Annotated in this window: 39 protein-coding genes and 2 pseudogenes (1 of these 41 cut by a window edge); 24 read left to right on the forward strand and 17 right to left on the reverse strand. The window is 67.9% G+C overall.

Features of this window, described 5'->3' with window-relative positions; translation table 11 throughout:
* Positions 1–1,044: the 3' portion of an APC family permease gene (locus tag PH203_RS40475; RefSeq protein ID WP_289926964.1), read on the forward strand. The gene continues 417 nt to the left of window position 1, outside the view; the window shows 1,044 of its 1,461 coding nt (coding positions 418–1,461); its start codon lies beyond the left edge, outside the window; it ends in the stop codon at positions 1,042–1,044.
* Between the two features lie 16 nt (positions 1,045–1,060).
* On the opposite strand, the gene PH203_RS40480 is transcribed toward PH203_RS40475, so the two are convergent.
* Positions 1,061–1,297 carry a hypothetical protein gene (locus tag PH203_RS40480; RefSeq protein ID WP_289926966.1) on the reverse strand — a complete coding sequence of 79 codons (237 nt, stop codon included), beginning with the start codon at positions 1,295–1,297 and terminating at the stop codon, positions 1,061–1,063.
* Positions 1,298–1,484: 187 nt separating this feature from the next.
* Here PH203_RS40480 and PH203_RS40485 point away from each other — a divergent pair, with 187 nt between their 5' ends.
* Genes PH203_RS40485 through PH203_RS40495 form a run of 3 tightly spaced genes read left to right on the forward strand, consistent with a single transcriptional unit; the run spans position 1,485 to position 4,592 of the window.
* On the forward strand, positions 1,485–2,975 hold the full coding sequence (locus tag PH203_RS40485; RefSeq protein ID WP_289926967.1) for an aldehyde dehydrogenase: 1,491 nt from the start codon (positions 1,485–1,487) through the stop codon (positions 2,973–2,975).
* Positions 2,972–3,682 carry a gamma-glutamyl-gamma-aminobutyrate hydrolase family protein gene (locus PH203_RS40490; protein WP_289926968.1) on the forward strand — a complete coding sequence of 237 codons (711 nt, stop codon included), beginning with the start codon at positions 2,972–2,974 and terminating at the stop codon, positions 3,680–3,682. Before PH203_RS40485 ends, PH203_RS40490 begins: the two co-directional genes overlap by 4 nt.
* 7 nt (positions 3,683–3,689) lie before the next feature.
* The gene (locus PH203_RS40495; protein ID WP_289926970.1) at positions 3,690–4,592 is read left to right on the forward strand and encodes a hypothetical protein; all 903 of its coding nucleotides are present in this window, start codon (positions 3,690–3,692) and stop codon (positions 4,590–4,592) included.
* A 146-nt stretch (positions 4,593–4,738) separates the two neighbouring features.
* Here PH203_RS40495 and PH203_RS40500 read toward each other — a convergent pair whose 3' ends face one another.
* Positions 4,739–5,311, reverse strand: coding sequence for a MarR family winged helix-turn-helix transcriptional regulator (locus PH203_RS40500; RefSeq protein WP_289926971.1), 573 nt, complete (start codon positions 5,309–5,311; stop codon positions 4,739–4,741).
* A 438-nt stretch (positions 5,312–5,749) separates the two neighbouring features.
* Here PH203_RS40500 and PH203_RS40505 point away from each other — a divergent pair, with 438 nt between their 5' ends.
* The 6 genes from PH203_RS40505 to PH203_RS40530 all read left to right on the forward strand — a co-directional run bounded on the left by PH203_RS40505 (position 5,750) and on the right by PH203_RS40530 (position 11,055).
* The gene (locus PH203_RS40505; protein ID WP_289926972.1) at positions 5,750–6,283 is read left to right on the forward strand and encodes a 2,4'-dihydroxyacetophenone dioxygenase family protein; all 534 of its coding nucleotides are present in this window, start codon (positions 5,750–5,752) and stop codon (positions 6,281–6,283) included.
* 31 nt (positions 6,284–6,314) lie between these two features.
* A complete protein-coding gene (locus tag PH203_RS40510; RefSeq protein ID WP_289926973.1) occupies positions 6,315–7,670 on the forward strand; it encodes an MFS transporter in 1,356 nt (451 codons plus the stop codon).
* Complete coding sequence (locus PH203_RS40515; RefSeq protein ID WP_289926975.1) at positions 7,667–8,830, forward strand: 2,3-butanediol dehydrogenase; 1,164 nt, start codon at positions 7,667–7,669, stop codon at positions 8,828–8,830. The genes PH203_RS40510 and PH203_RS40515 overlap by 4 nt, the downstream gene beginning before the upstream one ends.
* A gap of 337 nt (positions 8,831–9,167) precedes the next feature.
* On the forward strand, positions 9,168–10,100 hold the full coding sequence (locus tag PH203_RS40520) for a helix-turn-helix domain-containing protein (RefSeq protein ID WP_289926977.1): 933 nt from the start codon (positions 9,168–9,170) through the stop codon (positions 10,098–10,100).
* Between the two features lie 361 nt (positions 10,101–10,461).
* Positions 10,462–10,623, forward strand: coding sequence for a TetR family transcriptional regulator (locus PH203_RS40525; RefSeq protein ID WP_289926978.1), 162 nt, complete (start codon positions 10,462–10,464; stop codon positions 10,621–10,623).
* A 78-nt stretch (positions 10,624–10,701) separates the two neighbouring features.
* Positions 10,702–11,055 (forward strand): TetR family transcriptional regulator C-terminal domain-containing protein, encoded by a 354-nt coding sequence (locus PH203_RS40530; protein ID WP_289926980.1) that lies wholly within the window; start codon positions 10,702–10,704, stop codon positions 11,053–11,055.
* Positions 11,056–11,148: 93 nt separating this feature from the next.
* Here PH203_RS40530 and PH203_RS40535 read toward each other — a convergent pair whose 3' ends face one another.
* Positions 11,149–11,448: an aldehyde dehydrogenase family protein gene (locus tag PH203_RS40535; RefSeq protein ID WP_289927020.1), complete on the reverse strand. Its 300-nt coding sequence runs from the start codon at positions 11,446–11,448 to the stop codon at positions 11,149–11,151.
* 193 nt (positions 11,449–11,641) lie between these two features.
* Between PH203_RS40535 and PH203_RS40540 the strand changes: the two genes are divergently transcribed.
* Positions 11,642–12,388, forward strand: a complete 747-nt coding sequence (locus PH203_RS40540) for a GNAT family N-acetyltransferase (RefSeq protein WP_289926982.1) — start codon at positions 11,642–11,644, stop codon at positions 12,386–12,388.
* A 10-nt stretch (positions 12,389–12,398) separates the two neighbouring features.
* Here the strand turns inward: PH203_RS40540 and istB are convergent, their stop codons facing one another.
* From istB to PH203_RS40580, 8 genes and pseudogenes are all read right to left on the reverse strand, one after another.
* A complete protein-coding gene (gene istB / locus PH203_RS40545; protein ID WP_289926984.1) occupies positions 12,399–13,187 on the reverse strand; it encodes an IS21-like element helper ATPase IstB in 789 nt (262 codons plus the stop codon).
* The gene (gene istA / locus PH203_RS40550) at positions 13,184–14,812 is read right to left on the reverse strand and encodes an IS21 family transposase (RefSeq protein WP_289926985.1); all 1,629 of its coding nucleotides are present in this window, start codon (positions 14,810–14,812) and stop codon (positions 13,184–13,186) included. The genes istB and istA overlap by 4 nt, the downstream gene beginning before the upstream one ends.
* An 84-nt stretch (positions 14,813–14,896) precedes the next feature.
* Positions 14,897–15,823 carry an aldehyde dehydrogenase family protein gene (locus tag PH203_RS40555; RefSeq protein WP_289926988.1) on the reverse strand — a complete coding sequence of 309 codons (927 nt, stop codon included), beginning with the start codon at positions 15,821–15,823 and terminating at the stop codon, positions 14,897–14,899.
* Positions 15,784–16,200, reverse strand: coding sequence for an alpha/beta fold hydrolase (locus tag PH203_RS40560; protein WP_289926990.1), 417 nt, complete (start codon positions 16,198–16,200; stop codon positions 15,784–15,786). Before PH203_RS40560 ends, PH203_RS40555 begins: the two co-directional genes overlap by 40 nt.
* Before the next feature lie 24 nt (positions 16,201–16,224).
* A pseudogene (locus tag PH203_RS40565) lies at positions 16,225–16,440 on the reverse strand (3-oxoadipyl-CoA thiolase); the annotation flags it as partial.
* A gap of 72 nt (positions 16,441–16,512) precedes the next feature.
* The gene (gene catC, locus PH203_RS40570; protein ID WP_289926991.1) at positions 16,513–16,809 is read right to left on the reverse strand and encodes a muconolactone Delta-isomerase; all 297 of its coding nucleotides are present in this window, start codon (positions 16,807–16,809) and stop codon (positions 16,513–16,515) included.
* Positions 16,810–16,815: 6 nt separating this feature from the next.
* Positions 16,816–17,670, reverse strand: coding sequence for a catechol 1,2-dioxygenase (gene catA, locus PH203_RS40575; RefSeq protein ID WP_289926992.1), 855 nt, complete (start codon positions 17,668–17,670; stop codon positions 16,816–16,818).
* Positions 17,671–17,700: 30 nt separating this feature from the next.
* On the reverse strand, positions 17,701–18,804 hold the full coding sequence (locus PH203_RS40580) for an enolase C-terminal domain-like protein (RefSeq protein WP_289926993.1): 1,104 nt from the start codon (positions 18,802–18,804) through the stop codon (positions 17,701–17,703).
* 367 nt (positions 18,805–19,171) lie between these two features.
* Here PH203_RS40580 and PH203_RS40585 point away from each other — a divergent pair, with 367 nt between their 5' ends.
* The gene (locus tag PH203_RS40585; protein WP_289926996.1) at positions 19,172–20,248 is read left to right on the forward strand and encodes a LysR substrate-binding domain-containing protein; all 1,077 of its coding nucleotides are present in this window, start codon (positions 19,172–19,174) and stop codon (positions 20,246–20,248) included.
* A gap of 3 nt (positions 20,249–20,251) precedes the next feature.
* On the opposite strand, the gene PH203_RS40590 is transcribed toward PH203_RS40585, so the two are convergent.
* Complete coding sequence (locus tag PH203_RS40590; RefSeq protein WP_289926997.1) at positions 20,252–21,643, reverse strand: MFS transporter; 1,392 nt, start codon at positions 21,641–21,643, stop codon at positions 20,252–20,254.
* Between the two features lie 1,308 nt (positions 21,644–22,951).
* On the opposite strand from PH203_RS40590, the gene PH203_RS40595 reads away from it, so the two are divergent.
* The 4 genes from PH203_RS40595 (at position 22,952) to PH203_RS40610 (ending at position 27,488) form a co-directional block, all read left to right on the forward strand.
* Entirely contained in the window at positions 22,952–23,167 is a 216-nt protein-coding gene (locus PH203_RS40595; protein ID WP_289926999.1) for a hypothetical protein, read from the forward strand.
* A 670-nt stretch (positions 23,168–23,837) separates the two neighbouring features.
* Entirely contained in the window at positions 23,838–24,608 is a 771-nt protein-coding gene (locus tag PH203_RS40600; RefSeq protein WP_289927001.1) for a class II aldolase/adducin family protein, read from the forward strand.
* A gap of 198 nt (positions 24,609–24,806) precedes the next feature.
* Complete coding sequence (gene gntH / locus PH203_RS40605; RefSeq protein WP_289927002.1) at positions 24,807–25,892, forward strand: guanitoxin biosynthesis MBL fold metallo-hydrolase GntH; 1,086 nt, start codon at positions 24,807–24,809, stop codon at positions 25,890–25,892.
* 1,038 nt (positions 25,893–26,930) lie between these two features.
* Entirely contained in the window at positions 26,931–27,488 is a 558-nt protein-coding gene (locus tag PH203_RS40610; RefSeq protein ID WP_289927003.1) for a nuclear transport factor 2 family protein, read from the forward strand.
* 541 nt (positions 27,489–28,029) lie between these two features.
* Here PH203_RS40610 and PH203_RS40615 read toward each other — a convergent pair.
* The 5 genes from PH203_RS40615 to PH203_RS40635 all read right to left on the reverse strand — a co-directional run bounded on the left by PH203_RS40615 (position 28,030) and on the right by PH203_RS40635 (position 32,664).
* Positions 28,030–28,704: a response regulator gene (locus PH203_RS40615; RefSeq protein WP_289927005.1), complete on the reverse strand. Its 675-nt coding sequence runs from the start codon at positions 28,702–28,704 to the stop codon at positions 28,030–28,032.
* 171 nt (positions 28,705–28,875) lie between these two features.
* A complete protein-coding gene (locus tag PH203_RS40620) occupies positions 28,876–30,147 on the reverse strand; it encodes an amidase (protein WP_289927006.1) in 1,272 nt (423 codons plus the stop codon).
* Positions 30,144–30,425 (reverse strand): hypothetical protein, encoded by a 282-nt coding sequence (locus tag PH203_RS40625; protein ID WP_289927007.1) that lies wholly within the window; start codon positions 30,423–30,425, stop codon positions 30,144–30,146. The genes PH203_RS40620 and PH203_RS40625 overlap by 4 nt, the downstream gene beginning before the upstream one ends.
* A 69-nt stretch (positions 30,426–30,494) precedes the next feature.
* Positions 30,495–31,028, reverse strand: coding sequence for a flavin reductase (locus tag PH203_RS40630; RefSeq protein WP_289927008.1), 534 nt, complete (start codon positions 31,026–31,028; stop codon positions 30,495–30,497).
* Positions 31,029–31,137: 109 nt separating this feature from the next.
* Entirely contained in the window at positions 31,138–32,664 is a 1,527-nt protein-coding gene (locus tag PH203_RS40635; protein ID WP_289927009.1) for a PAS domain-containing sensor histidine kinase, read from the reverse strand.
* A gap of 245 nt (positions 32,665–32,909) precedes the next feature.
* Here PH203_RS40635 and PH203_RS40640 point away from each other — a divergent pair, with 245 nt between their 5' ends.
* The 8 genes and pseudogenes from PH203_RS40640 (at position 32,910) to PH203_RS40675 (ending at position 40,586) form a co-directional block, all read left to right on the forward strand.
* Positions 32,910–34,049 carry an acyl-CoA dehydrogenase family protein gene (locus PH203_RS40640; protein ID WP_354671302.1) on the forward strand — a complete coding sequence of 380 codons (1,140 nt, stop codon included), beginning with the start codon at positions 32,910–32,912 and terminating at the stop codon, positions 34,047–34,049.
* Positions 34,050–34,072: 23 nt separating this feature from the next.
* Positions 34,073–34,444 carry a hypothetical protein gene (locus tag PH203_RS40645; protein ID WP_289927011.1) on the forward strand — a complete coding sequence of 124 codons (372 nt, stop codon included), beginning with the start codon at positions 34,073–34,075 and terminating at the stop codon, positions 34,442–34,444.
* A gap of 66 nt (positions 34,445–34,510) precedes the next feature.
* Positions 34,511–35,797, forward strand: a complete 1,287-nt coding sequence (locus PH203_RS40650) for a Rieske 2Fe-2S domain-containing protein (protein WP_289927012.1) — start codon at positions 34,511–34,513, stop codon at positions 35,795–35,797.
* A complete protein-coding gene (locus PH203_RS40655) occupies positions 35,790–36,329 on the forward strand; it encodes an aromatic-ring-hydroxylating dioxygenase subunit beta (protein WP_289927013.1) in 540 nt (179 codons plus the stop codon). Before PH203_RS40650 ends, PH203_RS40655 begins: the two co-directional genes overlap by 8 nt.
* Entirely contained in the window at positions 36,326–37,090 is a 765-nt protein-coding gene (locus tag PH203_RS40660; protein WP_289927015.1) for an SDR family oxidoreductase, read from the forward strand. Before PH203_RS40655 ends, PH203_RS40660 begins: the two co-directional genes overlap by 4 nt.
* A 20-nt stretch (positions 37,091–37,110) precedes the next feature.
* On the forward strand, positions 37,111–38,100 hold the full coding sequence (locus PH203_RS40665; protein ID WP_289927016.1) for a PDR/VanB family oxidoreductase: 990 nt from the start codon (positions 37,111–37,113) through the stop codon (positions 38,098–38,100).
* A 435-nt stretch (positions 38,101–38,535) separates the two neighbouring features.
* Positions 38,536–39,198, forward strand: a pseudogene (locus tag PH203_RS40670) (IS481 family transposase); the annotation flags it as partial.
* A gap of 195 nt (positions 39,199–39,393) precedes the next feature.
* A protein-coding gene (locus tag PH203_RS40675; RefSeq protein WP_289927017.1) for an IS3 family transposase occupies positions 39,394–40,586 on the forward strand; the annotation gives its coding sequence in 2 pieces (ribosomal slippage) (positions 39,394–39,658 and positions 39,658–40,586; 1,194 coding nt in all).
* Positions 40,587–40,718 lie beyond the last annotated feature (132 nt).

Raw genomic sequence — 40,718 nt, forward strand, 5'->3', positions numbered from 1 at the left:
GGGGTGGACGTCCCTTGGTGGGCCTGTGCCCTGGTCACGATGCTGATCGTTCAGGTGCTGGGCGCCGCGGGCATCGAGATGGGCGCCAGGGTGCTGGCCGTCTTCGTGCTGGCGGAGTTCAGCATCCTGAGCGCCTTCGCGCTGGTCACCCTGTTCAAGGGCGGCGGTCCGGAGGGGCTCGGCCTCGCCCAGTCGTTCTCACCCGCGGAGGCTTTCCAGGGGGCCCCGGGGGTCGCGCTCATGTTCGCGGTGGCGTCGATGGTCGGCTTCGAGGCCACGGCGATCTACGGCGAGGAGGCACGCGAACCTCGCAAGACGGTCCCGCGGGCCACCTATCTGGCCGTCGCCTGCGTCGCCGGTTTCTATGCCTTCGCTTCCTGGATGCTGGTCTCCTCCCACGGCGCCTCCAAGGCGGGCGTGGCCGCGGGCGAGGCGCTGGAGAGCGGTGACTCGACGAGCTTCGTCTTCGCGCCGATCGCGGACCTGTTCGGTGCCTGGGTGAACGACGTCCTCCCGATCCTGCTGGTCACGTCCCTGTTCGCCGGCATCCTCGCCTTCCACAACTCCGCCAACCGCTACCTGTTCTCGCTCAGCCGTGAGGGGCTGCTGCCTCGCAAGCTGTCGGCGATCAACCGCCGTCACTCTCCCGGTGTGGCCGGCTGGGTCCAGACGGCTGTCGCGGTTCTGCTGGTGGTCCCCTTCGCGCTGGCGGGCCAGGATCCGGTACTGACCCTGTTCTCCTGGGGCAGCGGGGTCGCCGTCCTCGGTGTCATGCTGCTCTACTTGCTGACCTCGCTCTCCGTGGTCGCCTTCTTCCGCCGCGAACGCCTGGACACCCGGCCGTGGAACACGCTGGTCGCCCCGGCGCTGGGTGCGCTCGGTGTCGCCGGTGCGATCTGGCTGATCATCGAGAACTTCACCACGCTCATCGGAGGCGAGCAGAGCACCGCCGTCTGGCTGGGGCTCACCGTCCCGGCGGTCCTGATCCTGGGTGCCGCCGCGTCCCGGCCGAGCCGCGACAGGAGCGCGGAGGCCGGCGGCTGAGGTGTGCGTCGGCCGCTCAGCGGGGCGGGCCCGCCATCTGGTCGAGGAATCCGTCGACCGGGCGGCGGGCGTCGGCCGGGGCTCGGTCGAGTTGCCAGCCGGGGCCCGCGGGGGAGGGGTCGTCCGTACCGATCTCGAACCAGCCGGTCTCAGCGGCGCCTGAACCGAGCCCTGACGCGGTGGCCGGCGCCTGGGCTGCGAAGCGGCCGCCGAGCGCCCGGAACGCCCAGGTGGAGGCCCGGTCCTGCGGCACCGGGCGGCGGCCGGTCCAGGAGCATGTCGGCCCGGGCCCGTCGCGTGCTCGTGCCGGACGACGCGTGCGCCCGATGGCGCCCCTTGCCCAGGGGGCCGCGAACCCGCTGGATCGACTTCGTGATCCCTTGCGGTGGCTGTGCGCTCCTCCTATCGTTTGAACTCAAATAAGATGGAGGTTTCTCCTCATGCTGGATGTCACCCACGAGGAGTGGCTGCGCCGCGCCAAGTCCCTGGACCCGAACGGCGCCCACCACATCGACGGGGTGGACGAGGGCGGGGGAGGGGCAGCCTTCGCCGCTGTCTCACCCCGTGACGGCCAGGTGCTCACCCAGGTCGCCGACGGGGGCGCCGCCGAGGTGGACGCGGCCGTGGCGGCCGCCCGCCGGGCGTTCGACTCCGGCCCGTGGCCGCTGCTCGCGCCTGCCGAGCGGGGACGGGTGCTCCTGCGCATCGCTGAGCTGCTCCAGGAGCGGCGGGAGGAGATCGCGCTCACCGTCAGTCTGGAGATGGGCAAGCCCATCACCGACGCCTACCAGATCGAGCTGCGCGCGATCATCAACACCTTCCGCTGGTACGGAGAGCTCGCCGACAAGCTCACCGACGACTCCCCCCACACCGCCCCCGGCGCCCTCGCTCTCGTCACTCGCGAGCCGGCCGGGGTGGTCGGCGCGGTCGTTCCGTGGAACTTCCCCCTGACTCTGGCCGGTTGGAAGGTGGCCCCGGCGCTGGCCGCCGGCTGCACGGTCGTACTGAAGCCGTCCGAGAATTCGCCCCTGTCCGCGCTGCTGCTGGGCCGGATCGCCACCGAGGCCGGGCTGCCGCCGGGCGTGCTCAACGTCGTGAACGGCGACGGGCCCACTGCCGGACGGGCCCTCGGACTCCACCCCGACGTCGACGTCCTCGCCTTCACCGGCTCCACCGCCGTCGGCCGGCACTTCCTGCGCTACGCGGCCGACTCCAACCTCAAGCGCGTCTGGCTGGAACTGGGCGGCAAGTCGCCCAACATCGTCCTGCCCGACGCCCCCGACCTGGACCGGGCCGCCGCCACCGCGGCCTGGGGCATCTTCTTCAACCAGGGCGAGATGTGCACCGCCCCCTCACGGCTGCTCGTGCACTCCTCCATCGCCGAACGCGTCACCGAGGCCGTCGTCCGCCGGGCGCGCGAACTGCGGATCGGTGACCCCCTCGATCCGGCCACCGAGATGGGCGCCCTGGTCGGCGAGGATCACCTCGCGCGCGTCCAGGACCACATCGGCACCGGCCTCGCCGAGGGCGCCCGCCTGCTCACGGGCGGCGCCCGCACCCTCACCGACTCCGGCGGCAGCTTCCTGGAGCCGACCGTCTTCGACCACGTGGACCCCAGCATGCGGCTGGCCCGCGAGGAGATCTTCGGCCCCGTCCTGTCCGTCCTCACCTTCGACGACCTCGACGAGGCCGTGCGGCTGGCCAACGCGACCGAGTACGGACTCGCCGCCGGCCTGTGGACCTCCGACCTCTCCACCGCCCACCGGGTCTCCCGCGCGCTGAGAGCCGGCACGGTCTGGGTCAACTGCTACGAGGAGGGCGACCTGACCGTCCCCTTCGGCGGTATGAAGCAGTCCGGCAACGGCCGCGACAAGTCCGCGCATGCCCTGGAGAAGTACACCGAGCTCAAGACCACCTGGATCGAGTTGTGACCCGCCCGTTGATCGCCGTCCCCGCCCGCTTCTCCGCCACCACCTCGGCGCTCCGGTACGCCGCCGAGGTCAATGCCCGCGCCCTGGTCGAGGCGGTGTGGCGGGCCGGCGGCGAACCGGCGACCATCCACCCGGCCGACCCTGCCACCACCGACGTGGCCGCCCGGCTCGCCCGCTTCGACGGCGTCCTGCTGCCCGGCGGCGGCGACCTCGCCCCGCACCGCTACGGCGCCACCGACACCCACGACAGCGTCTACGACGTCGACGACCTCCAGGACGCCTTCGACATCGACGCCGCCCGCCGGACACTCGGCCTGGGCCTGCCCCTGCTGGCGATCTGCCGCGGCCTGCAAGTCGTCAACGTAGCCTTCGGCGGCACCCTCGAACAGGACATGGGCGGCCCCGAGTGCGAGCACCGGCACCTCGTGCACCCGGTGACCGTCCGGCGCGGCACCCTCCTGGAGCAGGCCACCGGCGCGGAGAAGACAGAGGCCTCCTGCTACCACCACCAGCGGGTCGACCGCCTCGGCGCGGGACTCACCGTCACCGCGCGCGCCGCCGACGGCACCGTGGAGGGCATCGAACTGCCCGGCACCCACGGATGGTTCACCGCCGTTCAGTGGCACCCGGAGGACACCGCCCACGAGGACCCCGCCCAGCAGGGCCTCTTCGACGCCCTCGTCCGAGCCGCCCGCGACAGACACTGACACCGCCATGGCCCTCTTCAGCCGCAGACAACAGGCACCCCGCCTCGCCCCGGAGCTCGACGACACGGCGCTCGGCCGGGCGCTCAGAGGCATCGCCTCCGCACGGGGCCCGGGACCGCAGGACCTGGCCATCGCCCAGCTGGAACAGCTGTTACGGGACACCGGGGACCACTGGGACCGCCGCTGCCACCGCGTCACCGTACTCGCCGAGGCCGTACCCGCCCTGGCCCGCGGCTGGCGGGCGCGGCACCCCCGCGACGCGGACGCGCTGCTTCTGCACGCCTGGTCCGAACTGCCCGTCGATCCGCGGGCGGCTACGGCGGCCTTCCGGCTCGCCGCCGACGCCCGCCCGGCCGACCCGGCGCCCTGGGTCGGGACGCTGGCGGCGCTGAGACTGCTGGCCCGCCCCAGCGCCGAACTCACCCCCGTGTGGCGGGAGATCCGCGCCCGCGACCCGTGGAACCGTGAGGCCCACCTGCAGGTCCTCGGCTACCTCTCGCCGGAGGAGCGAGGAAGCCAGGCGGCCCTGCGCGACTTCCTCGACGACGTCGTCGACGCCATGCCGTACGGGGTCCCCGCGGAGTGCCTGCCGCTGACCGCCGCCGTACGGCAGTACCACCGCGACCTGGACAGCGGCGGCACCCGGGCGCTCGGAGCCGGCCGCTACTGGACCCAGCCGCACGTGGCACCCCTGCTGGACCAGGCCCTGGACCACTGGCTTCGCCCCGGCCACCCGCGCCACGCCGCCAGCGTCGCCGACCTAGGGCTGCTCGCCTACGCCCTCTCGCGGGCGGCACGGACCGAGGAGGCGGCCGCGGTCTTCGCCGTGATCGGCGGACTCGTCACGCGCTGGCCGTGGGGGCACGACGGCGAGCCGGTGGAGCGGTACGCCTACTGGAGCCGCAGGTGACCGATGATTGCGGGCACATACCCTGTTTCGGACAGGGCCGGTTCAAGACGCCGACGGTTCCGGGGAGGCCCGGCACACCAGGGCGCCGACTCCGCCCGAGCCGGCGGAGGCCTTCAGGCCGGCCCTCGTCTCTGTGGACGGGCCTCTCAGTCCTTCGGTCGCCGCCCGCTGCGGCGCGGTGTCGGCTCGGCACCGTCGAGAAGGGCCAGCCGACGCTCCTCGCCGTGCTCCTCGATCTGGAGCACGACCTGCCGCAGCCCGTCCGCGAGGCTCCGGCACTCCTCGCCACCGAGCCGCGAGGTGACGAAAGCCTCCTCCTGGTTGAACTCCGGAAACAACCGCCCCATCAGCGCCTCGCCCTCTTCGGTGAGGCTGAGCAGCACCCGCCTGCCGTCGGAGGGGTGAACGGTCCGCTTGACCAGCCCTCGTCCCTCCAGAGTCCGCGAGACCCCGGTGAGGGTCCCCTTGGAGATGCCGGCCTCCTCCGCGACGTGCCGGGTCTCGGACTCGCCCCAGACCCACACCACCCAGAGCACGACGAACGCCGTCCAGGTCAGATCCGCACCGCGCAGCACGGAGTTCTCCAGGTGCTGCCGTACGGCCGAGGCAGCACGGTAGATGTTGGCGACCACCGCCATCTGCTCACGGTGGATCGGTATGGCTCCGAGTTTTGCTGCTGCCAACTTCTCTGCTTCGGCGATGGACCGATGGCTCGGCACAGTCACACTCCTTTGGTCGTTCGGAGTCAAATTGTACGAGCGGTGCCTGTGTGCGCAGGTGCCACTGCGGCACGCCGCGGTTTCCGGCATGTCCGGTGGCGACGTCCTGCTCGATGCCCCCCGAGTCGGTGCGGCAGGTGGCGATCAGGGTTGATCCTCAGCCGGTGCGAAGCCGGACAGGAGTGTGGCGATGCGTTCTTGAAGCGCGAGTTCTTCTTCGAGAGCTCGTGGACCTCGCCACCACGGGGCGGTGGCGGCGCCGATGGCGTACGGCTCGGGCCTGGGCCCTGGTACCGGCGGAACCCGTTCGTTTGCGCAGCATCCCTGAAGGGCTGCGGCATGTCCCAAACAGGCAATGCGCCTTGTCTCCCACAGGAAAGACCTGGAATCGGCTCTGGGAGTTCACTGTCGGCCACCTCGACGAAAAGGAGCCGAAACATGCCCGAGGAAGCCAGGTCGGAATTCTGGAAGGGCCTCAAGCCGATCGCCGACTCGATGAAGCCCGACGCACAGCCGGAGGTCTACCTGTCCCAGGTGGCCACCGACGACGACCGGTACTACGCACCGCTCAGCGAGACCGTGGGATCACGACCGCTGTGGATCAACGTCAAGGACAACTCCTGGGCCGACATCCTCTGCGCCAAAGAGGCCGGACTGGTCAACCGGCACTACCACCCGCACGAGGTGTTCGCGTACACGATCTCCGGTAAGTGGGGCTACCTGGAGCGCCCCTGGACCGCGCGGGCCGGTGACTTCGTCTACGAGGCCCCGGGCGAGGGCCACACGCTGGTCGCCTACGAGAGCGACGAGCCGATGAAGGCGTTCTTCATCGTCAAGGGCCCGTTGATCTGGCTGGACGAGGACGGCAACACCACCGGCTACTTCGATGTCCACGACTACATCGAGCTGTGCCGGAACCACTACGACAAGGTCGGCATCGGTGCCGACTATGTCAACTCACTCTTCCGGTGACCTCTGTCCCGCTGCTCTGAACGAGGTTCCGATGTCACGTATCCGTACCCGTGTCCGGCCCGACGTGGAAGCGCCCGCGGCCGTCGACGGCACAGCACACCGCTATGAGAACCGGCTGCTGCTGGTCCTCTTCCTGGCCTTCGGATTCGTCTTCTTCGACCGCCAGGCACTGCCTTTCCTCGCCCCGTACATCAACAAGGAAATCCACCTGTCCAACACCGAGCTGGGCACGCTGTCCGGAGTACTGGCACTCACGTGGGCGCTGTCCGGGATCGTCGCCGGCCGTCTGTCGGACAAACTCGGCAGACGCAAACCCATTCTGATCGCCGCGGTGGTCCTCTTCTCCTGCTTCTCCGCGGCGGGCGGGTTGATGACCGGCTTCCTCGGTCTGCTCGTCGCCCGGGCCCTGATGGGCGTGGCGGAAGGAGCCGTACTGCCGCTGGCCCAGTCGCTGATGGTGGAGGCGTCCCGGGAGAGCCGTCGCGGTCTGAACATGGGGCTGCTCCAGGGCTCGTCGGCGGGCCTGATGGGCGGGATCCTCGCCCCGTTGGCGGTGGTGTGGCTCGCCGAGCTCCATGGCTGGCGGACGGCTCTTCTCGTGACGATCGTGCCCGGTCTGCTCATGGCGGCTTGGATCGCGAAGTCGGTTAGGGAGGTGCCGCCCGGTGGCCGGGCCCAGGTCGCCGTCGCCGACGCCGAGGCCACCACCGAGACGACGGCCGGTCCCAAGCCGTCGGTGCGGGAGGTGCTGGGACACCGCAACATCGTCCTGTGCATGGCGGCAGCGTGCTGCTACCTCACCTGGTTCGTCGTCATCATCACCTTCACCCCTACGTACTTGCTGAACGTCAAGGACTTCTCTCCGAGCACCATGAGCGGCGTCATGACCTGCCTGGGCGTGGGGTGGGTGCTGTGGGGGTTCCTGACCCCGGCCGTTTCCGACCGCATCGGCCGCAAGCCGACCATGATCGCCTTCTCCGCGACAGCGGCCCTGTGTCCGCTTGCGATCGTCTACGTCAGCGATCCCGTGCTGCTGGGCCTGGTCATCGTGCTCACCTACACCGGGCTCGGCTGCTTCACCCTGTTCATGGCCACCATCCCCGCCGAGACGGTGCCCCGTGGCGCGCTGGCCACCGCGCTCGGGCTGGTCATGGGAGTCGGCGAGCTGGCCGGTGGCTTCCTCGCCCCGGTGATCGCCGGGCGTGCGTCGGACGTCTGGGGCCTGCAGACAGCCATGTTCATTTCCACCGGCGGCGCCGTCGTTGTCGTCCTGTTGTCCCTTGGTCTGCGGGAGACCGCGCCGCGGGTGCTGCGCCGGCGGGCCGGGCGGGCCGCGGTCGCGGCCGCGCTGGGCTCGGGCGCCGTGGTGGCGGGAGCGGCCGAATGAGGGCCGACCGGCACCGGATGAAGGCCGCCGTCTGGTACGGAGCCAGGGATGTCCGCATAGCCGAGGTGGACGTTCCCACACCCGGGCGCGGTGAGGTGCTCATCGAGGTTGCCTACTGCGGCATCTGCGGCAGCGACCTGCACGAGTACGCCGACGGGCCGCACGCCATTCCCGTCGTCGAGCCGCATCCGGCCTCCGGCGCCACAGCTCCGCTCATCCTTGGTCACGAGTTCTGCGGGACGGTGGCGGCCCTCGGTCCGTCGGTGGTCGGCCTGACCATCGGTGACCGAGTCGCGGTCGAGCCGAACTACCGATGCGGGACGTGCCCACGGTGCCGGGCAGGTGAGTACAACATCTGCCGGCATTTCGGGTTCGCGGGGTTGATGGGGCACGGGGGTATGGCCGAGTACGCCGCCATTCCCGCCTATATGGCGCACCGCCTCCCCGAGGCCGTGTCGCTGGAGCAGGCCGCGCTCTTCGAACCGGCCTCGGTGGCTCTACACGCCCTACGGCGCGCCGGAACCACACCGGAGACCGTGACGGTGGTCGGCCTGGGCCCGGTCGGCCTGCTCACCGTTCGGCTCGCCGCGGAACGAAAGGTGCGGCGCATCGTCGCCGTCGACGTTTCCCCCGATCGCCTGCATCGCGCGGCCCGGCTCGGCGCCACCGACCTGGTCGACGCGGGCCTGGAAGAGGGCGCCGGGGCGCGGATCCGTGAGCTGACCGGCGGTGAGGGCGTCGATGTCGCGTTTGAGGCGGTCGGATCCGAGAGCGCCCTGCGCACCTGCCTGGCGGCGACCCGGCGCGGCGGCCGGGTGGTCCTCGTCGGTTTGGCCCGTGAGGTGTCCCTGGACGCCTTCGCCCTGGTCAACAACGAGCAGTCGATCGTCGCCAGCGTCGGCTACCGCGACACCTATCCGGAACTGATCCGGCTCGTCGCGGAGCGAGGGCTGGACTTGACACCGGTCGTCACCTCGACCATCGCCCTCGACGCCCTGATCCCTCACGGCTTCGACGCGCTGCTGGGCGGCCCGGGGGATCAGGTCAAGATTTTGGTCGACCCGGCCGCACATCGTGACCGCTTCGACCACCTCGCCCCCTACGCGGCGTCAGCCGGGATGGCGAAGCACGCGTCCTCAGGGCGCGGGAGGGGGTGCTGAGGCCACTCACCGCGATCACGCAGGCGGATGGCGGCCGGCGCGCACACGACTGACGGATCCGCCTGGACGCGTCGGCGTGAGGCTTGGTCGCCATCCCTCCCGCTCCTGGCCTGCTTGCTTGCTCTCAACACGACCGGTGACGCGGCAGCCCACTGCGGGTACCCTTCGCCGAAGGACAGCACCAGGCACCTCCGACGGCCCCTCACGTCAGAGCACGACGTCCAGCTCAGTGGCAGCACCGATTTCCTGCCGTCACGGACAGAGTGGTCCCGCACTACAGCCATCACGGACACGGGCTGGAAAGGAGATTCAGGTGAACCTGCCTCTTGTCTCCCGCGTGTCTACGCAATCGGTCGATCCGGCGGACCGCATCGACTTCTGGGAGGAACACAACCGACAGGCTCTGGTGGGCCTGACCTGCTCGTCGTACTCGCAAGAGGGCTTGGTGGCCACGGAGACGAACGTGGAACTCGGCGATCTGCGTCTGGCCGAGATCGCCGGCAATGAGCACGTCATCGAACGGACTCCACGGACTTGTCGGGCTCTGCCGAAGGACTCGGTGTTTGTCACGCTGCTCACCGCGGGTTGTGGGGTGTTCTTCCACGAGGGCGGCTGTGTCACCTTGCAGACGGGCGACCTGATCCTTTACGACACGCGCCGCCCCTATCTGTTCGGGTTCCCCTCACCCATGCGGCAGTTGCTGGTGGACATCCCCCGTGAGGTGTTCGCCGCGCAGTGTGCCCCCGCCGAGGTGCCCGCACCGATACTGCTCGGCAAGGGGTCGGCCGCCGAAGGTGCCCAGGCATCCGCACTGGAGGCGGTACTGGCCGACTGGGTCACAGGGCAGGGCGGCGAGGACTCGGCCAGTGCCCAGGCCGCCGTGCTGGACCTCGTCCGTACGCTGGCCGCACCGAGGCTGGGTATTTCCGCTCCGCCCGCCATGCTCTCCCAACTGACCGTGGCCAAGGACTACATAGCCCGGCACCTCACCGACCCCGGGCTGAGCGCGGGGCGGGTCGCGGAGGCGATCGGAGTGTCCGCGCGGCACCTCAGCCGTATCTTCCAGCCGACCGGGGTGAGCCCCTCCAGGTACATTCTCGAACAGCGGCTAGGCGAAGCCCGGCAGGTGCTCACCGATCCCGGCTCCCGCCATCTGACAATTGCCGAAGTCGCCCACACTTGGGGCTTCGCCAGCCAGGCCCATTTCACGCGGGTCTTCCGGAGCCGTTTCGGCCACACTCCCGGAGAGACGCGCCCGCACCTAAGCTGAACCGGTGGCTGTGGGACGGCGTGCGTGCACGCCGTCTGCAACTGTTACACCGTCGACCCGCTCCGTGAACGCGCTCGTCATCTCCGCCAGCGCGTCGTCACCGTACGGGAGTCAGGCATGAACCTCAGCTGGGTCAGAACGAGGTCCCCCTGGTTGGACCGGGACGAACTCGTCCGGCACCGAAGCTGACAGCGCCCTGCGGCGCCAACCAGGAGTGCGTCGCGACTGTGGCGACCGGCTGACGGCCGATGGGCCGCCTGTCGCGGCCGTCCAATGTTGGTCGTCTGTCCAAGACGCTGCGCTACAGTACGGATGAATACGTGTCTCGATCTCACAGGGGAAAGCGGACTGCATGCCTCGCATGGCGGCGAAGGACCGACGGGAAGAGCTGATCGCAGCGGCGTTCCGAGTTATGGTCCGCGATGGAGTGACGAGAGCGACAACGCGCGCAATCGTCACTGAAGCGGAGATGCCGTTGGGTGTTTTCCATTACTGCTTCAGTTCTCGGGAAGAGCTCCTCTAGGAGGTCCTCACCCGCTTTGCCGCCAGGAGCGCCGAAGCGGCACGGAATGCCCTCCAGGAGGGCGGCGGCGACCTCGGTGTGAGGATTTCCAAGAGTCTTGGCGCTTTCTGGGACGGTGTCGAACTCAGCCCAGGAGAGCACCAGGTCACCTATGAGCTCACGCATTACGCCTTGCGGCAGGCCGGCTTCGAGGAGCTGGCTCGCCGGCAGTACCAGAGTTACCTGGAAGTCCATCAGGCACTCCTCATGGAGACAGCCGAGGCCGAGGGGATCCGTTGGACTGTTCCTGTTCCGGTCCTCGCCCGCTATCTCAACGCGGTATTGGACGGCCTCATCCTCTGCTGGCTGGCCGACCGCAACAGCGAGGACAGCCGCGGGGTGCTGCGGCTGACCGGTGAGCATCTCGTGACTCTCGCCGAGAAGAAAAAATAGCTGCGTGCCTGGCGGTCTCGGAGGCGGCACATTGCGGTGCGCGTTGCCGCCTCGGTCCGGCTCCCTCGGGTTTCGATGGCCGGACGATACGCGCTACTTGTCGCGATGACGTCGGCGGGTGCTGTACATGAGGTCCACCAGGCGCAGGATGAGGCGGTAGGCCGAGGGATCGTACGGGATCATGTGCGGATCCCGGCGCAGCGGGAACCTGTTGGTGCTGACGGCCTGGAGCTTGGTGTACTTGCGGAGGCCTTCGGCGCCGTGACGGACGCCGAGGCCAGAGTTCTTCCAGCCGCCCATGGGTAGGCCGAGGGCCATGTAATTGGTCTGTGCATCGTTGATGGTGACGCAGCCGGCCTCGAGTTGCTCCGCCAGCCGGCGAGCGCGTCTGATTGGCCCTGACGTTGTTCAGCGGCCCCGGCATGTTGGCTTCGAGCGGCCCCAGTTGGTGGGGATTTCGCGGCTTGCGGACGTCCTGAAGTGGCCCCGGGGATTGGCTTGCGTTGGGACCACCTGAGGCGTCTTCTCACTGGGCGGCCAGCGGATTCCCTCGGCGTTTGTGATCTCGGGGTGGCAGGATCGACTGATGGCTGTTGATCCGTTGCTGAAGCAGGCTCAGGGCGTGTGGGAGACGTTGGCTGCTGTGCCGGTGTCGTTTCCCCTGGTGGGGGGCTTGAACGTGGTCACGTCGCCCGCCTCGCAGATGGCTCCGCCGTCGTGGGCTGGGATTGTGGTGCTGGGCGAGTCGGCGATCGTCACGGCGCCGACTGACAGGGCTGCGCAGGTTCTGCGTCGGATCCTGGCCGGGATGCCGACCAGCTCATTGACGTCTTCAGAAGCGGTTCGGGCCGTATTGCCTGTGAATGAGGTGCTGGGGCCGGCAGTCTTGGGATACGTGTCCCGTGACGGCTTCCGCCCGGTGCCGGCGAGCCGTTCCGTTGAACGGCTTGCCCCCCCCGGGCATCAGGACTTGATGGCGTTGGTGAAGTCGGTGTCGCCCGAGGACGCCGGTGAGAGCGGGATGGACGAGATCACCTCCGCTGCGTTCGTCGTGCGCAAGGGCGCGGACGTGGTGGCCGCGGCGGGGTTTCAAGCCTGGCCCGCGGCAGCCGCCCATCTGTGCGTGCTCACCGCGCCGGGGGAAAGAGGCCGCGGGCTGGCGCGGCAGGTCGCTTCTGCGGCGGTGGCGCAGGCACTCGCCGACGGTCTGCTCCCGCAGTGGCGTGCCCGTCCGATGGCCTCCCGTAATGTCGCACGGGCGCTGGGGTTTCGCGAGCTGGGAAGCCAGCTCAGCATCCGTTTGGACCAGGAGGAGCTTCGCCTGGAAGGCTGATCCGAGCGTGTCACCCTGCAGCTTTGTTCTTCTGGGCTTTGGAGCGAGCCAGGCGATATGACTCGGTGCCGGTCTCGATGATGGAGGCGTTGAAGGTGAGCCGGTCCACGATCGCCGCGCAGAGCCGCGGATCGGTGAAAGTCCGGCTCCAGCCGGTGAAAGCCTCGTTGGAGGCGATCGCGATACTGCTCTTTTCCTCACGCTCAGTGAGAACCTGGAAGAGCATCTCCGCGCCGCGGCGGTCCAGTTCGAGGTAGCCGAGCTCGTCGATTTCGAGAAGGTCGACACGTCCGTAACGGGCGATGGTCTTGCCCAGCTGCTTGTCGTCTGCCGCCTCGACCAGCTCGTTCACCAAGGCTGCTGCGGTGGTGTAGCGGACGCGGTAGCCGGCCATGGCCGCTGTGGTGCCCAGCGCGATCAGCAGGTGCGACTTGCCGGTGCCGGAGTCCCCGATCAGACACAGGGGGTAGCCCTTGGCGATCCACTCACAGGTGGCGAGGTTGTTGACCACAGCCGGATCGACGTTGGGATTGACGCTGTAGTCGAACTCCCGCAGCGACTTCTCGCGCGGAAAATGCGCCGCGCGGATACGCCGTTCGGCCCGGCGCCTGTCCCGGTCCTCGCACTCGGCCATCAACAGCTCGGCGAGGAACCCGGCATAGGACAGGCCCTCGCGTTCGGCCCGTGCGATCGTGTCCGCGGCGTGGGCTCGCATGGTGGGCAGCCGCAGCATGCGGCAGGCCGTGTCGATCGCCGCGTCGGATGCCTGTGCGGTCAGTGCGTGATGGGCAGTGGTCATGATGAGTCCTTCCGGCGAAGCTGCAACAGTTCGTCCCACTGCTCCAGGCGGGGCAGGGGACGCTGATCGGCGGGCAAAGCCCGGGCGAGACGGCGCGAGGTCAGGGGCGTGACCGCCGGGTCGAGGTCCATCGGCTGCGAAGCAGGGACGTCGGCGGTGACGGTCAGCGCCGGCCCGGACTCCTGGGCCGCCTTGCGCGCTGCCAGTGCGATGACGTCCTCATTGAAGGTGCCCGCCGCGAGAGCCGCGCGTATCCCAGCCACCACATCGGCGTGCTGCTGGTGGCGATGCAGCAACAGCACCTTGACCAGGGCCTTCGTTCCCTCGATGTCGCCGAGGGCCTTCTTGGCCGCGGCCCAGAAGGCTTCGTGGACGGCCGTGAAGGTGCCATCGGCGCGGGCCTGGTGGAGGGCCTCGGAGCGTTCCAGCGCCCCTGGCTTGGTCAGCAAGGCTTCCAAGTAGTGGTCCAGCACGAGGTGTTCGGCACCACGGCCGGTCAGCCGCCGGTGGCAGGCGATCTCCCGGCGGCCGTCGTAGACGGTCAGGTCGTCGCAGGTGAGCGTGACGGTGACCTTGCGGTCGATGAAGCGGACCGGGACCGAGTACCGGCACATCTTCACGGTGATCATGCCGTAGCGGTCGACACGCGGCGTGAGGGTGATCCCGGTGGCGAACGGATCGTCCGGCAAGGGCAGCAGATGGCCGGCCTCGCGGGCGAAGTCCTGCGCGATGGTCCGCATCCTCGCTCCGATCCGCCGCTCGTCCTCCTTCGCCTCGAACTCGGCTAACCGGCCGTTGAGTTCGTCCAGGCTGTCCACCTGCGGCACCGGGGTGAGGTAGTTGCGGCGGAAGTAGCCGACCTGGCCCTCGACCCCACCCTTCTCGTGGGCGCCGCGCAATCCCGGCTCGCAGTAGAACGGGGTGAATCCGTAGTACTCATGGAAGCTGGTCCAGCGCGGGTTCTCCTCCCGCGAACGGCTGCGGAAGACCACCTTCTTCACTGCCGGGGTGAGGTTGTCATAGCGGACCTGACCGGCTGGCACCCCGCCCAGCGTGGTCAGCGCGTGCACATGTCCTTCGAAGAATGCCTGCTGACCGCACGACCGCGAGATGCGGTGCACGGCCTTGCCGGAATAGGCCAGCCGGAAGGCGAACAGATAGCAGCGCGTGCGCTGGCCGGCCAGGTCCACGTAGACGTCCCCGAAGTCGACCTCGGCGTCCGCGCCGAGTGCGTTGTGCCGGGTCACGAACGCCTCAACGGGCGCCCCCGCCTGCGCGGCGATCTCCTTACGGCGGGCCGCGACGAAGTCCCGGACCGTCGGATACGGGATCGCCTCGCCGAACTCCTCCTCGATCCGCGCGACGATCCGCCGCACGGTGTGCCGCTGCTTGCGCGGAGCCTCCAGATCAGCCCGCAGCCAGGCGTCGACCGTCTTCTTGTACGGCTCCATCCGCGGTGACGTCCTCACCGGCCGACGGCGTGGCGTGGGCACCGGCGAGGAGAGTGCCTCCCGTACGAGGCGGCGGTGAACGCCGTACTTCTTCGACAGAGCCCGGATCGACAGCTGCTGCTGCCAGCTGTCCCGCCGGATCCGGTCGAACAGCTCTTGCTTGGACAAAGACATCCACAGCACCGCCCCTGCCGGAAACCACAGGAACCGTCTCACCGCAAGAGCCAAGGCGGGGCCACTTCGCCCCGTCACCACCCCTCAATGCACCCGTGCGACCCACCAACTGGGGCCGCTCGAAGCCAACATGCCGGGGCCGCTGAACAACGTCACAGCCAGTCTGATGTTGGATCCGATGACGGAGGCCTGCAGCCCGTAGGAGCTGTCGTTGACCAGACGGACGGCCTCCTCTGCGTCGGCGACCTTCATCACGGGCAGCGTGGGGCCGAAGGTTTCCTCGCGCATGCACTTCATGCTGTGGTCGACGTCGACGAGCAGCGTGGGAGCGAAGAAGCGGCCGGGTCCGGGCGCTGCGTGGCCTCCCACGAGTACGCGTGCACCCTTGCTCACGGCGTCGTTGACATGGTCCTCGACTGTGGCCACCTGGGGAGGGAAGGTCATGGCTGCCACGTCGACGCTGCCCAGCCCGGTCGGCTTGCCCGAGGTGACCTGCTGGAAGCGTTCGCGCAGCAGGTCGAGGTACGCGTCGTAGACGGGCTCCTCCACGTACACGCGCTCCACCGAGGTGCACATCTGGCCCCCGTTGGACAGGGCGCCCTGGATCGTGACGTTCACGGCGCGTTCCAGGGAGGCGTCGGCGAGGACGATGAGGGCGTCCTTGCCGCCGAGTTCCAGTGAGCACGGGATGAGCCGCTCGCCTGCCCTCGCTGCGACCAGTCGGCCGGTCTTCGTCGATCCGGTGAACATGACGAAGTCCGCGGTCTCCGCCAGCGCCTGGCCGGTGGCTCCCGCGCCGGTGACGACTTGGAAGACGTCCTTGGGCCAGCCGCACTCGCGGGCCATCTGCTCCATGAGCAGCGCGGTCAGCGGCGTGTGCTCGGACGGCTTGAGAACGACCGCGTTGCCGGCGGCCAGCGCGGGGATGGCGTCACCGAACGAATTGAGCAGCGGGTTGTTCCAGGGACCGATCACGCCGACCACCCCGAGCGGCACCCGGCGCGTGTACATGCTGCGCCCGAGCAGAGCAGGGCCAACGCGCTGATCCGGTCGGGGTGCGCGAGGGCGAGCTGCGTGCCGATGGCTCCGCCCAAGGAGACACCTGCGTAAGCGAAACTCTCCCGGCCCTGCTCGTGCACCAGCGCGAGCACAAGATCGGCGAGATCCGCCACAGTCGTACGTCCGGGAAGCGGATCTTCGAGAACCTGCGTCGGTGACGCGCCATGACCCGGCAGGTCGTAGCGGAGGATGCGGAATTCCTCGGTCAGGAAGCCAACATACGGGTCCCACAGGGCCAAGGAGGTCCCCAAGGACGGACCGAGAACCAGCAAGGGCGCATCCTCGGGACCGGAGATGTCGTAGTAGAGCCGAGGGCGGTCAGTGGACAAGCGAACTCCTGATGCCGCGGTCGTTCAGCGTTCGAGGACCAGGCCGTGGCCCACGCCGATGCAGAGGGTGGCGACGCCGGTGCCGCTGCCCTTACGGGCGAGCTGGTGGGCAACGGTGCCCGCGAGGCGGGCGCCCGGAGGTGGCGAGGGGATGGCCGAGGGGTATGCGCCGCCCCGCGGGTTGAGGATGACAGGGTTGAACTCGGGCCGGTCGGTCACACCGTCCAGGACCTGGGCGGCGAGCCACTGCCAGTGTCGCGCCGTCCAGCACGTCGGCCACCGCCTTCTCAGCCGTGGCGACCACCTTGTCCATCACGCCACGACCTCGCAATCGGCCAGCTCGGACGGGTGCTGGGCCAGCGGTGTGACCTCGATGCTCATGTAGGGGAAGAGCGGCAGGTTCCAGAGGATACGGTGCAGCGCCTCGTTGTCGGCCACGTCAAAGACGCTGATGTTGGCGTACTGGCCGACACAGCGCCAGATGTGCACCCACTCCCCAGACTTCTGCAGTTCCTGGCAGTAGGCCTTCTCGCGCGCCACCAGGTCCCCGCGGACCCCGGGGGCGAGGTCGCGCGGGATGTCGACGTCCATGCGTACGGCGAACAGCAAGGTCGATCACGCCTTGTCGAGCACGAAGTCGTAGGTGACCGCACGGCCAGTGCCGTCGCCGACCGGGGTCGGGTCGAGGATCAAATCAGGCTTGACGGCGGAGGCGATGTCGTCGGTGACATGGCTGCCGCCCTTGAAGTACAGCTGGGTGGTGATGAGCTCACGGCCGGGCGCCGAGACCTTCAGGTGCAGGTGGGCGGGGCGCCAGGCGTGCCAGCCAGCCGCGGCGATCAGCTTGCCGCAGGCTCCGTCGGTGGGGATTTGGTAGGGCGCCGGCTGGATGGTGTGGATCTTGAAATGTCCTTGGTCGTCCGCGATGACAGTACCGCGCAGGTTCCATTCGGGTAGATTCGGTGCGAATTGGGAGTAGAAGCCGTCGTCGTCCGCCTGCCACATCTCGACGCTCGCCCCGACGAGTGGCGTGCCGTCCACCGCCCTGACCTGTCCTTGGAACAGCAACGGTGTGCCTGGCTCGTCGTCCCGCATGGGCAGGATCGCCTCGGCGGGCAGCCGCGGGGAGTCGGGGACGTAGTAGGGGCCCTCGATCGTGCCCTTGGTGCCCTCACGGTCCGCGCCTGCCACCTCCTCCACGACATGTTCGACCCACACATCGAGGAAGAGTGGCCACTCGCCGTCCTCGCCGACCTGGATCAGCCAGGACTTCAGCGCGTCGTACTCGGAGTACGTGACCTTGTGGCGGCGGATGATGTCGTGTGCGGCGGTGAGGAGTTCGGTGACGAGGGTGTCGACGCGCTTGGTGTCGACACCCGTGGTCTCCGTGCGCTGCTTGGTGCGGAACTGCTTGGTGGCTGCGGCTCCGGACGCGGCGGCGGTGGTCTGCTCGGAGATGCTATTGGTCATGTCATTCCCGTCCCTCGGAAGTGGATTGGGTCAGCGGTCCTGGCGATAACGGTTCAGCTTGCCGGGGTCGATATCGATGCCGAGTCCGGCGCCCTCACGGATGCGCAGGGTTCCGGACTCGATGGTCAGCGGATCGCTGAGGAGGTCGTCGGTCATGTCCAGGAAGTTGGACAGCTCACCGGCGTAATGCGAGGCGGAGCGGTGGGCGGCGCCGAAGGCAACGGTGCACAAGGTGCCGATCTGACCGTCGATCTGATTGCCCATCAGCACAGGTACGCCCAGTCCCTCGCACTCGTGCAGCACACGCTGGGAGGCGGTGAAGCCCGTACGGGCGGTCTTGATGCTCACGGCGGTGGCGGAGCCGCCGAGGATCTCGCGGGTCACGTCCGCCGCGCGGGTGACACTCTCGTCGGCGATGAACGGCACCGGGCAGCGCTCGACCAGCCAGCGCCGGCCAAGCACGTCGTCGGCGGGGCACAGTTCCTCGGCGAAGGCCAGCCCGAGGTCGGCCATCTCCCGCAGTGCGCGGGCCGATTCCGCGGCGCTCCAGCCCCGGTTGCCGTCGATGTACAGCTCGACGTCCGCTCCGAGGGTCTCGCGCAGTGCTCGGCAGGCGGCCACGTCGTCGGTGTAGGGGCGGCGGCCGACCTTCACCTTGAAGGTGGTGATGCCGTAAGTGTCGCGTATCCGCTCGGCCTCGGCGACCATCTGCGCGGCGGGCGCGAAGCCGACCATGTGGCTGACGCGCATGCAGTTGGTATAGCCGCCGAGCAGTCCGGAGACCGACATGCCCGTGGCTTGGCCGAGGAGGTCCCACAGGGCCATGTCGAGTGCGGCCTTGGCGGTCGGATTGCCGACGGTGCGGTCCAGGAGTTCGTGGATGACTTCCCGCTGCAGCGCCGTCAGGCCCAAGATCTGCGGCGCGAAGATCCTGTCGATGACCGCGACAATGGACTGCTGGGTCTCGCCGTAGGTGTACGGCCTCGGCGGCGCTTCGGCGGTGCCGACGAGGCCTTCGTCGGTGTGCACCCTGACCAGGACGTGGTCGGCGGTATGCACCTTGCCACTGGCGAAGCACAACGGTTTCCTGTACGGAATGGCAAAGGGTATTGCCTCCACTCGGACGATCTTCATACCACTCCTTCGAGCCAGGTGAAAGTTGTCCATTGCGAGCCCGGCTGTCATGAGGGCCAACGCAGCGCGCAGTCATGCCGGGAGCGTTCGCTCGTTAGCGAAGCTGAAGCACACGTCCGGCTCGGAGCCCCCCGTACACCGACCGAGGGCGGTGGACCGCGAGGGCGGCTATCTCGGCGAATCGTCGCGACGTCGAGTATCCGCGCCGATCGAGCTACCACGACAGCGCATGTTTTCGATGAAGTGCTGCGATCGAGGTTATGCAGGGGCGGGGTGTCCCGGCTGAGGCGTGTATCGATAACATGGGTGCATTCAGGCAAAAGGATCGATCTGTGAGTAGCACCTAGCGCAGAGCCGAAGGATGACCATGAGCGAACCAGAGAACCCTCCGGCAGGCTGCGGGGCCGAGTCCAGCCCGCCCGGTGTGCTGGGTGCCACGGCCCAGGCGATGCTCGGGCGGATAGACCTGTCCCTCCCTCAGTTGCAGTACTTCGTTGTGGCTGCCGACTGCGGGAGCGTCTCTGCCGCGGCGATACGGCTACATGCATCCCAGTCCGCAGTCTCTTCGGCAATCCTGAGGCTGGAGCGGCAGCTTCAGATCCAGCTGTTCATCCGGCACCACGCCCGGGGCATCGTGCTGACCGAGAGCGGGCGGCGCCTGGTCGCGGACGCGCGGGCCATCCTGCGCAGTGTCATGGACCTGCAAGAACGCAGTCGTTCGCTACAGGGTGTACCGGTTGGCGAGACCGAAATCGCCTGCTTCACGCCGCTAGCGTCGTTCGTCCTGCCGCCGATTCATCAACTGGTTCGGGAGCGGTATCCAGGCTTGATGCTTAACGTTCGCGAGGTCGACGGCACGGCGGCGGCCGAGAGTGTTCGGGATGGACTGTGTGAGCTGGCGCTGACGTTCGACAGCGCGCGCACCTCCCAGGGCGTGAGATTCATTCCCCTGAGTCGGCTGCGTCCTTACGCACTGGTGGCCCCTGACGATCCGCTGGCCGCCGTCGGCCAGGCCTCGCTGGGTGAGTTGTGCGAGCGGCCGTTGATCATTTTGGACTACGGAGACGGGGCGGGGTTCGTGCGGGGGCTGATCAGCAGCCAGCATCTGAACCCTCCGCGTACGACGACGACGTCCACATTCGAGACGATGAGGGGGCTGGTAGCCGCAGGTGTCGGCTTCGGCATCGTCAACCAACCGGCCGGCACGAGGCTGCTGCATGAAGGTGTTGCCCTGGCTCAGGTCGAGATCGTCGACCGTCTGCCCATGCCCGCGATCGGCGTCGCGATTCCCGACCGGGGCCGGCCGACCCGGCGCGTGGAGGCACTGACGGAGATCTGCGCAGAGGTCTTTGGCGCCGTGTACGGGCAGTGCGATCCGCCGGAATCCGCAGGCGCCTCCACCCGGGGTGCGCAGGCGTCGCCCACGCACCCCGACGAGAACTGACCGTCAAGAAGCATCGTCGACGAGGCCAGCAGGCTGTGTGCGAGCCGTGCCCTGCGGTGCGGTGGCGACGGCTTCGACCAGGCCGTCGGTGAGCTCGGCGTGACGGCGGTCGCGCGTGAAGGCGGCGGAGACTCCTGTGACGAGGCCTGCCGCCAGCATGAGAGATCCGACACCGGCAACCGCGTGGCCGCCGCTGGTCAGTGAGGTGGCGATCATAGGTGTGAACCCGCCGGCGACCACGGTGGAGATCTGCATGCCGATCGAGGCGCCGGTGTAACGGCTCTCGGTGTCGAAGCTCTCGCTCAGGAGGGCCGGCCATGGCGCATACATGACCGCTTGAAGGACGGTTCGGCCCCAGATCGCGGCGATCAGCAGCAGTGTGGGGGAAAGCGAGTTGATCATCCACATCATCGGGAAGGCCGTGATGACAGCACCCACCGCTCCCGCGATGATGACCTGTTTGCGGCCGAGGACATCGCTGACGTACCCGAAGACGGGGAGAGTGAGGATGACGAAGCCGGAGGCAATACCCACGGCCAGCAGCAGGAACTGGGGGTCGTAACCGAGGTGGGTGCCGTAGGCCACCAGCCAGGTGCCTATGATGGCCTGAAGCGCCTGGGGGCCGATGCCGATGCCGATGCATGGGAGAAGGACGCGGGGGTTGCGCAGCGCCTTCACCAGGGGAGCGGACCGCTTTCCGGTCTGTCCCAAGTTCTTGGTTTGCTCGAACGCGGGAGTCTCCTTCACGCTGAAGCGCATGTAGATACCTACCGCGAGCAGGACGAAGCTCATGGCGAAGGGAATGCGCCAGCCCCAGGCGTTGAATTGATCGTCCGGGAGGGTCAGGACGGCGGCGGTCACACCGGTGGCCAGCAGCGAGCCGAGCGGGCCGCCCGTCATGGGAGCGCTGCTCCACAAACCTCGCCGTTTTGCGCTGCTGTGCTCGGCTGCCATGAGCAGCGAGCCGGCCGACTCGCCTCCGAGCGCGATGCCCTGCGCGATGCGCAGGGTCACCAGAAACGTGGGCGCCCAGAGCCCGACCTGGTCGTAGGTGGGGAGGAGGCCGATGAGCGAGCTGCTGATCGCCATCAGCGTGATGCTGATGATGAGTACCCTCTTCCGGCCGAGCCGGTCGCCGTAGTGGCCGAAAATGATGCCACCCAGTGGTCGGGCGACGTATCCGGCCGCGAAGGTGCCGAACGAGGCGATCTCGCCGCCCCAGCCGCTGGAGCCGAAGAAGAGCGGGCCGAAGACGAGCGCCGCCATGGTCCCGTAGAGGATGAAGTCGTACTGCTCGATGGCGAAGCCGAGTAGTCCGGACGCTGTCGCCTTGTACAGCTGCCGCCTGTCGGAGACCGAATGGCTGCTGGGGCCTGACACATGAGCTGATGGCATATGAGAGGGTTCCTTGCCGATGATGGACCTGGCGGAGGTCCAGGTTGAGGGTGTTGCTTCTCCTGGAATCTGTGAGCGTCGGACGACTCCACGTTCCTGGGCGTGGCTGAGTGCTGGGCGAGGCTGAGACGGATCCGACTGGGGCTCCAGTGCTCCGGCCGATCCGCCCGGGCTGGCCGCTGGCCTAGGGTCTCGCTCGTGAGTGGCGAACCAGCCATCGAGTAAAAGCAGTATCCGGGTGCCGGCTAGTACACAAAAGCGTGAACTCTCGATGCACAGCTCCGTGTCATGCGATGCTGGTTTACAGCTGTGTCAGCGGCCATTTGCTTTTCCGGTGGCGTCCAGACGTTCCACGCCCTCATGGCCGACCCGGCGGGCTCTGATCAACATTTCGGGATTGCCCAGAGCGGCCATGCATCAGATTGATCATGGATGCGTATTACGTGATCAGATAGTTGACGTGCTGCTGCCGCACCTGGCGTCCGTGGCCGTGACTGACCTCCAGCTCGTCGGCACGACTCTGACGATCACCGCTGCGACGGTTGCGGAGACCGCGTCATGCCCGACTGGTACGGTCAACTCGCGGCGTGTGCACGGCCGTTACGGGCGCAGGTTTGCTGATGTCGCCGTCGGGGACGTCCGGTGACGATCTATCTGACGGGTCGTCGGTTTCGGTGTGAGGTGTCGTCGTGTCTGCGCCGGAGCTCCGCCGAGCAGGTTGAGGGACTGACGTTCCGATACGGGTGTCGCAGCCAGCTCCAGCAGGCCATGCCGACGGTGATCGGCCGGTTCCTGGCCGGGCGGGCCGGGGTCCGCCTCGCGGCCATGCTGTACTGCCGGGTCAGCCCGAACACCCTGCTCGGCCGCCTCCGGGCACTGCCGGCGGATCGGAGCCCGCGAGTGCTGGGGGCGAAGACTTCGCCGTCAAACGCGGACACGTCTACGCGGCCTTGCTGATCGACATCGAGGACGGCCGCCCGGTGGACGTGCTGCCCGAACGCACCGCCGAGACCTTCACCGCCTGACTCCGGCAGTACCACGGAGTGCGATCGTGTGCAGAGACAGGGTCAGCGGGTATGTGGAGGCAGTTCGCATGGCCGCGCCGGACGGGGTCCGGATCGCGGACAGGTTTCATCTCTGGCTCAACCTGTGCAAAACGGTTGAGAAGCGCGTCCTCGTCCACCGGCGCTGCCTTACGCCACCGGAAGGCGAGGTCCAGAGCGCGGTCGTGGAACCTCCGAGGGGCCACCGGCGATCGAAAGAAAGCGAGCGGCGAACACCCGGCGTCACTTCGCCGCGGTGTACGAGATGCACGACAAAGGCGTCGCCATCGACGTCATCTCGAAGACCCTGCGGATGGACGGCAAGGCCGTCCGCAAGTACGCCCACGCGACCACGGTGGAGGGACTGTTTGCGCCGCCCCGGCAGAGCCGCAAGATGCTGCAGCCCTGTGCCGAGTACCTCAACATGCGCTGGCAGGAAGGCTGCACCGACAGCGGACGGCCCTTCCGCGAGATCCAGTAGCGCGGCTATCGCGGCATCAGTCGCAGTGTCCGGCGCTGGCTCGAACCTCTGCGCTCGGCCGACGCCCCAACGCCTAAGCGATCCGAGGCGCCCACCGCCCGGCAGGTCACCGGCTGGCTCACCTGCCACCCCGAGAACCTCAGTTCTGGCCGGCAACTCCGCTTCAAGCGCATGACGGCCCGCTGCCCCGAACTCGCCGACCCGCGACGGCACATCGCGGCATTCGCCACGATGATGAAAACCTCGACGGCCACCGCCGACCCCGCTGGACCAAGGCCGCCGAGGGCAACGACCTGCCGCCCTGCGCAACCTCGCCAAAGGGCTCGACGCCGTGTCCGCTGGTCTCATCCTGTCGTACTCCAGAGACATCGTCGAAAGATACGTAAACAGGGTCAAATTACTCAAGCGACAAAGGCTACGGACAGGCCGACTTCGACCTGCTCCGACGCCACATCCTGCTCACTCCCGTGAGCCGTCGCTCTGGGCCATCCCGAAATGTTGATCAGAGCCGCATCTACGGGCCGCCGTCACACCTGCGCCTGCGTGGCCCTCTGCGGGATCGTGTATCGCTTCATGTGCAGCATTCCATCAAGAACATGCGCTTTATCGATGGCCTGGTAGGTATCCATACTCGGCATCGCCACCACTTCTACGCCCACAGGAGTTGCTCATGCTTGACGAGAGGCTCGCGGAGACGTTTCCGGAGATGCCCACCAGGGCCATCGAGGAGGAGCGGGCGCACCGGAAGCTAATGCTGGCCGCCGGGTTCCGCCTGTTCAGCAAGTTCGGCTTCGAGCAGGGGATCGCCGGGCACATAACCGTGCGCGACCCTGAACTCCAGGATCACTTCTGGGTCAACCCGCTCGCCGTACCCTTCTCTCACATCCGGGTCTCGGACCTCCTGCTGGTTTCGCACGACGGCAGGGTTGTCGAGGGTGACCGGCCGGTGAACGCTGCCGCCTTCGCCATCCATTCCCAAGTCCACCTGGTCCGTCCCGACGCCGTCGGCGCCGCCCACTCGCACTCGGTATACGGCAAGGCGCTCTCGGCGCTCGGCGAGTTGTTGGAGCCCATCACCCAGGAGGCGTGTGCCTTCTACCAGGACCACTCCCTGTTCGACGACTACACCGGGGTCGTGCTCGACTTGGAGGAGGGCAAGCGCATCGCGCACGCCCTGGGCGACAACAAGGGTGTCATCCTCCGCAACCATGGGCTTCTGAGCGTCGGCACCACCGTCGAGTCCGCCATTTGGTGGTTCATCGCCATGGAGCGCTGCTCCCAGGTCCAATTGCTGGCCAAGGCTGCCGGGACCCCCGTGCACATCGACCCGGAGCAGGCGGCGATCACCCGCCAGCAGGTCGGCGGGGAGCACGCTGGCTGGTTCCAGTACCAGCCGTTGTTCCAGCGCATCCTCCGTGAGCAGCCCGACCTCCAGGAGTGACCGGCGCCTCGACCTGCCGGTCATCTGGAGGAGAGCACTGGCAGCAGGCAAGGCACCCCCGACGTCCCATGTCCGACGACTGGCCCGGACCCACCGGCGGTAACGGGCGCACATAGACGAAGCCCCCGGTCCACCGGCCCCAGTCGGCATGTGCCGCGATGCGGGCCAGCCAGGTTCAACCCGAGAGGGAACACGGAAATGTCAGAGCTTCAGCAACTGCGCGATACCTACTTCCCTGGCACCGAGGTCCTCCGGCCCGACGAGATGCGGATCACCGCGCTGGGCACCGGCCGCCCCTTCCTGCGCATGGCCCAGGCGAACGCGGGCTGGTTCATCGAGCTCGGCAACGGGGACTGCTTCGTCTTCGACTTCGGATGTGGGTCCTTCTCCCGATTCACCGCACTCGAACTGCCGATCTCCCGGATCACCGCAATGTTCACCACCCATCTCCACACCGACCACGTCGGCGACTTCGGCGCCTACTGGGTCGGCGCCCGCGCCGGCGGTCGCCTCACGCCCCTTGAGATGTATGGGCCATCGGGAAGCATCCCTGAGCACGGCTTCGCACACTTCGTGAAGTGCCAGGTCATGTCTTACCAATGGGACATCGATACCCGCCGGGGGCTGCTCCCGATCGCGGGGGAGGAGGTGAAGGTCCATGAGTTCGAGTGGTCCAAGACTCACGTGGTCTACGAGGCCAACGGTGTCAGGATCACCAGCTTCCCGGCCGTTCACATCCACGACGGGGCCGTCGGACTGCGGCTCGACTGGAAGGGGATGTCCTTCGTCTACTCCGGTGACACCGCTCCCAGCCAGTTCCTGGTCGACGCCGCCCAGGGCGCCGATGTCCTCGTCCACGAGTGCTTCAATTCCATGCCTCAGCTCATGCGTAAGTCCGGATACGGGATCAAGACCGCCAAGGGCATCGGCCACTGGGCCCACACTCAGCCGAGTGACGCCGGCCAGGTCTTCGACCTGGTCAAGCCGGGCCTGGCGGTGCCGTTCCACTTCAACAACGACTTCGACACGGTCATCGAGCTCTCCGACGAGATCCGCCAGTCCTACGACGGCGACCTCGCCTTGGCCGATGATCTGATGGTTATCAATGTTCGCCCCGACGGGCGCCGCGTGCGCATGGCAGTAGCCTCGTCGCGTACGTGGCCCAATAAGGACGACCACGCTGGCTTTGAGTCGGCGGAGCGGGGCGAACGGGCCGTGATGTCCGACTGGCTGCGTGCGGGCCGCATCGACTTCGGCGAGCCCGAGGCTCCCGCAACGGCGTGAGCGCGCTGCCCGGCATGGGGGTGGTCGTCTCGGCGTGGGGGAGCCGCCCGTGGCCGGACCGGTCGGGCGATGGGCGGGTCTGGTTGGTGCAGCTCGTGAGCACGGATGTGAGCCTCATTGACCTGCCTGCATCGTTTCGCCAGGGCCCCGTGACCGACACCGGCTCGGCGAAGACCGGTGGGCCTCAGCACCACACTGGACCTGTCATCGTGGACGTGAGGCGCGTCGGAATCGTTGAAGGAAGCGTTGGTGGCTCGCCTCTCGTCCGGCCAGACCGGGGCGCCGTGGTTCGACGCGTTCGCCACCTGACCACCCGTGCTCCCGCAGACGGGGAGAATAGTCACGGACTGGCTTCTGTCGAGTGCCCTCACGTCGCCAGCGCGACCCGCCACGGGCACTGAGCGCGCCTTCGACGTCGTACTCCAGAAGATCCGGGCGCTGGCCGGGGGACGCTGCTCAACTACGTGCTCGACGAGCCACCGAAAACGCAGCAGCTCTGTTGGTTACGCTGGGGCGCTCGATTCCAGTTGCCGGCTGTGATCGTCACCGCCGACGTGCGCAGCCGGAGACCAATGGCGTACCGCGCCAACCGCATTTCGCCCTTCTGCGCCATAGACCGGAGGGCTGCGGAGAGGCGGCGGTAAGCGACCGCAGTCGATCGTGGCTCGCAGACGTTGCTTGCCTGGCGGAGAAGGTGCCGCCTGTCGGAGGATGAGAAGTGGCTGTGAGCCGGTCCCGGAACGTCCCGTCCCGCACGTCACCCGTGTTGTCGTCTTGCCTGCGTATTACCTGCGCAGCATTGCGTGAGCGCTCCGGCGCCAGGCTTTTCGGATTACCTCAGTCACCCTCCAGAGGTGTGGGGCGCGGATCCACTCGACGTGAGACCTCCCCGGGATGTCACAACAGCTTGCAGCGGCCCTGCGGCATAGGCGTTTCTTGCATCCGACTTTTTAGGCAGATTCCGATGCTGTATACCTCGCTCACCCCTAGCCTTACCAGCCGTGACCGCCGACCGGGGTCAGGAAAGGAAACCCGTCCATGACCGATCAGGACATGATCGCCACGCTTGTCAAGCGCATCGAGGTCCTTGAGGACGAGGCCGAGATCCGCCGGCTCCAGGCGCGCTACATGTTCCTATGTGACACCCCGTGCCCCGAATTCGGTGTGCGTGACGACGGCCACCGCATTGACTTGATCATGGAGCTGTACTCGGAGGACGCTGTCTGGGAGGGCGTCGGCGATTACTACGACAACCAGTTCGGCCGCGCGGAGGGCCGCGCCGCAGTCCGGGCGCACTTCGAGCAGTTCTGGGGACGGAAGCAGGACCCCGCGCTACTCCTGAACGCACACTACGTGACTTCGGAGCAGATCCATGTCGATGGTGACGAGGCCACCGGACAGTGGATCCACGTGCAGCCCTGGCTCTACTCGGATGGGACCGCTTTGTTGCGTTCCAGCCGGCTGAACAACGCCTTCAGCAAGATCAGCGGCGAGTGGAAGATCAGCCGTACCCGCACGGAGAACGTTTTCATCGCGCCGCTACCAAAGAACTTTGCTGAGACCTTTGCGGCCACGTCGGTTCTGATGCGCGCGTGACTGTGACGCATGTGGACGGAAGGCTCAGCCAGTGGAACACCTGCCGTGCACTCCGGAACCCTGAGGCGTCACGGCAGTCGTCGTCGCCTGGTTACTGGTGCAGACCGGCGTCTGAGCTTCGGCAGGGTCGACGTTCGCTGGCACCTCTCCGGTATCGCAGGTGGCACCGGAGGTGTGGTCCGCGGGCTTCCCGTTGGGGGGAGATCGGTGGCGCCGCCGTCCGTGAGACCTGCCGCGAGCAGGTCTTCCGCCCGGTTGGTCGCCATCCCGGAGGAGGTCCCGGCCTTCGCTAGCGGCAGGCCTGCGGCCTCACCGCGACCGTCCACGCCCATGATCAGCCGTGCCCGCCGAACTGGCCTGGGCGGCTTCAACGCCTCCGGCCTCGGCCGGGTGCCGGTTACGACGACATCGGGCTGAAGACCGTAAGCGTCATCCTGTAACACGTGGAGGGGCGGCGTCCGGAACTTCGGATGCCGCCCCTCCACGCGCGGCCACGGCACCTCACCCTGGGACATACGGGCATGACATGTGCAGGAATGGCTCAGACCTCAACCTGGTGCAGCAGGACGTCACGGACGAGCGTGCCTAGGCTCTCCGACGAGGTCTTCGCCTTGATACGGGCCCGGTGGACGTCCACTGTCTTGACGCTGGTGCCGATGCGCCGTGCGATTTGCTGGCTCGCCATTCCGTCGATGACCAAGCGCAGCACTTCGCGCTCCCGGGGCGTCAGCTGGGTCACCCGCTCCTGCACTGCCTGACGTTGAGCGTGCTCCGCGAACCGCCGCCGCGCTTCCACCAGTTGTTCCTGTATCACGTCGAGCATCTGCTGCGCGTCGTACGGTTTCTGCAGAAAGTGGACGGCGCCCTGACGCATCGCCCGTACCGACATCGATATGTCGCCGTGGGCCGAACAGAAGACGACAGGTGCCGGGTAGCCTCGCTGTGCAAGAACCTCTTGCACCTGGAAACCGCCGGTGCCCGGCATCCGTACGTCCACGATCAGCACTGCCGGCTCATCGGGGTCGAACTCGCTCAGAAATGAGGCGGCGTCCGGGTAGGTGAGCGCCTGGATGCCAACGCTCTCGAAGAGGAAGACCAGCGAACGGCGCAGATCGTCGTCGTCATCGACGATGTGTACGATGGCGGCTGGCTCCGTGCCGTCGGCCAGGGGTCCGGTGAGGGGGGACGGCTCGGGGGGTAGGTCGAGCGAGGTCATGGCGGGCCTTCCGGAGATGCCTCGAATGAGGATAACTCGGTCGTGCGGCGATGCCGATACTGACGCATTGTCGGACTATGGCTTGAGTGGAAGTGCCGTGTCCTTGGCCGGCCGGCTCGTGCCTAGACGGGAGGAGGCGCATAGCCGCCGCGCGACTCGAGTGGCGGCGGTTCAGGCGGTGCGGATTACGGACTCGACGAAGCAGGCCGAGGCGAGGAGGTCCTCCTCACCGTTTGCACGCCCCACCACCTGGATGCCCAGCGGCAGTCCACCGGCATCCCGCAGGCCCGGCACGGTGATGGCAGGGAGGCCCAGAGCCTGCCAGGGCCGGCTGAGCACCGGGTCGCCAGTCGCCGTCAGGCCGATCGGCGCAACGCCCGGGGCGGCCGGGCCCAGTACCACATCGTGGGTGTCCAGGAGCCCGGCCAGACGACTCCGCCCCCGGGCGACCGTGGCTCGTGCCCCTTTGTAGTCCGCCTGCGAGACGGTGGCGCCGCCGCGCAGCAGTGCAGCGAGTGGCTCACTCAAACGGCAGGCGACGCGCAGTTCCTGAGCCCGCTCACGTGCCGCTTCGTAGGCCATGACTATCAGGTGCGCGTCGGCGAGCTCGGGGGCCAAGTGCTCTTCCGGAAACGGATCGACGACGGCGCCGGCTGCCCGCAGCCGGGCACCGGCCGACTTCACCGCCTCGGCCATAACCGGATCCACGACACCGAGCGCCTGGGCGGTCCACAGTAGTACCCGTGGCGGACGCGGTGAGCGAAGCCCGGCGTCGCGGGCACCTGTAAGGGCCGACCAGGCGAGAGCCAGGTCAGTGACCCGGGCGGTGTAGAAACCGTGCGCGTCCAGGCTGGGGCTTAGCCCCGTCACACCGTCGTTGGGCAGTCGGCCGTGGCTCATTACCAGCGCCGCGACCCCGCAGTACGCCGCGGGGCGGGTCACCGAGCCGGCCGTCTGTGAGCCGAGCGCCAGCGGCACCTGCCCGGAGGCGACCGCCGCCGCTGAACCGCTGGACGAACCGCCGGGCGTGTGCCCGGTGTCGACCGGGTTGCGGGTCGGTCCCGGAGCGAAGAAGGCGAACTCGGTGGTGACGGTCTTGCCAGCGGGTATGGCACCGGCTCGGCGCCAGGCGGTGACGACCGCCGCGTCGGTGCTGGCGGGCTCGGCTCCTGCCCGCAGCACGGAACCGCACCGAGTCGGAAAGCCGACGACATCGATGATGTCCTTCACCCCGAGCGGCACTCCGCGCAGCGGGCCGTCGACCTCGGCTCCGGCCGTGGCGATCTCGGCGGGCGGCGTCACCCATGCCCTCAGCTCCGCCTCGGTCTCGGCGACACGCCTTCGGGTGCGGGCACGTGCCTCCTCAGCGGTGATGGTGCCCTCGGCGAGCGCGGTCACCAAGTCGCGCAGCGGCCAGGGGGCCTGGTACGAGAGGCCGGTCATGCTTCCTCCCAGGCGACGTCGGCGGTCCAGTAGTCCATACCGCTCGCGCTGACGTCGTGACGCCATGCGGAGATGCGGCGCAGAAGGGGTTCCACCTCGGCGGTCGTCCTGTCCGCGGCGTCGGGGCCGTCGGCGGGGACCTGCCAATGCACCCAGTTGAGTTCGTGGCCCTGCGCGTCGTGAACGAAGAGGTCCACATGGCGCCAGCCGTAGCCGTGGATGTCGGTGTAGCACATCAGTGTCATGCGGTTGCCGCCTCTGGCGGCCTGTCGGGTCACGCCGCAAACCTCCGGAAAGATCGGGGATGGTCGGGGTGCGGATGCCGGCGAGGGGTGCTCCGCCGAGCTCTACGCCGTGAGCGGCTCGGCGGCAAGGGGGTGGAACCGGCGCTGGAAATAGACCAGGCCGCCGTTGTCGTCCCGTGCGGCCACCTCGTCCACCAAAACGAACATCACGGTGTGCGAGCCCTGGGCGTGATGGCTGGTGATCTGCCCGACGACGGAGGCGACGGCATCCCGTAGCACCGGCACCCCGGTCCCCTTGAGGCGCCAGTCGGCGTCGGTGAAGCGCTCCTCCAGCGACATCCCACCGCGGCCGGCGAAGCGCATCGCGATGTCCTGGTGCCCGGCACCGAGTACGTTGACACAGAGGCGTCCGTTGCCTAGGAAGAAGTCGTGCGTGTAGCTGGACCGGTTGACGCAGACCAGCATGGTGGGCGGAGCGTCGGTCACCGAACACGCAGCACTCACCGTGATGCCGGCGCGGCCGTACGGACCGTCGGTGGTGACGATGCTGACGGCAGCTGACAGATTCGCCATCGCGGAACGGAACTCGCGCTGCTGCCGGGTCGGTTCGTTCGCCTGCGGGGCCGAACTGGACACCGTTGCCTCCTGGCACTGGGGAATCAGACGGATCGACCGTACGCACCACCGGGCGCCGCCCGATATCGAGACTTCCTCCGGCGGAATGAAGGATTTCCCCTACGCTGTCTCAGCAGTTCTCGTCCGGCCCCGCCTCTGGAAAGGGCAGCGCGAAGGAGAACCGTGATCCGCCGCCCTCACGGCTCTCGGCCCAGATCACGCCGTGCTGACGGGTGATGATGCGGTAACTGAGCGCCAGGCCGATGCCGCTGCCGTGCTCCTTGGACGTGAACGACTCCGCGAACGGATCCCGCTGCAAGCCCCGCCCAGTGTCCTCGACCTGGATCAGGCCGCAGTTGTTGTTGCGCGCACTGACGACGCGCAGCACATGGTGCCCAGGTTCGCACTGCGCCAGCTCGTCGACGGCGTTGAAGCACAGGTTCAGCACCACCTGCCCGGTCAGCACCCGCTCGCAGCGCACCCGCACCGGCTCGGGGGACAGGCCGGTCTCGACCCGCACTCCGGCCTGCGCGGCGCGCAGTCGCACGAAATAGAGACACTCCTCGACGATGTCGTTGAGGTCGACCACCTCAAGGGAGTGTTCCAGGTGTCCGACGAAGGCTCGCACCGAGTTCACGATGGTTGCCGCTCGCTCGATCTGCCGCTCGGCGCTCTCCAGCCCGTAGGCCAAAGCGTCGGTGGTGCCGGGCTCGGCTCGGCCCTGCGACTCCAGCAACCGTGCGCGGCTGCGCACGCCGGCGAGGAAGTTGCCGGCCGCAGCCAGCGGCTGGCCCAGTTCATGCGCGATGGCCATCGCCATGTCACCCATGGCGTTGTAGCGGGCGAGGTAGTTCTCCTGCTGCAGTTCCCGCTCGCGCCGTTGCTCCTCCTGGACGCGCTCGGAGACGTCGTGCAGCAGCATCAGGAAGCCCTCGCCCTCAGCGCGCAGCTGCTCGAGCGAGCCCTCGAGCCACACAGTGCCCCAGCGGCGGTCGTCGTCGCGGGAGGGCACCTCGAGCTGTACGGTGCTCACCGGGTCGGCGCGTTCCAGAGCGGCCTCCCAGGTGGAGAGGCGGCCGTCCAGCCACACCCGGGCGTAGCCCTGCAGCAACTCCAGCGGCTCGTTGAGCGGCGCGCCCAGTGCGGAAAGGGCGGTGTCGGTGGCGAACCGGATGCCCCCCGCCGGATCCAGCATCAGTGCCAGCGCCGAGGTGTGGTGGGCGAGCGCCTCCACGTACGACGTGGTCAACCGCAGCTCCCGCTCGATCTGCTGCTCCCGCTCGATGTCCCGGAACTGCACCATCACCACTGGGCCCCGCGCCAGCTCGACGCGGGTCGCGACTGCATCGGTGGGGATCACCCGGCCGGTCCGGGACCGGTAGTGCCACTCCGTGCGGCTGGTGCCCTTCTCCACAGCTTCCTGCAGCCACGCCCGGCCGAGGACCCGGTCGTACTGCTGCGCCGAACTGCTCATATGGTTCGCCTTCAGCGGCCGCAGCTCTGTGACGCTCCACTCCAGCACCTCGCAGGCGGCGGGATTGGCCCACAGGATGTTTTTCGTCGCCGCGTCATGGATGAGAACGCACTGCACGGAGGCGTTCATCAGGGCGAGGAAGTCATCGGGCACGAACTCGGGGACCTGGGATTCGACCTGCATCTGCCCAGCGTAGAGCGGCTCCGTGCCAGGCGGGCGCTCCGACTGCGCGCGGGCGTCGGCGGCACGTTCGCGTAGGTGATTCCTTTACTCGGCAGGGAAGTCACCCCCCTCCTCGGAGAGGCACTACCGATTTCCCCACCCTGCCCGGCCTCCTAGGTTCGGTGCCACGGCGAATCAGTTCCGCCGCAGACCCCGATCCGACAGGAGCCGCCATGGCGCAGACGTTTGTGAACGGTCCGGAGACCATGAGCTCCTGCACAGCCGCGGCGCAGACCGCCTTCGAGGGGGTGCTCGCCGAACTTGCGGACAGGCGGGAGGAGTTTCAGGCCCAGAGGTATGTGCCGCGGGACTTTGTGGAGCGTCTCAAGCAACTCGGCATATACCGCGCTGCCACGCCCGCCCGCTTCGGCGGCGAGCCGCTTCCGCCGGCGGAGTTCCTCGACCGCGTCGAGCGGATCTCCTACGTTGACGGTTCCACGGGCTGGGTGGCCAGCTTCGGCTCTGCCCTCGTCTACCTCGCGGCCCTGCCGCTCGACACCCAGGCCGAGCTCTACGCCGACGGTCCGGATGTCGTCTTCGCCGGCGGTCTCTTCCCCGTCCAGCCCGTCAAGACCACCGAGCGTGGCTTCCTGGTCGACGGCCGCTGGAAATTCGCCAGCGGCTGCATGGGCGCCGACGTCCTAGGCGTCGGCATCCCTGGCGACGACTCCACTGCGGGCAAGCCCCGCACCGCCTTGCTCCGCCCCGACCAGGTGGAGATCGTGCCGGACTGGGACGTCGTCGGAATGAAGGGCACCGGCTCATTCGACCTCAAGGTCGACCGCGTCGAGGTGACTCGTGAGTGGACATTCATCCGCGGCGGTGAGCCCACCGTCGACGAGCCGCTCTACCAGTACCCGACCATCGCGTACGCCGCCCAGGTGCTCGCCGTCGTCGGTGCCGGCGTTGCCCGCTCCGCCCTCGACCACGCCCGCCGGGTGGGAGCCGGCCACACCGGCGTCACCGGCGCCCCCAAGCTGGCCCAGCGCTCCTACTACCGCACCGGCGTCGCCGAGGCCGAGGCGGCCCTGCGCTCCGCCCGCGCCTACTTCTACGAGGTCACCGAAGAGACATGGGACACCGTCCTGGCGGGCGAGCTCGCCACGGACGAGCAGAACGCCCACCTCCGCCTTGCATCGACACATCTGGCACGCACCGCCGCGGCCGTCGTCGAGGACGTCGTCGGACTTTCCGGCACCGGTGCGGTCGCAAGCGGCCACCCTCTCCAGTCACTGCGCGGCGACGCGCTCGTCCCGAAGCAGCACGCGTTCCTCGGCCCCGGACTGATCGATGCCGCCGGCGCCGTTTTCATGGGACTGGAACCCACCGTCCCGGGATTCAAGTAAGCCCCACCGACAGGAGACGAGAGATGAGCGATCAGCCCCTGCGCGTGCTGTTCTGCATTGGCATCAACCAGAACTTCTTCGACCTGCCCCGAGACGGAGTCACCAGTAAGGACGTGTGGGCCGCCTTCACCGAGATGATGGACGACATCAAGGCCCTCCCCGGCATCGACTTCATCGGCGACATCGACGACGATTCCCACCTCGTCGGTCCTTCCGACGCCTGGCCCTGGACCTGCTACCTCCTGGCCGACGCCGACTCCCAGACCACGGTGAAGGAGGCGTGCAACCTCTTCCGCACCGTCCAGGTCGGCGACAGCGATTACAAGCTGTGGAAGTACGCGAAGGTCGAGGCCCGCATCGGCCGCGCCCTCACCCCGCGCCAGTACCAGGGCTGACGAAGCCCGCCCACGCCAGCCCGACCCGTGCCGTGACCACCCCGGACACGTCCCTGGAGGGATCCGATGACCACCCACCCTGCAGTCCCGGCCGACCTGGTCCAGGAGGACCGGGTCGCCGGCCACCTTTACACCGATCCCAAGATCTTCGAACGCGAACTCGACCGCATCTTTGAGAACACCTGGATCTGGGTCGCCCACGACAGCGAGCTGCCCAAGCCCGGCAGCTTCAAGACCGCCTTCGTGGGCCGGCACCCCGTCGTGGTCACCCGCGACCGCAAAGGCACCGTCCGCACCCTCCTCAACCGCTGCCGTCACCGCGGCGCCAGCGTCTGCGAGAAGAAGCAGGGTGAGGCCAACGGGTTCACCTGCCCCTACCACGCCTGGTCCTACGGGCTCGACGGCCGGTTGCGCGGCATCCCCTACCCCGACGGCTACGAGGGAGTGGTTGACAAGAAGGACTTCGCCCTCAAGAGCCTGCGCACCGAGTCGTACGGCGGTCTGGTCTTCGCCACCATGAATGACGGCATCGAGACCTTGGAGGACTTCCTCGCCGACGCCCGGATGTGGATCGACAGGTTCATGAAGCAGGGCGGCGGCTTCCCGGTGAAGGTCCTAGGCAAGCACCGGTTCAAGTTTCACGGGAACTGGAAGATCCAGCTCGAAAACACCACCGACGGCTATCACTTCCCGATCGTCCACCGCTCCTGGATGGCCTCCGTCGACGCAGAGACCGCGGACATGATGAGTTTCATGACCGACCCGGAGTGCACCACGCACGACTTGGGCAACGGCCACTCGGTGATGCAAATGGTGCCGGAGCACTCCGACCTCGACGCAGACGACGGCACTGAGGAGCTCCAAGAGCGCTTCAGCCACATCGTTGCGGCTCTGCGCGCCCAGGGCATGGACGACGCCAGCATCCGCAAACTAGTGCGCGCCATGCACGGCACCGGCTTCAACCTCAACCTCTTCCCCAATGTCTCGATGTCCAGCGCCTTCTTCCGGGTCCTGCGCCCAGTCGCCGTGGACGAAACCCACATCGAGCACGTGGCGCTCGGCGCCGACGGCGGCGAGGAATGGGCTGAGGCGGTCGACGTCGTCAACCGGGAACGCCTCCGAATCCACGAGCACTTCCAGGGCCCCTTCGGCTTCGGCACCCCCGACGACGCCGAGGGCTGGGACCGCGTCCAACGCGGGACCGCCGCAGATCCCGATCTCCCCATCATGATCAATCGCGGCCTCGCTCGGGAGAAGACGAGCCCGGAGGGCTGGAAGACCTCCCACGTCACCGACGAGACCGGCATGCGCGCCGCCTACGCCAAGTGGAAGCAGATGATGAGCGATGACTGACATCCTGACCACGGCCCCCGGATCCCCCCTGGTGATTCCTACCTCGGACCCCCGCGTGCAGCGAGCGATCGATCTGGTCTGGCGCGAGGCGGACCTCTTGGACCGAAAGCAGTACCAAGCCTGGAACGCCGTTTTCGACCCGGACGGTCACTACGTGATCCCGATTGACCCGGAGGCCGACGAGCCGGACTTCGCGGCCACCTTGAACATGGTGTACGACGACGCCCGCATGCGTGATATGCGCGTCACGCGCATGACCGGGGGTTACGCGATATCTGCCGTTGACTCTGCCCGAACCGTGCGCACTCTCTCCCGGTTCGTGCCGCTGGCCGTATCGGACACCGAGGTGCGGCTCCGCTGCGCACAGGCCCTCGTCGCCTACAAGCGCGGCCGCCACGACCTGTGGGCCGCCGATCTCGAGCACCGTGTCGTACTCTCGCCGGACGGACCCGCGGGGGACCGGATCTCCCTGAAAGTGGTCCGCCTCGTCGACAGCGAGGACGTCGTGCCGTCGGCAGGGTTCCTGCTGTGAGCGCCGAGACAACCCGCCTCGCGGGAGACGTCGCCGTCGTCACTGGCTCGGGAAACGGCCTCGGAGCCGTGATCGCCGGCCGACTCCATCGCGGCGGCCACCGTGTCGTCGTCGCGGACATCAACGCGGACGCCGCCGGTGCCGTCGCGAAGGAGCTAGACGAGACCGGTGCCACAGCCATGGCCGTGCGCACCGACGTCGCCGACGGCACCGCTGTGCAGCAACTGCTCGAGCAGGTTGTGCAGACGTGGGGCCCGGTCCGGGTCTTGGTGAACAACGCCGCACGCACGCAGGCCAAGGAACTCCTAGAGATCACACGGGAGGAACTGGACGCGGTCATGTCCGTCAATTTCGGCGGCACCTTCACCGCCTGTCAGGTCTTTGGCGCACACATGGGCGATGAGGGATACGGACGCATCGTCAACATCGCCTCCCTAGCGGGTCAGAACGGCGGGACGTCGACCGGTGGCCACTACGCCTCCTCAAAGGGGGCCGTGATGGCGGCGACCAAGGTGTTTGCCCGGGAACTGGCGAGCAGGGGGGTGACCGTCAACGCGGTCTCACCCGGGCCGCAGGACCTGCCCGTCGTCCACCAAATCGTCGGCACGGACAATCTCGTGAGCTTTGTTCGCAGCATCCCCGTCGGAAGGCTCGGCAGTTCAGGGTTCATTGCGGAGATGGTCGCTCTGCTGGCCTCCCCGGATGCCGCCTCGGTGACCGGGGCTTGCTGGGATGCCAACGGCGGCCTCTTCATGCGCTGAGCAAGCTTCTTCAGTGGCCGATGTTTCCGGCGGCCGATGCTTTCGGGAAGGACGACATGACCGATATCCAGGTGCGGGTCGCCGAGGTGCGCACCGAGACACCCTCGGTGCGCACCTTGCGGCTCGTGAGCACCGACGGCACCCAGCTCGGCCCCTATCCGGCTGGCGCCCACGTCGACGTGGTCGGACCGACCGGGATCCGGCGTCAGTACTCCCTGTGCAACCCGCCCGCCGACATCGGAACCCTGCTCATCGCGGTGAAGCGGGAGCCGGATTCTCGCGGTGGGTCCTTGGCTCTCCACACCGTGGTGGAGGGGGACGCGCTCAGCATCGGCGAGCCCCGCAACCTGGTGTCAGTCGCCGACGAGGCCGACCGGCACCTCTTGGTCGCCGGCGGCATCGGTATCACGCCCCTGCTCAGCATGGCATACGAACTCCACCGTCGCGCAGAAGACTTCGAGCTCCTGTATTTCGCGCGGTCGGCGGGTGAGTGCGCGTTTCTGCGCCTGCTCTGCGAGGAGGTGACCTTCAGGGACCGGGTGGAGGTCCGCCTGGGGGTGCCACGTGACGAGCAGCTTCCGCTGGTCGAGGCTGCGATTGCGAGGCTGACTGCTCGTAGCCATGTCTACACCTGCGGACCTGAGGGCTTCATGGCACAGGTCTTGGCCGCCGCCGAGCCTGTGGTCGGCGGCCACGTTCATGTGGAGCATTTCGAGGCGGCCGAAGCCGACACCTCGCAGGACACTGCGTTCGCCGTCGAACTGGACACGGGGGAGATCTTCGAGGTCCCCGCGCACCGCTCGATCCTCTCCGTGCTTACGGAGAACGGCGTCGACGTCGCCAAGTCCTGCGAGGAGGGCATCTGCGGATCGTGCGTCTCGGGTGTCCTGGACGGCGTGCCCGATCACCGCGACAACTGTCTGTCTGTCTCCGACAAGGCGGCCGGTGACCAGATAGCGCTATGTGTTTCGAGGGCCAGGACGCCCAAGCTCGTCATCGAGCTTTACTGAGTCCGCCGCTCGTGATCGATACACCTAGACCGTATGGAGAGTCGACGGACTGGCCGTCGGCCGACTCGGTCGGCTGCCATGCTGGTTGGCGGTGGGGCCGTACGTGCGGAAGGCGCCAACCGTGCTGTTGGTGCGTACGTTCCCCGGGCTGGATGTCCACGCCCGCTCCGTGACCGCGTCCCGGCTGTATGCCGAGACCGGAGAGGTCTCTTCGCTGAAGCTGTCGCCGGTGCCGGATGCGACGCTGGCGTGGGTGACCTCGCTGCCCGCTCCGGTGGCGATGGCGGTGGCGTATGAGGCCGGGCCGACCGGGTTCGGCCTGGCCAGGACCTTGGCCTCGGTCGGAGCGCGATGCGTCGTGGTCGCACCGTCGAAGATCGAACGCCCCCGGGCGACCGGGTCAAGACCGACCGGGGGACGCCGAACGGCTCGGCCGGCATGTATGACCGCTCCAGCCGCCCCCACCACTCACCCCGCAGGCCCCCCGCCCACCTCGAGGATCAGGTGATACGGCTGCGCCGAGAGCACCGCATCGGACTGCAGCGGATCGCCGTGCGGACTCAGATCGCCCCTCGACCGTCCGCCGCATCCTCACCGCCCACCACCTGCCGCCCCTGGCGACCCTGGGCCGGGCCACCGGACGGCCCGTGCGCCGCTACGAACGCTCCCGGCCCGGCGAACTGCCGCATGTCGACGTCAAGAAGCTGGGCCGCATCCCCGACGGCGGCGGCCGCAGGATGCTCGGCCGGGCTGCGGGCCGCAAGAACCGCTGCCACGCCGGACTGGCCTACCTGCACACGGCGTTGGACGACCACTCCCGACGCGCCTACGAGGACCTGCCCGACGAGAAGGCGGCGACCTGCGCCGCCCTCCTGCGACGGGCCACCGCCTGGTTCGCTGCCCACGACATCGTCGTCGAACGCGTACTGACCGACAACGCCTGGGTCTACACCAAGAACACCTGGCGCGGCACCTGCCAGGAGCTCGGCATCCGACCCCCGCTGGACCCGGCCCTGGCGGCCGCAGACCAACGGAAGGGTCGAACGCTTTCACCGCACCCTGCTCGACGAATGGGCCTACCAGCGGCCCTACACCTCGCACGCCGAATGCCGGGCAATGGCTAGTGTGATGCGCCAGAAATCTGGGACGTAAGTGGCTAGGTGGTTTTGCTGTCGGGCGGTGCGAGCTTCGTGAGGTAGTCGGCGAGGGAGCTGAGGATCTTGAGCTGCACCCCGTTTCGTGGAGTCCCTGATGCCAGGGTTACGATCCTGGCGAAGGAGATCCACCAGCACCATGGCAGCACCGCGTAAATACCCCGACGAGCTCCGCGAGCGCGCAATCCGTGAGGTCCGGGCCACCGGCCGGCCCGTCGCGCATGTCGCGCGGGATCTCGGCATCCATCCCGAAGCCCTGCGCGGCTGGGTGCGCCAGGCCGAGGCCGACAGCGGCGAGCGGGACGACCGGCTGACTACCGCCGAACGCGACGAGCTCAAGCAACTCCGCAAAGAAAACGCGGAGTTGAAGCAGGCGAACGAGATCCTCAAAGCGGCCAGCGTGTTTTTTGCCCAGGAGATCGACCGTCCCCGGACGAGGCCGAGCAAGTGATCGACCACCTGCGCGAGAAGGGCCTCGGGGTCGATCCCGTCTGCCGGGTGCTGGAGTTGTCGCCGTCCACCTATTTCGCCCGCAAGAAGCGGCCGAAGTCCGCCCGCCGGCTCCGCGACGAACAGCTGATGCCGCTGATCGAGGAGATCCACGCGGAGTCCGGGGCCACCTACGGGGCCCGGCGGATCACCCGCGCCCTGCGGCGCAAGGGCATCGAGGTGGCCCGCTGTACCGTCGAGCGGCTAATGCGCGAGGTGGGTATCGAGGGGGTCATCCGCGGGCAGCGGCGCCGCACCACGGTGGCCGAGCCGTCGGCGCCCCGCCCGCCGGACCTGGTCGACCGTGACTTCACGGCCTCCCGTCCCGACCAGCTCTGGGTGGCGGACATGACATATGTCCGCACCTGGTCGGGCTGGGTGTATGTGGCGTTCGTCCTGGACGTGTACTCACGGATGATCGTCGGCTGGCAGGTCGCGAACCACATGCGCACCGAACTCCCGCTGGACGCCCTGGAGATGGCCCTGTGGAGACGGAGGATCAAGACGGACTCCGGTCTCATTCACCACAGCGACAGGGACTCGCAATATGTGTCGATTCGCTATACCGACCGGCTCGCCGACATCGGCGCTTCCGCCTCGGTCGGCTCCGTCGCGGACTCGTACGACAACGCGATGGCTGAGGCGCTGAACGGCACCTTCAAGGCCGAACTGATCGAGATGCAGGGTCCCTGGACCGGTTTCGACCAGGTCGAACGAGCGATCTTCCAGTGGGTCACCTGGTACAACGAAGAGCGCCTGCACTCCGCGCTCGACTACGTCCCGCCCGCCGAGTACGAACGCGACTTCTGGCGAAGCCAGGAACACACCCCGCAGTCCGCCTGAAACAAGATCACCGGACTCTACAAAACTCGGGGCAGCTCAATCTCGTCGGCGGTCTTCGTCCAGGCGAAGGGCCGTGGGTTCTCGTTCCAGATATCGATCCAGGCCCTGATGTCGTCCTCCAGGGCCTTCACG

This window comes from Streptomyces sp. S.PB5 (assembly GCF_030403745.1).
Taxonomy (GTDB): domain Bacteria; phylum Actinomycetota; class Actinomycetes; order Streptomycetales; family Streptomycetaceae; genus Streptomyces.

What these genes read in the sequence shown, in the direction of transcription:
- PH203_RS40485 (WP_289926967.1), top strand. Translation starts at nt 1,485, where the DNA reads ATGCTGGATGTCACCCACGAGGAGTGGCTGCGCCGCGCCAAGTCCCTG.
- PH203_RS40495 (WP_289926970.1), top strand. Translation starts at nt 3,690, where the DNA reads ATGGCCCTCTTCAGCCGCAGACAACAGGCACCCCGCCTCGCCCCGGAG.
- PH203_RS40505 (WP_289926972.1), top strand. Translation starts at nt 5,750, where the DNA reads ATGCCCGAGGAAGCCAGGTCGGAATTCTGGAAGGGCCTCAAGCCGATC.
- PH203_RS40510 (WP_289926973.1), top strand. Translation starts at nt 6,315, where the DNA reads ATGTCACGTATCCGTACCCGTGTCCGGCCCGACGTGGAAGCGCCCGCG.
- PH203_RS40515 (WP_289926975.1), top strand. Translation starts at nt 7,667, where the DNA reads ATGAGGGCCGACCGGCACCGGATGAAGGCCGCCGTCTGGTACGGAGCC.
- PH203_RS40525 (WP_289926978.1), top strand. Translation starts at nt 10,462, where the DNA reads ATGGCGGCGAAGGACCGACGGGAAGAGCTGATCGCAGCGGCGTTCCGA.
- PH203_RS40540 (WP_289926982.1), top strand. Translation starts at nt 11,642, where the DNA reads ATGGCTGTTGATCCGTTGCTGAAGCAGGCTCAGGGCGTGTGGGAGACG.
- istB (WP_289926984.1), bottom strand. Translation starts at nt 13,187, where the DNA reads ATGACCACTGCCCATCACGCACTGACCGCACAGGCATCCGACGCGGCG.
- istA (WP_289926985.1), bottom strand. Translation starts at nt 14,812, where the DNA reads ATGTCTTTGTCCAAGCAAGAGCTGTTCGACCGGATCCGGCGGGACAGC.
- PH203_RS40555 (WP_289926988.1), bottom strand. Translation starts at nt 15,823, where the DNA reads ATGTACACGCGCCGGGTGCCGCTCGGGGTGGTCGGCGTGATCGGTCCC.
- catA (WP_289926992.1), bottom strand. Translation starts at nt 17,670, where the DNA reads ATGACCAATAGCATCTCCGAGCAGACCACCGCCGCCGCGTCCGGAGCC.
- PH203_RS40580 (WP_289926993.1), bottom strand. Translation starts at nt 18,804, where the DNA reads ATGAAGATCGTCCGAGTGGAGGCAATACCCTTTGCCATTCCGTACAGG.
- PH203_RS40585 (WP_289926996.1), top strand. Translation starts at nt 19,172, where the DNA reads ATGAGCGAACCAGAGAACCCTCCGGCAGGCTGCGGGGCCGAGTCCAGC.
- PH203_RS40590 (WP_289926997.1), bottom strand. Translation starts at nt 21,643, where the DNA reads ATGCCATCAGCTCATGTGTCAGGCCCCAGCAGCCATTCGGTCTCCGAC.
- PH203_RS40595 (WP_289926999.1), top strand. Translation starts at nt 22,952, where the DNA reads ATGCACGACAAAGGCGTCGCCATCGACGTCATCTCGAAGACCCTGCGG.
- PH203_RS40600 (WP_289927001.1), top strand. Translation starts at nt 23,838, where the DNA reads ATGCTTGACGAGAGGCTCGCGGAGACGTTTCCGGAGATGCCCACCAGG.
- gntH (WP_289927002.1), top strand. Translation starts at nt 24,807, where the DNA reads ATGTCAGAGCTTCAGCAACTGCGCGATACCTACTTCCCTGGCACCGAG.
- PH203_RS40610 (WP_289927003.1), top strand. Translation starts at nt 26,931, where the DNA reads ATGACCGATCAGGACATGATCGCCACGCTTGTCAAGCGCATCGAGGTC.
- PH203_RS40615 (WP_289927005.1), bottom strand. Translation starts at nt 28,704, where the DNA reads ATGACCTCGCTCGACCTACCCCCCGAGCCGTCCCCCCTCACCGGACCC.
- PH203_RS40620 (WP_289927006.1), bottom strand. Translation starts at nt 30,147, where the DNA reads ATGACCGGCCTCTCGTACCAGGCCCCCTGGCCGCTGCGCGACTTGGTG.
- PH203_RS40635 (WP_289927009.1), bottom strand. Translation starts at nt 32,664, where the DNA reads ATGCAGGTCGAATCCCAGGTCCCCGAGTTCGTGCCCGATGACTTCCTC.
- PH203_RS40640 (WP_354671302.1), top strand. Translation starts at nt 32,910, where the DNA reads ATGAGCTCCTGCACAGCCGCGGCGCAGACCGCCTTCGAGGGGGTGCTC.
- PH203_RS40645 (WP_289927011.1), top strand. Translation starts at nt 34,073, where the DNA reads ATGAGCGATCAGCCCCTGCGCGTGCTGTTCTGCATTGGCATCAACCAG.
- PH203_RS40650 (WP_289927012.1), top strand. Translation starts at nt 34,511, where the DNA reads ATGACCACCCACCCTGCAGTCCCGGCCGACCTGGTCCAGGAGGACCGG.
- PH203_RS40655 (WP_289927013.1), top strand. Translation starts at nt 35,790, where the DNA reads ATGACTGACATCCTGACCACGGCCCCCGGATCCCCCCTGGTGATTCCT.
- PH203_RS40665 (WP_289927016.1), top strand. Translation starts at nt 37,111, where the DNA reads ATGTTTCCGGCGGCCGATGCTTTCGGGAAGGACGACATGACCGATATC.